We start from the raw sequence: 56719 nt of genomic DNA, 5'->3' as shown, positions 1-56719 counted from the left end.
CGACGGCCTGGTCCGTCGTACGCCGCTCGACCTCGTCCGCCACGGCATCGAGGCCGCGGGCGGCGTCGTCGAGCACCTCACCGTCGGACCCGGCGAGGACATGTTCGACCTGCCCGACCCGGCCGTGGGCCGGATCCGCGCCGCGTGGCCGGCGCCCGACACCCAGGAGTCCCGATGAGCACCACCGACCTGGCCCGCCGGGCCCGCCAGCGGATCCGGGAGCGCGCCGGCCTGCGCGAGCGGGTGCGCGCCCTCGAGGAGGAGGTGCAGGAGAACCGGCAGCTCAACCGCCGCATCGCCGAGCTCACCGACGTCGTCGCCGAGCTGCTGCTGCCCCTGCAGGCCCAGGACCGCCAGCGGGTCGACGACGTCCTCGACCGCTTCCGCGCGGGGCTCTGACGCCCGCCGATTGGTCACAGACCGCACGCCACCGGCCCGAAATGTCGCGGTTTGGTCCCAAACCGCATGTCTTGCTCAGCCGACGGTCACGAAGTCGATCAGCTCCTCGACCCGACCGAGCAGCGCCGGGTCGAGGTCCTGGAAGCCGCGGACGCCGCCGAGGATGTGCTTCCAGGCGCGGGCGATGTCGGCCTGGTCGCGGTGCGGCCAGCCCAGCTGCTGGCAGGTCCCCTTCTTCCAGTCGATGCCCTTGGGAACCTTCGGCCAGGCGGCGAAGCCGAGGCGCTCGGGCTTGACCGCCTGCCAGATGTCGATGAAGGGGTGCCCGACGATCAGCACGTCCTTGCCGACCGGCGACCTCATGATGGCCTGCGCGATCCGGCTCTCCTTCGAGCCCGGGACCAGGTGGTCGACGAGGACGCCGACCCGGCGGTTCGGCGCCGGCTTGAAGTCCCGCAGGTGGTCGGCGAGGTCGTCGACGCCACCGAGGTACTCCACCACGACGCCCTCGATCCGCAGGTCGTCGCCCCAGACCTTCTCGACGAGCTCGGCGTCGTGGCGACCCTCCACGAAGATCCGGCTGGCGCGCGCGACGCGCGCCTTCGCGTCATGGACCGCGATGGAGCCGCTGGCGGTGCGGGTCGGCCGGACCGGCCCGGCCTGGGTGATGGGCGCGGTGAGGATGACGGGCCGGCCCTCGAGCAGGAAGCCCGCGCCGAGGGGGAAGGTGCGTCGCTTGCCGTGACGGTCCTCGAGGGTGAGCGTGTGGAGGTCGCGGTCGACGGCGACGATCTCGCCGCACCAGTCGGTGGTGACCTCCTCGACGACCAGGCCGGGGTCGGCGGACGTCTCGACGGCACGTCCCCGCTTGGGGGCCTTCCAGTCTCCTGACAGTACGTCGGTCCCGTAGCGATCCACGGCGCAGAAGCCTAGGCCGGTCAGGCCAGGGGGAGCTGGCGGCGCGCCCGGGGGAGCTGGGCGTAGCCCCGCTCGACCGCCTGGCGCAGCACCTCGCGGGGGAAGGGCCAGTCCGACGAGTCGAGCGCGTCCTGGGGCGGGACGCCACGGCCGGCGAGCTCGCGGATCGTCTCGGCCACGGCTCGCAGGTCGTCGCACTGCCGTTCGACGAAGCCGCGGTCGACGACCGCGCCGTGGCCGGGCACCACGAGGGTGGCTGTCGTGGTGAGCCCGAGCAGGAGGTCGAGCGTCTGCGGCCACTCGAGGGGCCACGAGTCCTCGCCGAGCGCGGGCGGCGCCGACTCCTCGACCAGGTCACCGGCGAGCAGCACGTCGGCGTCGGGGACCCGGGCCACGAGGTCGCCCGCGGTGTGCCCCCGGCCGAGGTGGACCAGCTCCAGCTGACGGTTGCCGAGGTCGATGACCGCGGCGCTGGCGAAGGTCCGGTCGGCGGGCGGGGCCGCGGGGTCGGTCCGGGCCGCGGCCTCCTCCGTCGCGTACACCGGCAGCTGCCCGTAGCGCTCCCGGAAGGCGGCATTGCCCAGGACGTGGTCGAAGTGGTCGTGGGTGTTCACGAGCGCCACGACCGACCCTGCGCCGAGCCGCTCGACCGCGGCGATCGCCGCGCGCGCCTCGGCGTCGGTGGCGAGCGTGTCGACGACCACGAGGCCCCGCTCCCCGCCGACGACGGTCAGGTTGACGTCGTACGACGGCACACGACGGACCCACACCCGGTCCGCGACCTCGGAGAACGGCACCCGCTCACCGTAGCGGCGGGCGCGGCGCGGGATGGGGTGGGCTGGCTGTAACTGCCTGTTCTTGCTGCTACCTGACCCGTAGACCGGTACGCCAGTGACACGAACAGCTAGTTACAGCTCGGGGCGTGCACTGCCGGGGCGTCAGCAGAGCCCGGCATGCAGCTCCGCGCGGAGCAGGTCACCCAGCTGCTGGGCGGTGGTGGCGCGAGCGCCGAAGCGGAGCTTGGTGCGGTGCGCGCCGGTGGGGTCGACCCAGTCCAGGCTCACGCCGTCGGCGCGGAGGTCGGCCAGGTGGACGCCGAGGACGTCGCCGAGCCGGGTCTGCGTCATCGCCGCGACGGCGCGACGCAGCTCACCCTGGTGACACAGGTTGGCGTGCTCGGTCGAGCGCTGCAGGAAGCCTCGGTTGAGGTCGTGGGCGGGATCGGTGAAGGCGCCCAGCGGCACCCGGACGCGGGTCTCGGCGGGGGCGTCCGCCGGCGCGCTGCAGCGCTGGAGGAGTACGAAGTCGAGGTTCAGGCCGACCCGCATCCGCACCTCGTCGCAGCAGGTGCACTGCTCGAGCCCGAGCGCGTCGAGGCGTCCGGAGAGCGTCACGGTGGCGTCCCGGTCGGGGGAGTTCGTGGCACCCAGGCCGCTGCTGGCGGTGAGCAGGGCTCCGCGACCCTCGGCGGCGGCCTGGGCGAGGGGCGAGCCGGCGGGGCAGGTGAGGACCGGTCGGCCGCCGTGGTCCTGCATCTCGAGGAGGCCGTCGTCGATGTCGTCGATGCCGTCGACGACGAGCTGGACCTCATGCGGGCAGGCGAGGATGCTGCGCGCCGCGGCGGCGATGCGTCGTACGTCGAGACCGGGGTCGAGCGTCATGACCTCTCCTTCGTCCCGGCGAGGTGCCGGGCTCCTACGGAAGATTAGGTGAGCCTAACCTACCCGTCGCCGCCCGGGGAGGGAAGGGCGGCCCGCGGGTCCGGAGAATCGGTGGGGTCGGCGCTAGGATTGGCACTCCCCGCGGCGGAGTGCCAGGCCGGGGAGCCCGAAGGCGAGCGAGGAGGTGGGCATGCAGGAGGACCGCAGGCTTGCCGTGCTGCGTGCGATCGTCGAGGACTACGTCGCCACGGAGGAGCCGGTCGGCTCGAAGGCGCTGGTGGAGCGCCATCACCTCAACGTCTCGCCCGCGACGATCCGCAACGACATGGCCGCGCTCGAGGACGAGGGCTATCTCCACCAGCCCCACACCAGCGCCGGGCGGGTGCCCACCGACAAGGGCTACCGCCTCTTCGTCGACCGGCTGTCCACGGTCAAGCCGACCACATCGGCCGAGCGACGTGCCATCGCGAGCTTCCTCGAGGGTGCCGTCGACCTCGACGACGTCGTTCACCGCTCGGTGCGGCTGCTCGCCCAGCTGACCCGCCAGGTGGCCGTCGTGCAGTACCCCACGCTGTCGCGCTCGACCGTGCGCCACATCGAGGTCGTCGCGCTGACCCCGAGTCGGCTGCTGCTGGTGCTGATCCTCAGCTCCGGCCGTGTCGAGCAGCGCCTGGTCGAGCTCGACGCAGACATCGACGACGACGAGCTCGCCGGCCTGCGCTCGCGGATCAACCTCGCGGCCACCGGCGAGGTGATCGCCGACGCCGCCAGCGCGCTCCAGGCCCTGGTCCGGCAGGAGGACGGCACGCCGCCGAGCTCGTCCGCCTCCCCGGCCACCGTCGCCGTCGTCGACACACTGGTCGAGGCGATGAGCGACCACCGCTCCGACGAGCGCGTCGTCGTCGGCGGCACGGCCAACCTGGCCCGCTTCGGCGACAGCTTCGAGACCTCGGTGCGTCCGCTGCTCGAGGCGCTGGAGGAGCAGGTCGTCCTGCTCAAGCTGCTGGGCGAGGCCACCTCCGGTGGCGCGGTGACGGTCCGGATCGGCGCCGAGGGCCCGATCCAGGAGCTGGCCTCCACGAGCGTCGTCGCCACCGGCTACGGGCCCGACGACGCGCTGGCCGCACTGGGCATCGTGGGCCCGACCCGCATGGACTATCCCGGAACCATGGCTGCGGTGCGCGCCGTCGCGCGCTACGTCTCCCGCATCCTCGACGAGAGCTGAGAAGAAGAGAAGTGAGCCAGGACCCCTACGAGCTCCTCGGCGTCGACCGCGACGCCGACGCCGACGCCATCAAGAAGGCGTACCGCAAGCTCGCCCGCCAGCTGCATCCCGACGTCAACCCCGACCCGGAGAGCCAGGAGCGGTTCAAGCAGGTCACCGCCGCCTACGAGGTGCTGGCCGACCCGCAGAAGCGGGCGGCGTACGACCGCGGTGGCGACCCCTTCGGTGGCGGCTTCGGCGGACAGGGAGCGGGCTTCTCGTTCACCGACATCATGGACGCCTTCTTCGGCGGCAACCCGGGCGCCGCCGGCGGTCGGGGCCCGCGTCCGCGGACCCGCCGCGGCCAGGACGCGCTGATCCGGATCGAGGTCGAGCTCGCCGAGGCCGCGTTCGGCGTGTCCCGGGAGCTCAAGGTCGACACCGCGGTGCGGTGCACCACCTGCGGTGGCGAGGGTGCGGCGCCGGGCAGCCACCCGGTTCCGTGTGAGACCTGCCGCGGCGCGGGCGAGGTCGCCCACGTCCAGCGCTCGTTCCTGGGCGAGATCCGCACCCTGCGCCCCTGTGCCGCCTGCCGCGGCTTCGGCACGATCATCCCCGACCCCTGCCGGGAGTGCGCGGGCGACGGGCGGGTGCGCTCGCGCCGTACCCTGACCGTGAAGATCCCCGCGGGCGTCGACAACGGCACCCGGGTCCAGCTCAGCGAGCAGGGCGAGGTCGGACCGGGCGGCGGTCCCGCCGGAGACCTGTACGTCGAGATCCACGTCGCGCCGCACGAGGTGTTCGAGCGCCATGGCAGCGACCTGCACTGCACGGTCACGGTGCCGATGACCGCCGCCGCCCTCGGCACCACGATCACGCTGCCGACCCTCGAGGCCGACCTCGACCCGAGTGAGGACTCCGGCGTGGAGACGTCCTTCGAGCTCCAGGTCCCGCGGGGCACGCAGTCGGGACACCAGGTCGTGCTCCGCGGCCGAGGCGTCCCGGGCCTGCGCGGCGGACGGGGCGACCTCGCGGTCACCGTCGCCGTCGAGACCCCCACCCGCCTCGACCCGCGCCAGGAGGAGCTGCTGCGCGAGCTCGCCGCGATCCGCGGTGAGGAGCAGCCCTCCGGCGACGTCCGGCCGACGCACAAGTCGATGTTCGGTCGCCTGCGCGACGCGTTCACCGCACACTGAGCCTGCCCGGCCCATGACCCTGCCGCAGCACCTGGTGCCCGCGCTGGACGGCGTGCGGCCCGGGGACGCCGTCACCGTCGACGGGGACGAGGCGCACCACGCCGTCGTCGTACGACGGCTCCGGGTGGGCGAGCGGATCACGCTCGCCGACGGCCGGGGGCGCGTCGTCACCGGCGAGGTGAGTGCGACCGCCAAGCGCGCGTTCACGGTCGCGGTCGCCGCGGTCGAGGACCACCCCGAGCCGCGGCCGTCGGTGACCGTGGTCCAGGCCCTGCCGAAGGGGGAGCGCGGCGAGCTCGCGGTCGAGGTCCTCACCGAGATCGGCGTCGCCCGGATCGTGCCCTGGGCGGCGGCTCGCAGCGTCGCGGTCTGGAAGGGCGAGCGGGCCGTGAAGTCGCATGCGAGGTGGCAGGCCACCGCCCGCGAGGCCGCCAAGCAGGCGCGCCGGGCCTGGCATCCCGAGGTGCTCCCGCTCGCGACCACCGACGACGTCGCCGCGCTGGTGGGCGCCGCGGAGGTCGCCGTCGTGCTGCACGAGGACGCGAGCGAGCCCCTCGACGCGCTCGCGCTGCCCGCCGACGACGGCGACCTGCTCGTCGTCGTCGGGCCGGAGGGAGGGCTGACCGAGGAGGAGGTGGCGCGCCTCGTCGGCGCCGGCGCCGTGGCCGTCCGCCTGGGAGCCGAGGTGCTCCGCACCTCCACCGCCGGCGTCGCCGCCGTCGCCGCCCTGCTCTCCCGCACCCAGCGCTGGGGTGGCACGGCCTCCTAGGCGGCACTGGCGACCGGGCTGGCGATGGGGCCGGCGATGGGGCCGGCGACGGGCTGGCCGGGTTGATGGGGCTGGCCCGGGGGTGCTGGCTGGCGATTGGGCAGAGGCCGCACGTCGAGGCCCGGAATCTTCGCGGTTTGGGACCAAACCGTATACCGCTCAGTGCGCGAGCACAGCCTCCACCCGTCCGATCTCCTCTTCCAACCCGGCCCGCTCCGACCGGCTCAGCTCCCGCACCAGCTCGACGATCAGCACCCGACCCTCCTCGATCCGCCACAGCCCGGCGAACCAGCCGTCGACGTGGATCGACATGGCTTGCGCGCCGTTGAGTCCCATCCACAGCCGGCGGTGCTCGGGCGCCATCACCCGGTCGCGGGCGGCGTGGGAGAGCCACAGGTTGTCGTAGGTGCCGAAGAGGCGGACCGGTGCCGGCGCGTCCTCCTCGGCGACGGGCGCGTCCGTGACGTCGTACAGGACCTTGCCGTCCTCGTCCTCGTGGACCTCGAGGTCGTCCATCGCCTTGACCACGGGACCGAGGCGCGTGATCCCCGACCAGGCCGTCACGTCGGCCGCCGTGCCCGGCCCGAACGCGCGCAGGTAGCGCCGGACGAGCTCGGGGACGTCGGGCTCGGCGAGGGGGAGGCCGGTCCAGTGCTCGGCGAGGTCGTACACGACCGCCGTCGACCCCGTCGGCTTCCAGCAGCCGCGCGGCGGCAGCTGGGCGAGCACCTCGCTGACTCTCGCCACCTGGCCGAGCTGGGTCGCGGTGTACGACGGGAACCGCTCGGCCAGCGCCGCGCCGAGGCGGCGCTGGGGGAGCGGCCCGTCCGCCAGGAGCTCGTGCACGGCGGCAGAGAAGGCGTCACGGTCGACCTCGCGGGCGGTGCCGATGGTCTGGCTCGCCTTGAGCTCGCGCTCGCGGACCGGCGCTGCCCACACGGGCAGGGTCACCGCGTCCTCGGGCAGGTGCAGGTGCACGGTGTCGCGCAGGCTCAGCACCCGCACCAGGCGTCCGTCCTCGATCGCCGCGCTGACGTCGTACGGGTCGAGCTCGGTGAGCCGTGCGGCCAGGGACAGGTACGGCGGCAGCGCCTCCTGTGCCTGGAGGCCGACCAGGTGGCGCACCATGGCGTCGGGCGCCATCGCGACGCGCTCGAGCAGGTGCTGGCGCAGCAGGAGGGTCCGGTTCAGCCGGCGCCGCGAGTACCTCACCGCACCGTGATCCGCTTGGTGTCCTCGGTCGGGCCGCCGCCCTCGCCGCCGGACGGGTCGTCGGTGCGCGCCACGAAGGTGTAGGACCCGGGCGGCAGCCCGCTGACGTCCACCTCGGCCGTCCACGGGTAGAGCTTGTCGGCCCATCCCTCGGCGGTCGCGAAGCCCTCGACGACGACCTCGCCCGACGCGTCCAGGACCTCCCACGGGACGGTCGCCTCGAACGAGCTGGCGCGCCCGGTCGCGGTGAAGCCGTCGCCGACAGCGGTCCCCTCGGCGGGCTCGGTGACGTTGACGAGCGCCATGACGTCCAGCTCGGGCGCGGCGCGCAGCCCGTCGCCCACGGGGACCCCGAGCAGGGTCGCGGCCGGGGCGCCGTCGTAGGTCACCCGGATCGGGAGCCGCTCCCCGAGCGCCCCCTGGAGCGTGTAGACCAGCTGCTGGACGGCGAGCTCGGCTTGCTGCGCGTCCAGGGATCCGGCCTCCAGCCACCCGCCGTCGGCGAGCTGCACCTCGATCGCGCCGCCGGCCGTGGCCACCGACGCGAAGCGGCCGCGCGGCCACAGCGAGCGGTAGTCGGGGTCGACCGGGTCGCCGGTGGTGACGGCGGCAGCGGCCGCGACCAGCCGGTCGACCCCGGCCACCCGGGTGAACTCGCGGTACAGCCGGGGCCCCTGCGGCGTGTCGCCGACGTAGTACGCCGGGACGGCGGTTGCCCCGCCGTCGGTCGCACCCGTGGGCGGGTCCGTGGCCTGCGTCGCCGGCTCCTCCGACGCCGGGCCCGAGGAGGACGTCGGCTCGGGCGGCCCGGCCGAGGGCTCGTCGTCGCCGCAGCCGGCCAGCGCGCCCAGGGCGACGACTGCGCCGACGGCACCGGCGGCCGCGAAAATCCGGGGGGAGGTCATGCCCCGATCCTCCCCGATCGCGCGGACACCGGGCGGACGACGGCCCGTGCGCGTGTCGGCTCCCTGTCGCTCCCTGCCGGCTCCCGGTCGGCTCCTCTAGGGTTGCTGGCGTGACCGATCCCGACTGCCTGTTCTGCAAGATCGTGGCCGGCGACGTCCCGGCCGAGGTCGTCCACACCACCGAGCGCACGCTCGCCTTCCGCGACATCAACCCGCAGGCGCCGCTGCACGTCCTCGTCGTACCGCGCCACCACGAGCCGAACGCCGCGGCCTCCGCCGAGGCCGATGCGGCGGTGTTCGCCGAGATCGCGACCGCGGCGCGCTCGGTCGCCACCGGCGCGGGGTACGACGACTACCGCCTGGTCTTCAACACCGGCGCCGGCGTGGGACAGACGGTCTTCCACACGCACTGCCACGTGCTCGCCGGCCGGCCGATGGGCTGGCCCCCCGGCTGAGACTGTGGAGATCGGTCGAGCCTGGACGACGAAACTCACGCTTGGACGACGAAGTTTCATCGTCCCAGCGTGAGTTTCACCGGCCGGCCGGTGAAACTGTCTCCCCGCCCCAAACGAGTGGGCGCGACGCACCCCCGGCACGTACGATGGAGAGGCCTCATCGTCGTACCTGAAAGGCAGCCCGTCCGGGCATCCATGACCGACTCACCCAATCCCGTCACCGCCGCCGCGCAGCAGGCTCCGACCCGCCACACCGTGGTCGTGCCCAACAGCATCGACATGGTCACCCTGTTCGGTCCCGGCGACGAGCACCTCGGCATCATCGAGAAGCGGTTCGGCATCCAGGTCCACGTCCGGGGCAACCGGGTCACGCTCTCCGGCGACGTCCACGAGATCGAGGTGGCCGAGAAGCTGATCGACGAGCTCGTCGCCATCCTGCGCACCGGCCAGGGCATCACGCCCGAGGTCGTCGAGCGCGTGGAGGCGATGCTGCGCGTGCAGACCGCGACCTCCGAGCGCCCCGCCGACGTCCTGTCGCTGAACATCCTCAGCAACCGCGGGCGCTCCATCCGGCCCAAGACGCTCAACCAGAAGCGCTACGTCGAGACGATCGACAAGCACACGATCACCTTCGGCATCGGCCCCGCCGGCACCGGCAAGACCTACCTCGCCATGGCGAAGGCGGTCCAGGCCCTGCAGGCCAAGCAGGTCAACCGGATCATCCTCACCCGCCCGGCGGTCGAGGCGGGCGAGCGGCTCGGCTACCTGCCGGGCACGCTCAGCGAGAAGATCGACCCGTACCTGCGCCCGCTCTACGACGCCCTGCACGACATGCTCGACCCGGAGTCGATCCCCAAGCTGCTCGCGGCCGGGACGATCGAGGTGGCGCCGCTCGCGTACATGCGCGGGCGCAGCCTCAACGACTCCTTCATCATCCTCGACGAGGCGCAGAACACCACGCCCGAGCAGATGAAGATGTTCCTGACCAGGCTCGGCTTCGGCTCCAAGATCGTGGTGACCGGTGACGTGACGCAGGTCGACCTGCCCTCGGGAACAACCTCCGGACTGCGGATCGTCGAGGGCATCCTCGACGGCGTCGAGGACCTGGCGTTCGTGCGGCTCACCAGCCACGACGTCGTCCGGCACCAGCTGGTCGCGCGGATCGTGGCGGCGTACGACGACTTCGACGCCAAGAAGCAAGCCCAGAAGGCGGCGCAGAAGGATGCGCACAAGGACGCGCACAAGGATGCGCACAGGGCCAAGAAGGGCGAACGGTGAGCATCGAGATCCTCGACGAGTCCGGCAGCGGGCTCGACGTCAAGCACTTCTCGCGGCTCGCCCGCTTCGTGATGGACCAGATGCGGGTCCATCCGCTCGCCGAGCTGTGCATCAAGGCGGTCGACGAGGACACCATCGCCGAGCTCAACGAGAAGTGGATGGAGAAGGAGGGCCCGACCGACGTGCTCGCCTTCCCCATGGACGAGCTGCGTCCCGGCCTGGTGAACGAGGAGCCGGAGGAGGGCGTGCTCGGCGACCTGGTGCTGTGCCCCACCGTCGCGGAGCGCCAGGGCGAGGCGGCGGGCCACGGCACGCTGGCCGAGCTCGAGCTGCTCACCACCCACGGCATCCTGCACCTGTTGGGCTACGACCACGCCGAGCCCGAGGAGCACAAGGTCATGTTCGGGCTCCAAGACCAGCTGCTGGCCCAGTGGCGCGCCCACGTGGCCGCCTCCTGACGCCGGGCAGCCGGGGCAGCCGAGGATGATCGCCGACAGTCTGTGGCCGCTGGGTGCAGCGGCCGTCCTGGTGGTGCTCGCGGGCCTGTTCGCCGCGGCGGATGCGGCCCTGGCCGCGTTCTCGCGCGCCCGCGCGCAGGAGATGGTCGGGGAGGGCCGGGCCGGGGCCGGGCGCCTCGTCGCCGTCCTCGACGACGCGCCGCGTCACCTCAACACGGCACTGCTGCTGCAGCTGCTGTGCGAGATCGCGGCCATCGTCGTGGTGACCCTGTACGTCGACGACCGGCTCGACGCGTCCTGGTGGGGACGCGCGGCGGTGGCCATCGGGGTGATGCTGGTCGTGTCGTTCGTGGTGATCGGCGTGGCCCCGCGCACCATCGGCCGGCAGCACGCCGAGGCGGTGGCGCTGGGGAGCGCCTGGCCGCTGTCGGCCCTGACCGCGGTCCTCGGGCCGATCCCGCGGCTGCTGATCCTGGTCGGCAACGCGATCACTCCCGGGCGCGGCTTCCGAGAGGGGCCCTTCCAGACCGAGGCGGAGCTGCGCGAGCTGGTCGACATCGCGGAGGCGACCGAGCTGATCGAGGCCGACGAGCGCAAGATGATCCACTCGGTCTTCGAGTTCGGCGACACCACCGTGCGGGAGGTGATGGTGCCGCGCGGCGACGTGGTCTACATCGAGCACCACAAGAACCTGCGCCAGACCATGTCGCTGTTCCTGCGCTCGGGCTTCTCGCGGATGCCGGTGGTCGGGGAGAACCTCGACGACGTGCGCGGCATGGCCTATCTCAAGGACGTGGTCCGCCGCGACTTCGAGGCGCCCGACGTCGAGCTCACCCAGCGCGTCGAGGAGGTCATGCGCCCCGCCGTGTGGGTGCCGGAGTCGAAGCCGGTCGACGACCTGCTGCGCGAGATGCAGCTGCGCCGCCTCCACGTCGCGATCGTGGTCGACGAGTACGGCGGCACCGCGGGCCTGATCACCATCGAGGACCTGCTGGAGGAGATCGTCGGCGAGATCACCGACGAGTACGACGAGGCCGAGGTCGAGGTCGAGCGCGTCGGCGACGGCCGCGACGGCGAGGTCCGGGTGTCCTCGCGCTACCCGGTCGACGACCTCGACGAGATCTTCGGCTTCCCGATCGAGGAGGAGGACGTCGACTCGGTCGGCGGCCTGCTCGCCAAGCACCTGGGTCGGGTGCCGATCCCGGGCTCGGTCGTGGAGGCCCACGGCCTGCGCTTCGAGGCCGAACAGGCCGCCGGGCGGCGCAACAAGATCGGCACGGTGCTCATCTCCCGGGTGCCCGACGCCTCGCTGGACGAGGGCTGAGCGGGCTCGGCGGTTCGCCGGGGACGGATGCTGGTGGTGGCGGTGGCGGTGGTGGTGGCCGTGGTCGCGGATTCACCACGGGATGTAGGTCAAGCCCCACTTCTGTAGCGGAATTCCACCCGGGAAGCGCGGACTCGCCTACATCCCGTGGTGAATCCGCACCCGGCGCACCCGGCGCACCCGGCGCACCCGGCGCCCCCGGCGCCCCCGGGGGCGCACCCCGGGGTTCAGACCCCCGGGACGATCCGGATGTCCCGCTCGGCGCCGTCGCCGAGCGCGGCGAGGGCCTCCTGGTACGCCGGGGCGTCGTGGGCGGCGACGGCGGCGTCCACGCTGTCGAACTCGATGACCACGACCCGCTCCCGCAGCCCGGCCTCGTAGACCTGCTCCGGCAGCCCGCGGGCGAGGAAGCGGCCGCCGGCCTCGACGAGCGCCGGCCCGGCCAGCGCGGCGTAGGCCGCCATCTTCTCGTCGTCGCGCACGGCTCGGTAGTTGCTGATCCAGTAGGCAGGCATGGGGCTCATCCTGCCCGAGCCCCTTCCTGACAGGATGGAGCCATGTCCGAACTGTCCGCCGAGGACCGCAAGCTCGTCACCCTCGCCCGCGCCACCCGGGCGCGCATCCAGGCCGCGGAGGGCGCCGCCGTACGGGACGCCGACGGTCGCACGTACGCCGCCGCGACGGTCGACCTCCCGTCGCTGCGCCTCACCGCGGTGCAGGCCGTGGTCGCGATGGCCGTGGCCTCCGGGTCGACCGGCGTGGACGCGTGCGTGCTCCTGGGCGACGCGCAGGAGCTCACCGAGCCGGACGCCGCCGTGCTCGCCGACTTCGCCGGTGCGGCGGGCGTGGTCGTCCACCTCGGCGACGCCCGCGGCCACGTCGCTGCGACGCGGACCCAGGCGAGGTCCTGAGCCCCTCACCGGGAACAGGGCAGGGGGAAATCCGGTTGGCTCCCCAGGACCGCGACTGGTTGGCTGTCTGGTCGGGCGACCCGCTCGCCGATCTCCGCCCATCCCGTCGCGCGAGTGTCCCCGGACAGGAGTAATTTCGAACCATGGCAAAAGATGCCTGGGAGGAGCACGCGCGAGCCGTCCGACGGCTCGCCGACTCCTACGCGGCGATTCCCCCTGGTCAACCGGTGCGGCTCGCGAAGCGCACCACCAACCTGTTCCGCGCCCGGGCCGCGACGAGCGTGCCCGGCCTGGACGTCAGCGGGCTCGCCGGGGTGATCGAGGTGCTGACCGACAGCCCGGACGGCCCGGTCGCCGAGGTGCAGGGCATGTGCACCTACGAGGACCTGGTCGACGCGACCCTGCCGCACGGCCTGGTGCCCCATGTCGTGCCCCAGCTGCGCACGATCACCCTGGGCGGGGCGGTCACCGGACTGGGCATCGAGTCCACCAGCTTCCGGCTCGGCCTGCCGCACGAGTCGGTGCTCGAGATGGACGTCTTCACCGGGAGCGGGCAGGTCGTCACGACGCGCCCCGGCGACGACCTGTTCGACGCCTTCCCCAACTCCTACGGCTCGCTGGGCTACGCCACCCGGCTCCGGATCCGGCTCGCGCCCGTGCCGCCGTACGTCGCCCTGCGCCACCTGCGCTTCGACGACGCGGACCTGCTCGCCAAGACGGTCGCCGAGATCACCGCGACCCAGGAGCACGACGGCGAGCCGGTCCACGGCCTCGACGGCGTGTCCTTCGGGCCCGGCGAGCACGTGCTCACCCTCGCCCGGTGGACCGACGAGCCCGGGGCGACGTCGGACTACACCGGCCAGCAGATCTACTACCGCTCGCTGCAGTCCCGCGACCGCGACCGGCTGACCTTCCACGACTACCTGTGGCGCTGGGACACGGACTGGTTCTGGTGCTCGGGCGCCTTCGGCGCGCAGAACCCGCGGATCCGGCGGCTCTGGCCCCGCCGCTACCGGCGCTCCGACGTCTACATGCGCCTGCTCCACCTCGACCGCCGCTTCGGCATCGCCGACCGCCTGGACCGCCGGGCCGGACGCCCGCTGCGGGAGCGCGTCGTGCAGGACATCGAGGTCCCCGTCGAGCGGCTGGGGGAGTTCCTCGCCTGGTTCGACGAGGAGATCGGCATGCGGCCGGTGTGGCTGTGCCCCCTGGCCACCACGCGGCCCTGGCCCCTGTACCCCCTCGAGACCGGCAAGGTCTACGTCAACGTCGGCTTCTGGGGGACGGTCCACGTGGGCCCCGACGCCGTCGACGGCCCCCGCAACCGGGCGATCGAGGCCAAGGTCCACGAGCTCGGCGGCCACAAGTCGCTCTACTCCGACTCCTACTACGACAAGGCGAGCTTCGACGCGCTCTACAACACCGCCCGGCTCGAGGCGGTCAAGCGCGTCCACGACCCCGACGACCGACTGACAACCCTCTACGACAAGGCGGTGAGGAGCCGATGACGGCTCAGGCAGGACAGGGCATCGCGCCCACGCTCGCGTCCCTCTTCCCCGGGGGCCTGCCCCTGTGGCTCAAGGCCTACGACGGCTCCGTGGCCGGCGACCTCGACCTGCCCTACGGCATGGAGCTGGTCAGCGAGCGCGGGCTGTCCTACATCATGACCGCGCCGGGGGACCTCGGCCTGGCTCGCGCGTACGTCGCCGGCGACCTGGTCCTGCACGGCGCCCACCCGGGCGACCCGTACCCGGCGTTCTCCCTCCTCAAGGACCACACCGACTTCGGCCTCCCGGGCCCCCTGGAGCTGGTCGGGATGCTCCGCACGCTCGGCCTCAGCCACCTGGTGCCCCCGCCGCCCCCGCCCCAGGAGCACCTGCCCGCCTGGCGCCTGCGGCTCGAGGGCCTGCGCTCGCTCAGCTGGTGGGGACGGCACTCCCAGGAGCGCGACGCGGACGCGATCCACCACCACTACGACGTGTCGAACGCCTTCTACGAGCACGTCCTGGGGCCCTCCATGACCTACACCTGTGCGGTCTACCCCAACGACGAGGCCACCCTCGAGGAGGCACAGGAGCACAAGTACGACCTGATCTGCCGCAAGCTCGGCCTCGAGCCCGGGCAGCGCCTGCTCGACATCGGGTGCGGCTGGGGCGGCATGGTGCGCCACGCCGCGAAGCACTACGGCGTGCGGGTCATCGGCGTCACCCTCTCCCGCGAGCAGGCCACCTGGGCCCAGGAGGAGATCAAGAGGCAGGGTCTCGACGACCTGGCCGAGGTGCGTCACTGCGACTACCGCGACGTCGAGGAGGACGGCTTCGACGCGGTCAGCTCGATCGGCCTCACCGAGCACATCGGGATCGCCAACTACCCGGCGTACTTCTCCTTCATCGCCCGCAAGCTCAAGCCCCAGGGCCGGATGCTCAACCACTGCATCACGCGCCACGACAACGCCGAACGGCGCACGGGCGCGTTCATCGACCGCTACGTCTTCCCCGACGGCGAGCTCGCCGGCTCCGGGACGATCGTGCGCGCCGTCGAGGACGCCGGCCTGGAGGTCCAGCACCACGAGAACTTCCGGGTCCACTACGCGAAGACCCTCGCCGGCTGGTGCCGCAACCTCGCCGACAACTGGGACGCCTGCGTGGCGGAGACCGACGAGGGCACCGCCCGGGTGTGGGGCCTCTACATGGCTGGTTCGCGGATCGCCTTCGAGCGCAACGAGATCCAGCTCCACCACGTGCTGGCCACGCGGACCGACGACGGGGTGAGCGGCTACCCGCTGCGGCACGACTTCTGAGCGACGGCCAGCACGACGAGCCGGGACCTTGTCCCGGCTCGTCGCATTCCCGCCCGGTCTCGGTGCGCCCGGTGGGAGGGTGCTTCCCGGGGCGGTGCGCCCAACGCGCGCTGAGGGACACAGGGGCAGAGGGACATCATGGCGTTCGGTCGTGCGCTCACGCGCGCTGCAAGGACCGCGAGCGGGATCGCGGTGGTCGCCGTCGCCGTCGCGGGGGCACTGCCGGCCGTGACGGCCGCGCCGTCCGTCCCGGCGCGCAACGCCTGCACGATCAGTGGCACTCCCGGTCCCGACGTCCTGACCGGGACCCCGGCCCGCGACGTGATCTGCGGTCGGGGCGGTGACGACCGGATCTCGTCCGGGGCCGGCGACGACCTCGTCAGCGGAGGACCCGGAGACGACCTCGTCGACGGCGGGCCCGGCGACGACACCCTCTGGGGGAGTGCGGGCGACGACGTGCTGCGCGGTGACGGCGGCGCGGACCGGCTCTACGGCGGGCCCGGTGCAGACGTCCTGTCCGGCGGTGCCGGCGACGACGAGATCCGCGGTGGAGCGAGCGAGGACGACCTGCGCGGCGGTCGCGGTGACGACGCACTGTACGGCGGGCGCGGCGATGACCGTCTCGACGGTGGCCCCGGCGCCGACGGAGTCGGCTGCGGCCGCGGCATCGACACCGCCGTGCCCGGCTCGGGAGACCAGGTCAGGGCCAGCTGCGACGACCGGGACGGCCCGCCCCACCCTCCGCCCCCGGCACCCCCGGCGCCCGGAGGGCCGGTCGCCGTGGACGACACCGTGACCACCGACGAGGACACGCCGATCGACCTGCCCAGCACCGGCGCCGGCGGGCCGGCGGGCAATGACACCGACCCGGACGGCGACCCGCTCGCCGTCACGGCCGTCGCGGACCCGTTCGGCGGGACCGCCGAGCTGACCGGTGCCACGATCCGGTTCATCCCGACGGCCGACAGGTGCGGACCCGGTGCCGGACGCTTCGACTACACCGTCACGGACGGCACGGGGCGCACCGACGTCGGTCGCGTCACCGTCGACGTCACCTGCGTGGGCGACGACCCGGTCGCCGTGGACGACGCGGGCACCGTCCCGGAGGACGCGACGCCGACCGTGATCCCCGTCCTCGCCAACGATGTCGACGCCGATGACGAGCCGCTCGTCATCGCGAGCGTCACCCAGCCGGCCCACGGCGCGGTCGTCGTCACCGGCGGCGGCTCGGGCCTGACCTATGCACCCGCCGGCGACTACTGCACCACGCCGCCGGCATCGAGCGACACCTTCACCTACACGCTCACCCCCGGCGGCGCGACCGCCTCGGTGGCCATGAGTGTGACCTGCGTCGACGACGCGCCGATCGCGGTGGACGATGGCGCAGCTCTCGCGGAGGACGCTCCCGCCACGGCGATCGACGTCCTCGCCAACGACGTCGACGTGGACGGTGGCGGGCGGGAGGTCGCCTCCGTGACCCAGCCGGCCCACGGGACGGTCACCATCACCGGCGGCGGCACCGGCCTGACCTACGAGCCGGACGCCGACGCCTGTACCCCGCCCGGGACGCCCGACACCTTCGCCTACACCCTCGCGCCCGGCTCGGACACCGCCGTCGTGAGCGTGACCGTCACCTGTGCCGACGATGCCCCCGAGGCACGGGCGGACAGCACCGCCGTACCCGAGGACGCCGCCGCGACGCCGGTCGACGTCCTCGCCAACGACACCGACGCCGACGGCGACACCTTCACCATCGCCTCGACCAGCCAGCCCGGCCATGGGACGGTCACCATCACCGGGGGCGGCACCGGCCTGACGTACGCGCCGGCACCGGACTACTGCAACACACCTCCCGGCACGGCACCGGACACCTTCACCTACGCGCTCGCTCCCGGCGGCGACGAGGCGACCGTGAGCGTCACGGTGACCTGCGTCGCGGACGCCCCCGCTGCGGTCGACGACAGCGCGACAGTCTCGGAGGACAGCACGGCCGCGCCAGTGGCCGTACTGGCCAACGACGCCGACCCCGACGGCACCGGCCTGGAGATCACGAGCGTCACCCAGCCGTCGCACGGTGTCGTCGCGATCACCGGAGCAGGGACCGGGCTCACGTACGCCCCGGCCGCGAACTACTGCAACCTCCCCCCGGGGACGATGCTCGACACCTTCACCTACACCGTCACCGGCGGCTCGACGGCCACGGTCACGATGACGGTCACCTGCGTCGACGACCCGTCCACGGCCGTCGCCGACGTGATCACGATCGAGGAGGACAGCGGCGGCCCGCTCACCGTGCTAGCCAACGACCAGATCGGCGACAGCCCGCCGTCCGTCGTCTCGGTCACCCAGCCCACCCACGGCTCGGCCAGCACCAACGGCTCGACAGTCACCTACACGCCGGCGCCCGACTACTGCAACACGCCGCCGGCCCTCGAGCTCGACACCTTCGCCTACACCATCACGGGCGGCTCGACCGCGACCGTGACGGTGACGGTGACCTGCGTGAACGATGCGCCGAGCGCGGCGGACCTGACCCTTCCCGTCGGCTCGGCGGCCGTCGGCAACACCGTTCTCGTCGTCGACGACAGCACTGACGCGGCGCCGTCGGAGCCCGGCCCCCACAAGACCGTGAGCGGCGACCTCCTCGCCGGGGTGACGGATGTCGAGACGCCGGCCGCCGTCGCGGTCGTCGCCGGCACCTGGACCACCGGTCAGGGCGGCTCGGTCACCCTGCAGCCCGACGGCGACTTCGTCTACACGCCGCCGGTCGGCTGCGGCGGCGTCGACACCTTCACCTACACGGTGAGCGACCACGACCCGAGCGGCGCGCAGACCGGGACCGCCACCGTGACGGTGCCGGCGAGCGGCTGCGTCTGGTACGTCTCCAACGACGCCCCCGGCAACACCGGGACCTCGGCATCGCCCTTCGACACCCTCGCCCAGGCAGAGAGCGCCGCCGACGCCGGTGACACGATCTACCTGTACGCCGGCAACGACACCAGCACCGGCTACGACGCGGGCATCGTCCTCAAGTCCGGCCAGCGCCTCGTCGGCGAGGTCCGCGACCTCGTCGTGGACGGCGTCGTGCTGGCCGCGGGGGTCGCCGGCCGACGCCCGCTGCTCACCGCCTCCGGCGCGGACGTCGTCACCCTCGCCGCCGGCAACCTCGTGAGCGGACTCCGGCTCGAGCCGTCCGGCGCCGGCAGCGGCATCGCCGCCGGCACGGGCGACAGCGGCACGGTCGACGACATCCGGATCATCGACACCGGCGCCGCGGGCACCCAGCCCGCGTTCGAGGTCGACGGGCTCGCCACGGGCATCACGGTCGGCGACCTCATCGTCGACAGCTCCGCCGCCACCGGCCAGACCGCCGGGTCGGTCGGCGTTCGGCTCAACAGCGCCGGCCCGGTCACCTTCACCCCGGCCAGCACGGTCCGGATCACCACCACCGGGGCGCGCGGGCTCTCCGCGACCGGCACCGACCTCGGCACGAGCGCCTTCGACGCCATCACCGTGGCCGGATCGAGCAGCGGAGCGGTCGAGCTGGTCTCGACCACCGGCACGACCACGTTCGGCGATCTCGCCCTGACCACGACCGGCAGCACCGCTCCCGCGTTCCGTCTGCAGTCTGCGGGCACCGTCACCGTGCTGCCCGCCGCGACCGCCGACATCTCGGCGGTCGGTGGCCCGGCCGTCGACGTCAGCGCGACCGCCGGCCCCCAGCTCGCCTTCGACACCGTCACGTCCGCGTCCAGCAGCACCACCGGGGTGAGCCTGGACGGACTCGGGACCGGAACGTTCAGTGTCACCGGCGGCTCCATCGCGGGTGCACAGTCGACCGCGTTCGACGTCAACGGCGGCAGCGGCGCGATCACCTACCCCGGCGCGATCGGCGACGGCACGGGCGGGACCCTCGAGGTCACCGGCCGCTCGGGCGGCACCGTCACCCTCGGTGGGTCCCTCGCCGACTCCGCCGATGCCGGGGGTGGCATCACCCTGAGCGGCAACACCGGGGGAAGCACCGTCCTGACTGGCTCGACCAAGACCCTCCGCACGGGCACGAGCGCCGCCGTCTCGATGACCGCCAGCGACGGCCACGCCCTGAGCATCACCGGCGGCGGCCTCGGCGTCGTCACCACGAGCGGCGATGGCGTCCGGGCCACGTCCAGCGGCACGCTCTCCATCACCGGCGCCGGCAACACCATCGTCTCCGGCACGGGCCGCGCGCTGTGGCTCGCCGACACCGACATCTCCGGCGCTGGCGTGACGTTCGCGCGGATCGACTCGACCGGAGGCGCCGGCGGCATCCTCGTCGCCAACACCGGCAACGCCGGCTCACTCACCGTCACCGGCACGGGCGGCACCTGCACCGCCGCCGACACCAGTGGCTGCACCGGAGGCACGATCAGCGGCACCACCGGCCCCGACAGCGGAAGCACGACGCCCGACGGCGCGGGAGTCGTCCTCACGAACACCAAGGCCCCCTCCCTGACCCGGATGTGGATCCACGACCACAGCAACTACGGCGTCCGCGGCTCCGGAGTCGCGGGGCTGACCCTGTCCGGCACGGTCGTCAACGGCAGCAACGGCACGAACGACAGCTCGCCCTACGACGACTCGAGCATCCTGCTCGATGCGATGAGCGGCGCCGTGACGGTCACCGACAGCCATGTCAGCGGAGGCTACGAGGACAACCTGCGGGTCACCGGTGCCAGCGGCACTCTGGACGTCACGGTCGACCACGTCACCTTCGGCGTCTCCGGCAGCCGCCCGGGCAACGACGCCTTGGCGATCCAGAGCACGCTCACCGCCGGGACGCTGAAGGCGACCGTCACCGGCAGCACCTTCTCCAGCGCGGCCGGCGACCTGCTGTCGATCTACCACTCCGGCAACGGGACCGGTGAGCTCGACGTCACGGGGAACACCTTCGCCAACGCCCACCCCGCGGTCGCCACCGGCGGTGGAGGAGTGACCATCTACCAGGACGGACTGGCGGGCGGCACCACGATGAACCTCGCCGGCAACAGCCTGCGGGGCGCCGTGGGACCGGGCGTCCTGGTGGCCAAGGGGACGGGGCCGTCGCGGCAGAGGGGCACCTTCGCCAACAACACCATCGGTGCGGCCGGCGTCCCCAACTCGGGATCCGCCGAGAGTTCGGGGCTGAAGCTCCAACAGCTGGGGGGCGGGTCGACCGAGTGGTCGGTGACCGGCAACCAGGTCCGCGGCTACAACAACCACGGGATCGAGGTGCTCGCCGGGGGCGGAGCGTCTCCCCAGGGCGGCATCGTCAGCACCGTCGTCACCGGCAACACCATCGCCGAGCCGGGCACCACCGTCGGCACCCTCGTCGTGCCGAAGCAGGGGGTGCACTACAACGTCGGGACGTTCCCCGGTGACACCTTCGACGTCTGCGCCGACCTCCGGGCCAACATCCTGGCCGCCAGCGGTGCCGACGCCGTCCCGTCGGCCGCGTTCGACTACGACGTCCGGCTGCGTCAGCGCCAAGCCACGACGATCCGGATCCCGGGCTACTCCGGCGCCGCCAACGACGACACGGCCGTGCGGGCCTTCGTCGCGGCACAGAACGCCACCGGCTCGCCCGCGGTGACCACGTCCCAGACCGCTGGGACCGGGGGAGGCGGCTTCGTCGGCACGGCGTGCCCACCGCTGCCCGCACCCTGACGAGCACCCCGTCCAGCACCCCCACCAGCACCCGACCAGGAGTTCAGGAGCCACCGTGGCCGAGCCCTATCTCGCCGAGATCCGGCTGATGTCGTTCATCTACCCGCCCAAGGGCTGGGCACTGTGCAACGGCCAGCTGCTGCCGATCAACCAGAACCAGACACTGTTCGCTCTGCTCGGCACCGCCTACGGCGGCAACGGGCAGACGAACTTCGCCCTGCCCGACCTGCGCGGGCGGGTACCGGTCCACGAGGGCCCGGGCTACGGCCTCGGCCAGGCCGGCGGCGAGGAGTTCCACACGGTCACGATGGGCGAGCTGCCCGCCCACACCCACCAGGTCGGCGTGTCGACGCTCGCGACCGGCGGCACCGCCGGTCCGAGCGGTGCCTACCTGGGCGGCGCGAACAACGCCTACCGCCCCGGTGCGGCGTCGACCAGCCTGCATCCGGCGACGGTCAGCTCGGTGGGAGGCAGCCAGGCCCACGAGAACCGGCAGCCCTTCTTGACCCTGAGCTTCTGCATCGCGCTCCAGGGCATCTTCCCGACACAGAGCTAGGAGCGGACCGTGACACAGCCCTATCTCGGCGAGATCAGGATGTTCGGCGGGAGCTTCGCACCGAACGGCTGGCTCTTCTGCCAAGGACAGCAGCTGATGATCAGCGAGTACGACGCCCTCTACACCCTGATCGGCACCACCTACGGCGGCGACGGCCAGGAGACCTTCCACCTGCCCGACCTCCAGGGCCGCATCCCGATCCATCAGGTGACCGCGACGCCGGGAACGGCGTACCCGCTGGGTGAGGCGGCCGGCGTGGAGTCGGTGACCCTGACCAGCCAGCAGATCCCCGCGCACTCCCATCCGCTGACGGCGATCGGCGGCCAGCCCGGCACCCAGGTCAGTCCCGCCGGCAACCTTCCGGCGATGTCGCTCAGCGTGGTGCCCTATGTGAACGAGACGCCGACGGGGAACTTCCACGCCCAGGCGATCACGCCGGTCGGCGGCTCACAGCCCCACGAGAACATGCAGCCGTTCCTCTGCGTCAGCTTCATCATCTCCCTCTTCGGCATCTTCCCGAGCCAGACCTAGGACCTGCCCATGACCGACCAGTTCCTCGCGGAGATCCGCGTGTTCCCCTTCACCTTCGCGCCCACCGGGTGGGCGTTCTGCGACGGGCAGCTCCTGCCCATCTCGCAGAACACGGCGCTCTTCGCGCTGCTCGGCACGATGTACGGCGGCGACGGGAAGTCGACCTTCGCCCTCCCGAACCTGCAGGGCCGGGCGCCCCTGCAGCACGGCCACGGCGCGGGCCTCACACCGCGGGTCATCGGGGAGCAGTCCGGAAGCGCCCAGGTGACCCTGCTGCAGTCCGAGATCCCGGCGCACAGCCACGTCCTGCGCGCCGACGTCGTCGACGTCGCGGACACCAGTGTTCCCAACCCGAACGCCGCGTTCGGCCTCTCCTCCGGAGGCACGCTCTACCAGGCGTCCGCGAACGCCCAGCTCGACCCGACGGCCCTCGCGGTCGCGGGCGGCTCGCTGCCCCACAACAACATGCAGCCCTACCTGCCGCTGAACTTCTGCATCGCCCTGCAGGGCATCTTCCCGCAGCGGCCATGAGCGTGGAGACCGGCGTGCCCGTCCGGCTGCGGACCGCCACGCCACGACGTCACGGCACCACCCGAGGAGCACGCCGATGAGCGAACTGACCCGCCGCACCGTTCTCGGTGCCTCCGCCACCGGCGTCGTCGTGGCCGCCGTCGGCCTGCCGTCGCCTGCGGCCGCTCTTCCCGCGCCCGTCGCGGAGGCCGCTCCTCGGTCCACGGCCAAGCGCACGCTCTACCGACGGCGCCGCTTCACACCCCATCGGGGCGAGCGCTTCGTCGTCAGCGGGCCGGGAATGCGGATGCGGATGAAGCTGGTCCGGGTGAGCAACCTGCCGGCGGCCGCCAAGGGGTCGGAGCGCAGCTTCGCGCTCACCTTCCGGGCACCGCGACCGGGTGTCGACCAGGGCACCTTCCAGATCCGCCGGCGCCGGTTCAAGGCCACGTCGCTGTTCCTGGTGGCGACCGACGACACCCGGCGGACCTACCGCGCGGTCGTGAACAACCGCTGACTGGGTGTCCGGTCGTCGGCGCCACTAGCCTGGGCGCGTGAGCACCCGGGCCCAGCAGTACGACGCCACGGTCCTCGACCGTGAGCAGGTGACCCCGCACCTGGTGCGGCTGACGCTCGACGTCCCCGGATTCGCCTCGACCGGCATCGCCGACGAGTGGGTCGGTCTGGTCGTGCCCGGCCAGTTCCAGAGCCGCTACTACACCGTGCGCTCGTTCGAGGCCGGGCGGATGGTGCTCGACGTGGTCGTGCACGAGGTCGGCCTGGTCACGGAGTGGGCCTCGGGCACTGCCGGCGACGTCGTCGGCCAGCAGGTCGCGCTCACCGAGGCCAAGGGCTCGTTCCTGCCGCCCGACGACGCGCAGTGGCTGCTCCTCGTCGGCGACCTCACCGCCCTGCCGGCGATGGCGCGGATCGCGGCCGAGCACGGCGACCGGCTGCCGGTGCGCATCCACGCCGAGGTGCCCGCCGACTCCCGCATCGACGGCTACTTCCCGGCCTCCGCCGAGGTCAGCTGGCTGCCGCTCAGCGGCGAGAGCCGCCTCGCCGAGGTCGTGGAGGACCTGGACTGGCCGGCGGGCGCGGGCTACTTCTGGATGGCGGGAGAGTCCGCGCAGATGCGCGCGATCCGCAAGCACCTGATGCGCGAGCGCCGGCTCCCGAGCACCCACTACGACGTGATGGGCTACTGGCGATCGGTGGCCAAGCGACAGCCACGTGCTGTCGACCCGGGGCCGATCTGGCGCGCCGGCAAGGCCGCCGGGAAGTCCGACGAGGAGATCTGGGCCGACTACGACGCCGCGCAGGCGGACAGTGCCGGAGCCACCGAATGACGAGGGAAGTCGTGCAGTGAACGAGCAGCAGCAGCCGGACGAGGCCGAGGTCGAGGACCAGCTCGACGACGAGCTCGACGACGAGGACGAGCTCGACGACGAGGACGAGTTCGACGAGGACTTCGGCGCGCTGCCCCCGCCGGCGGCGCCGGTGTTCGGCCTGGGCGACGTGCCCGAGGGCTACCGCAGCGGCTTCGCCTGCTTCGTCGGGCGCCCCAACGTCGGGAAGTCGACGCTGACCAACGCGCTGGTCGGGCAGAAGATCGTGATCACCTCCGACAAGCCCCAGACGACCCGGACGGTCGTGCGGGGGATCGTGCACCGGCCGGACGGCCAGCTGGTCCTTGTCGACACGCCAGGCCTGCACCGGCCGCGCACCCTGCTGGGGGAGCGGCTCAACGACCTGGTGAGGACCACGTGGGCCGAGGTCGACGTGGTCGCGGTCTGCTTCCCGGCCGACGAGAGGATCGGCCCCGGAGACACCTTCCTCGTCAACGAGCTGGCCAAGGTCCGCCGTACCACCAAGATCGCGGTGGTCACCAAGACCGACCTCGCCACGCCGGACCGGATCGCCGAGCACCTGCTGGACATCGTCGAGCTGGGCCGCGCGACCGGCACGGAGTGGGCCGAGATCGTGCCCGTCTCCTCCGTCGGCGGCGACCAGATCCCGCTGCTGGGTGACCTGCTCGTCGGGCTGATGCCGGAGGGCCCGCCGCTCTACCCCGACGGCGACCTCACCGACGCGCCCGAGGAGGTCCTGGCGGCCGAGCTGATCCGCGAGGCCGCGCTCGACGGCGTGCGCGACGAGCTGCCGCACTCGATCGCCGTCGTGGTCGAGGAGATGGGTCTACGCGAGGGCCGGCCCGAGGACAAGCCGCTGCTCGACATCCACGCCAACCTGTACGTCGAGCGCGACTCCCAGAAGGGGATCGTGATCGGCAAGAAGGGCGCCCGTCTGCGCGAGGTCGGCACCGCGGCCCGGAAGCAGATCGAGGCGCTGCTGGGCACCCCGGTCTACCTCGACCTGCACGTCAAGATCGCCAAGGACTGGCAGCGCGACCCTCGGCAGCTGCGCAAGCTGGGGTTCTAGTCCGCGGTCCAGCAGCGGCCGAACTTCTGGCCCATGGCCCACTGCTCCTTGGTGGGCCACTCGTAGCCCCACTTGAACGTGAGCGGGTCCTCGGCGGCGTCGGCCGCGGCGTCCTCGCAGCGCGTGCGGCCGGCGGCCTGGACCTTCTTCGCGCCCGGGTAGTCGCGCTCCTCGAAGGCGACCACCTCGATCGCGCGCCAGGAGTGCTTGCTCGAGCAGCGCACCCGCTCGAACTTGGGGGAGTCGGGGGCCGCCGTGCCGCACATCGCGTACCGGTCCGGCAGCGCGTTGCCGGCGAGGACCCCCTTGAGGTCGCCGTCGAGGTCGGCCAGCTTCGCGGCGCCGTCGAGGAGCACGGCGTCGCAGCGGTACCACGCGGCGCCGGCGTCCGACTGCTCGACGGTGGGGGTGAACCAGATCGAGCGGATCATGCTCAGCCGCAGGCTCGTCAGCGAGCCGCCCACGTGGTCCAGCAGCTGAGCGGGGCACGCCGAGGACACCTGGGCCTGGACCCGCTCCGAGTCGACCGCCAGGAGGTGACCGTCGACCACGGCGTCGATGGTGCCGACTGCGAAGGTGACGCTGGTGTGCGGCTGCGCGCAGTCGACCGGCTCGACCTTCGAGGTCGGCGCGACGGCGGCGTCGTACGGCAGGGCGTAGCAGGCGCCGGCGGCGGGCCTCGGCTCGGGGGCCGCCGCGGTGGTCTGCGTCGACGGGACCTCCCGCGGCTCCTTCGCGCCGTCGTCGCCGCCGCTGCAGGCGGCGAGACCGGTCAGCGCGAGAAGGCCCGCCGCCGCGGCGAGCGCCCGGCGTGGTCCGGCGCTCAATCTGGTCGTCACGTCACCCACTCGTCACTCACTCGTCCTCGCCCAGCACACCGAGCGGCGGATCCCGGCGTCCCACTCGGGCTTGTGGAAGAAGGTGAACCCGTACTCGAACTCCGCCGGGTAGTTCAGCCAGGCCTTGACCGAGGTGGAGCAGAACGAGCGGGTCCGGCTCTCCATGACCCGGTCGCCGGGGTACTCGTCGTCGGGCTGTCCGATCTTCACCGTGGTGACCGCACGCCAGTCGTGCTTCTGCGAGCAGGGCACCTTCTCGCCCTCGGCGACGGAGGGTCCGCGGGCGCAGCTGAGCCAGACGTCCGGCGGGCGTCCGGACAGCATTCCCTTGGCGGTCTCCGGCAGGGGGCGGTACGACGTGCTGGCCGCGCTGCCGCCGAGGACGTCGCAGCGGTACCAGCGCGCGCCCTTCTTCCACGCCTTCTCCGAGGGGCGGAACCAGGCCCAGCTCAGGGTCGTGCGGAGCACGAGGCTCTCGTCGGCGCCGACGAACTCGGCGAACGCCGCGGAGCAGGTGGTGTAGGCGAACCGCCCCAGCGCAGGGTCGTCGTAGTCCGCGTCGTCGAACTCCTCGGGCAGCTCGCCGGTCGCGAAGGTCTCCGCGGTGTGCTCCTCGGCGCAGGGGACGGTGCGGGTGGCATTGGACGTCAGCGCCACGTCCTCGGGCGTGAGCACGCGACATGCGCCGTTCGCCGGGACCTCGAGGGAGTCGACCAGGTCGTCGTCGGTGTTGCTGCCCTGCTTCTCCGCGCCGCAGGCCGCCAGGACCGGGGCGAGCAGTGCCAGCGCGACCAGCACGGCGGCACGGTGCAGCACGCGATCCAGCCCCTCTCGTGTCGCCCTCCGGCGGGCCTCGGGTCAGTCGGTCAGAAGTGCGGCGATCGTAGCGCCCAGCGCATAGGCCGCCTCCAGCGACGCGTCGTCGAGGTCGCCGAGGACGCCCAGGACGTCGTACCCCTGGCGCCAGCCGAGCGCGCCCACGATCGACTGCACCGACCGCTCCGCCCCGGTCAGGTCGTAGCGTCCGTGCAGCCACAGGCCGTACGGACGGCCCGCGGTCTGTCCCGCGCCGTCGGACGGGGCGCCGGTCGGGTCCAGTGCGCCACCGACGGCGAGGAAGGTCGAGTCGAAGAAGTGCTTCAGTGCTCCGCTCATGTACCCGAAGTTGGCGGTGGTGCCCAGCACGTAGCCGTCGGCGGTCAGGACGTCGTCGGCGCTGGCCTCGAGCGCCGGGCGGACGACGACCTCGATCCCGTCCGGCCCGGCGCCCGCCTGGACATCGTCGTCGCCCGCGCCCGCGACGACCCGCTCGAGCAGGGCCTGCATCGAGCGGCTGGGTGAGTGGTGCACGACGAGGAGGCGGGCCACCCCACCAGGCTAGGCGGTGACCAGGAAGCGCTCCCAGGACCGGTGGGTGCCGGCCAGGGCGAGCACCTCGTCGAGCACGCCGATCCCGGCACTGCCCGTGACGACGCCGGGGGCGTCCTCGGGCACGCCGGCGACGGTCAGCGCGCGGACGCCCTCGCCCCATGCGCCGATGACCTTCGCGTGCCGGTAGGCCTCCTCGAGGAGCAGGACCACCCGCGGGTCGAGGGTCGCCGTCCGCGCCGCACCGGCCTTCGCGTCCCGGGTGGGCACTGCGTCGGGGGCCGCGACAGGGGATCCGGCGAGCAGGAGGGCGTCGAACTCGACCGACCGCGCGGTGGCGAAGGTGCGCTGGACAGCCAGCCCGCCGACCGTGCCGCCGTGCGGTGCGATGACCAGCGGCACCATCCCCGCCGCGAGCACGGCCGACCGGACCTCGGCGACGTCGTCGAGGTCGCCGTCGGGGTCGACGACGATGCCGACCATCCGGCCGTCGGGAGGCCAGGGGCCGCCGGCGAGCTGCGAGAGCGCCGGGCTCGGGGTCACCGCCGCGAGCTCGCCTGCCGGATCCGGAGCCGGCAGGCCGAGGGCGGTCGCGACCTCGGCGCACAGGCGGCTGTCGATGTTCGCCAGCGCCTGGAGCTGGCGCTCCTTGATCGCCTGCTCGTAGCACTTGCCCAGCTCGAAGCTGTAGGCGCGGATGATGTGCTCCTGCTCGACCGGGCTCATGCTCTGCCAGAACAGGCGCGGCTGGGTGAAGTGGTCGTCGAACGACGCCGGCTGCGCCCGGACCTTGGTCCCGGCGACGTTGCGGGCCGCGTCGACGAAGGCTCGGGACTGCTCGTCGGACAGGTCGGCACCTGCCATGAACGGGCAGCCCCCGTCGAGGGAGTTGGGATGGTACGGCGCCACGCCGGCGTGGACCGCGTGCTGGTGGAAGCCGTCGCGGAGCATGTCGTTGACCGGCGCGTGCGTCCGGTTGACCGGGATCTGGTTGAAGTTCGGCCCGCCGAGCCGGGTGAGCTGCGTGTCGACGTACGAGAAGAGCCGCGCCTGGATGAGCGGGTCGTCGGTGACGTCGATCCCGGGGACCAGGTGACCGACGTGGAAGGCGACCTGCTCGGTCTCGGCGAAGAAGTTCGTGGGATTGCGGTCCAGGACCATCCGGCCGATCGGCTGCACCGGAGCGAGCTCCTCGGGCACGATCTTGGTCGGGTCGAGCAGGTCGATGCCCTCGAACGTCTGCTCCTCGGTGTCCTCGAAGACCTGGATGCCCAGCTCCCACTCGGGATGGGCACCGGACTCGATCGCGTCGGCGAGGTCACGGCGGTGGAAGTCGGGGTCGAGCCCGCCGAGCAGCTGGGCCTCCTCCCAGGTGAGGGAGTGGATCCCGAGGCGGGGCTTCCAGTGGAACTTCACCAGTGACGTCTCCCCGGCGGCGTTGACGAGCCGGAAGGTGTGGACCCCGAAGCCCTCCATCATCCGGTACGAGCGGGGGATGCCGCGGTCGGACATGTTCCACAGGGTGTGGTGCTGGGCCTCGGTGTGGAGGGAGACGAAGTCCCAGAAGGTGTCGTGCGCGCTCTGCGCCTGGGGGATCTCCCGGTCGGGGTGCGGCTTGCCCGCGTGGACGATGTCCGGGAACTTGATGCCGTCCTGGATGAAGAAGACCGGGATGTTGTTGCCGACCAGGTCCCACACGCCTTCGTCGGTGTAGAACTTCGTGGCGAAGCCGCGGGTGTCGCGGACGGTGTCGGCCGACCCGCGCGACCCGAGGACCGTGGAGAAGCGCACGAAGACCGGTGTGCGCTTGCCCTTGGCGAACAGCCCGGCCAGGCAGACCGGCTCCGCCGTCCCGTAGCCCTCGAAGTATCCGTGGGCCCCGGCGCCGCGGGCGTGGACGACCCGCTCGGGGATGCGCTCGTGGTCGAAGTGGGTGATCTTCTCCCGAAGGTGGTGGTCCTGGAGCAGGGTCGGACCCCGCTCGCCGGCCTTGAGGGAGTGGTCGGTGTCGCGCAGCCGGGTCCCCGTCGACGTGGTCAGCCAGCGGCCCTGCTGGCCCGCCGCGCGGGGGTCGGCCCCGGTCGGGGCGCCGGTGGCGGTCCGGGTGTCGGGCGCGGACTGGTCGGGCTTCGGCGGGAGGGGGTCGACCGGCTCGGTCGGCTCGGCGAGGCTCGGCGGAGCGGCGGCGGGAGCGCCGGGGATCTCGGGGGCGGTCACGGCGGCTGCCTTGTCGGCGACGCTCTCCGCGGCGTCGGCCACCTTCTCGAGAGCGTCCTTGGCGACCTGCTTCGGGTCCATGGGGTTCCTTCCGGGGTGGGGGCGTCCCCGCGTGGTACCCGTGCGACCCACGCCGAGACCGGTCGCTGGTAGAGTGGCCGCGTCATGATGCGAGCCCTCCTTCTTAGCGGCCGCAGCGAGGTCTGACCTGCCGGACCCCCTCGCTGCGGAGTGAGTCGCGCGCCCGGCGCCCTTCGACCACATCGAACCCGAGGAAGTCATGACCACCAACGCACGGCCGAGCGTCACCGTCCCCCGCCAGCAGGCCAGCCGGATGCCGTTCCACCGCTACACCGCCTTCGAGCCGGTCACCGTGCCGGACCGCACCTGGCCGGACCAGAAGATCACCCGCGCCCCTCGGTGGCTGTCCACCGACCTGCGCGACGGCAACCAGGCGCTCATCGACCCGATGAGCCCCTCGCGCAAGATGAAGATGTTCGAGCTCCTGGTGAGGATGGGCTACAAGGAGATCGAGATCGGGTTCCCGGCCGCGAGCCAGACCGACTTCGACTTCGTGCGCCAGCTCGTCGTCGAGGACCGGATCCCCGACGACGTACGCGTCTCGGTGCTGACCCAGGCGCGCGAGGACCTGATCTCCCGCACCGTCGAGTCGCTCGTCGGCGCCGACAAGGCGACCGTCCACCTCTACAACGCCACGGCGCCGCTCTTCCAGCGCGTCGTCTTCGGCGTCACCGAGGCCGAGTGCATCGCGATCGCGACCCGCGGCACGGAGTGGGTCATGAAGTACGCCGAGCAGCTCCTGCCGGGCACCGACTTCGGCTACCAGTACAGCCCGGAGATCTTCACCCAGACCCCCACCGACTTCGCCCTCGAGGTCTGTGAGCGGGTCTCGGACGTCTGGCAGCCCGAGGAGGGCCGCGAGATCATCCTCAACCTGCCGGCGACCGTCGAGATGTCGACGCCGAACACCTACGCCGACCAGATCGAGTACTTCTCCCGCGCGCTGACGCGTCGCGCTCACTCCGTGATCAGCCTGCACCCGCACAACGACCGGGGCACGGCGGTCGCCGCCACGGAGCTCGCGCTGATGGCGGGCGCCGACCGGGTCGAGGGCTGCCTGTTCGGCCACGGTGAGCGCACCGGCAACGTCGACCTGGTCACCCTCGGCATGAACCTGTTCAGCCAGGGCATCGACCCGCAGGTCGACTTCTCCGAGATCGACGAGATCCGCCGCACCGTCGAGTACTGCACGCAGCTGCCCGTCCACCCGCGCCACCCGTGGGCGGGCGACCTGGTCTACACCGCCTTCTCCGGCTCGCACCAGGACGCGATCAAGAAGGGCCTGGAGGACCTCGACCGGATCGCCGCCGAGCAGGGCAAGCCGGTCGGCGAGATCCCGTGGGAGGCGCCCTACCTGCCGATCGACCCCAAGGACGTCGGCCGCACCTACGAGGCGGTCATCCGGGTGAACAGCCAGTCCGGCAAGGGCGGCGTCGCCTACGTCCTCAAGGCCGAGCACAGCCTCGACCTGCCGCGCCGCGCCCAGATCGAGTTCAGCCGGGTCATCCAGCAGCGCACCGACGCGCAGGGCGGAGAGGTCACCCCCGAGGACATCTGGACGATCTTCCGCGCGGAGTACCTCGACCGCGAGGAGCCCTACAGCCTCGTGTCCTTCTCGTCGGTCACCAGCGAGGACGGCGACGACCGCCAGGAGGTGCGCCTGGTGGTCCGCGGCGAGGAGCAGACGTTCACCGGCATGGGCAACGGCCCGGTCGCCGCGTTCGTGGACGGGATGCGTCAGGCCGGCGCGGACATCCGCGTCCTCGACTACGCCGAGCACGCCCTCTCCTCGGGTGGCGACGCGCTCGCCGCGGCGTACGTCGAGTGCGAGATCGCGGGCGAGATCGTGTGGGGCATCGGCATCCACCACAACATCGTCACGGCCTCGCTCCGCGCGGTCGTCTGCGCCGCCAACCGTGCGCGGGCGACCACCATCCCCGCCGCTCCGGTCGAGCCGATCGGCTGACGGGGAGCTCGGTGGTCGAGGTGCGAGCGCAGCGAGCCGCAGGACTCGGTGGTTGAGGTGCGAGCGCAGCGAGCCTCGAAACCCGCCCTCGCCTCCGAGCAGGTCGGCCGGTTCTTCGTCGAGGGCCGGCGTGGTCGCGACCGACTCGAGTTCACCGAGTACGGCGCCGGCGACGCCTGGGTCGTGCTCCTGCCGCCGCTGCTCGTGCCGCGGCGGGTGCACGACCGCACGGCGCGGATGCTCGCCTCGAACGGCCTGCACGTGCTGGCGCTCGACCCGCTCGGCCACGGCGGGTCGGACCGGCCGGCCGACCCGCTGTCGTACTCCGTCAGGGCGTTCGCCGAGCAGGTCGTCGCGCTGCTGGACCACGTGGGTGCCGGGCGCGCTGTCGTCGGCGGCAGTGCGCTCGGCGCCAATGTCGCCCTCGAGGTGGCCGTACTCGCTCCGGAGCGGGTGGCCGGCCTGGTCCTCGACGGACCCGTCCTGGAGAACGCGCTCGGCGCCCAGCTCTCGCTGCTGAGCCCGGTGCTGGCGACCGCGCGCTACGCGCCCTTCGCGGTGACGGCGCTGCGGCTGGCCACGCGGCCGGTCCCGCGCCGGGCGGTCCCGGAGTGGGTGCGCCTGGCGCTGGAGACCGTCGACGCCCGGCCCGGGCCGGTGGCGGCGGTCGTTCACGGCGTCCTCTTCGGCCGGTTCGCCCCGTCCTCGGCGGAACGTGCGTCGGTGACGGCGCCGGCGCTCGTCCTGGCCCGGACCCTGGACCCGTTCCATCCCGCGGGGGACGCCGAGACGGTCGCCGAGGAGATCCCCGGCGCCGTCCTCGAGCGCACCGAGGCGCCGCTGGAGTGGCGGCGCCGACCCGAGCGGCTCGACCTCGTGGTCACCCGCTTCGCGCGGGAGTGCACGCGGCCGGCCCGACGGGCGCGGCGTACCCGTTCGTCCTGAATCGCCCACGGGCGCGGCGGCCCGGACGTAGGGTCCGCCCATGAGACGCCTGCGACACCTGCTCCCGACCGCCGGCCTGACCCTCGGCCTGACCGCGACCCTTCTCGTCGGCTCCGGGGGCGTCGCCGCGGCGCAGACCTGGACCCACACGGACGCCACCGGTGACGTCCTCGACCTCACGCTGTCGGACCACGACGTCGTGGGGGCCGCCCCCGCTCCGGACCGCGCCGAGGGCGACGTCCACACCGTCGTGGTGAAGCACACCCGAGGCAAGGTGAAGGTCCGGACGGCGATGCGTGCCCTGCCTGCGGCTCGCGGCTGGGTCACCGTCGGTCACATCGTGACGCCGCACGGCAGGTACGAGGCCCGGGCGATCTTCCTGGTCGAGGGTGGGCGCTCGCTCTTCCTCGTCCGCAAGCCGGGCCGGAAGGAGTCGCTGGCACGCTGCAGCGGGCTGCGCGGCGTCTTCGACCGCACCGGCGGGACGGTGAGCCTCCGGGTGCCGCGGTCGTGCCTCGGCAACCCGCGCTGGGTGCGGGTCAACGTGTCCGTCTACGACTGGAACGGCGACTTCAGCACCTATGCCGATGACGCCATGGACCCCGCCGGCTGGGAGCAGCAGGTGCTCTCGCCGAAGCTGCGCCGCGGCTGAGCGGGACATCCCCGGGCTCCACCGGGGTGGCGGTGGGCGTCGCCGTCCCCGAGGCCGCACAATGGAGGGGTGCCGCTCTACCGTGACGAGGCGATCGTCCTGCGCACCCGCAAGCTGGGTGAGGCGGATCGCATCGTCACGCTCCTGACCCGCGAGCACGGCGTGGTCCGTGCCGTGGCCAAGGGCGTGCGCCGGACGACCTCGCGCTGGGGCTCGCGGCTCGAGCCGTTCACCCATGTCGACCTCCAGCTCGCCGAGGGGCGCAACCTCGACACGATCACGCAGGCCGAGACCCGCAATGCGTACGCCGCGCCGCTGGGCGCCGACTACGACCGGTACACCGCCGGCACCGCGATGCTCGAGACGGCCGAGCGCCTGGTCGTGGAGGAGCGGGAGCCCGCGCGCCAGCAGTTCGCCCTGCTCCTCGGCGGGCTCAACGCGATGGCCGCCGGCGACCGGCGGCCCGGCCACGTGCTCGACTCCTACCTGCTGCGAGCCCTGGCCATCGCCGGCTACGCGCCCACCTTCGTCGAGTGCGCGCACTGCGGGCGCCCGCCGGTCACGCCGACCGGCGAGCTCGGTCATCATCGGTGGTTCAACCCGTCGATGGGAGGGGTGCTGTGCTCCACCTGCCGGATCCCCGGCTCCGCCACCCCCGCGGCCGAGACCCTCGTCCTGCTCGGCGGGCTGCTCGCCGGCGACTGGCCCGTGGTCGAGGCAGCCGACCCGCGCCACGCCCGCGAGGCGAGCGGCCTGGTGGCAGCGTTCGTGCAGTGGCAGCTGGAGCGCGGCCTGCGCTCGCTGGCGTACGTGGAGCGGTGACCGGCCGCTGAGAGCAGGGCGCGGCCGGCCACCGGGCGGCGGCCAGTGCGCTGCCTGACAGACTGCCCCCGTGACCCGCTCCACCCGTCGTACCCGCGCCGCGGCGGCGTCCGCGGCCGCAGCGGCCGCTGCCCGCGGCCCCGTCCGCCCGCCGACCCCGCACCCCTCGGGCGCCCGGCCGCCCGCCGTGCCGCCCGAGCTCGTCCCGCGCCACGTGGCGATCGTGATGGACGGCAACGGTCGCTGGGCCAAGGAGCGCGGACTGCCGCGGACGAAGGGGCACGAGGAAGGGGAGTCGAGCCTGTTCGACGTGGTCGAGGGCGCCATCGAGATGGGCGTCAAGGCGATCTCGGCCTACGCCTTCTCCACCGAGAACTGGTCCCGCAGCCCGGACGAGGTCAAGTTCCTCATGGGCTTCAACCGCGACGTCATCCGCCGCCGCCGCGACGAGATGCACGAGCTCGGCGTCCGGGTCCGGTGGGCCGGCCGCGCGCCGCGGCTGTGGAAGTCGGTCATCACCGAGCTCCAGGTCGCCGAGGAGATGACCCGGCGCAACGACGTGCTGACGCTCACCATGTGCGTCAACTACGGCGGGCGCTCCGAGCTCGGCGACGCCGCGCGGGCGCTGGCCCGCGACGTCGCCGCCGGTCGGCTGAACCCCGACCGCGTCGACGAGCGCACCCTCGGCCGCTACCTCTACGTCCCCGAGCTCGCCGACGCCGACCTGATCTGGCGCACCTCGGGGGAGCAGCGGCTGTCGAACTTCATGCTCTACCAGGCCGCGTACGCCGAGTTCGTCTTCTCCGACGTGCTCTGGCCCGACGTCGACCGCCGTCATCTGTGGCAGGCGATCGAGGAGTACGCCCGCCGGGACCGCCGCTACGGCGGGGCGCAGCCGAACCCGGTCGGCTGAGCCGGCCGGGTCGCCTGCCGGCGAGCGTGCTCAGTGCTCGTCGTAGTGCGCGCCGTGTACGGCGTGCCGGTGGCCGTCGTGCACGTAGTCCACGTGGTCGTCGTGGGGGACCGCGAGGTGCCCGCAGCCGGGGCCGTGGGCGTGGGGGTGCTCCCCGCAGGCCTCGTGGACGGGTGCGGCCTGCCCGGACGCGAAGGGCGCGCGGAGGCGCGCGCGGCGGCGCAGCCAGATGCCGACCGGCCAGGTGAGGGCGTAGAGGCTGAGCGCGAGGATCACGATCGCCGGCCCCGGCTGGACGGTGACGTCGCTGGGTGCGAGCGCGGCGAGGACCAGTCCGCCCGAGGCGGCGAGCGTGCCGAGCAGGACGGCGGCGGCCATCGTCGTCCGGAACGATCGGGACACCTGCTGGGCGGTCGCGACCGGGATCACCAGCAGTGCCGAGACGAGCAGGAGCCCGACGGTGCGCATGGCGACGGTGACGCTGACGGCGGCCAGGGCCGCCACGAGCAGGTTGTAGGCGCGCACCCGCAGGCCGGCGACCCGCGCGTAGTCGGCGTCCTGGGCGATGGCGTAGAGCTGGGGGGACAGGCCGACACACAGGACGACCACCACGGCGGCGAGCGCCACCGTGGTCAGCACGTCGGACACCGTGATGGCGGTGAGCGAGCCGAACAGGTAGCGGCCGATGGTCTGGGTTCCCTGGCCGTCGAGACCGGTGATGAGCAGGCCCCCGGCGAGCCCGCCGTAGAACATCAGGGCGAGGGCGACATCACCGTTGGTGCGGCCCTTCTCGCGGATCAGCTCCATCAGGAAGGTCGCCAGGACGGTCACGACGACCGCCGTCCAGATCGGCGAGGCGCCGGTGACCAGGCCGATCGCGACTCCGGTGACGGCGACGTGGCCGATGCCGTCGCCCATCAGGGCCATGCGGCGCTGGACGAGATAGGTCCCGATCATGGGGGCGGCGATGCCGGTCACCAGGGCGGCGATCAGCGCCCGCTGCATGAACGGCAGGGAGAACAGCTCGGCCGGGCTCACGGGAGGTCCGTTCTGGTCGTGTCGACGGGCGCGGAGACCTGCGGCGCCCGGTCCCCGTTCCGTGCTTCGGGCGCGTGGTGGTGGTGCGTGTGCGGCTCGGCGAACCACGACGAGTGCACCTCGTGGTCGGCCAGCGGTCCGCCGTCGTAGGCGATGCGCCCGTCGCGCATCACGACGCACCGGTCGACCAGGGGCGCCAGCGGGCCGAGCTCGTGCGCCACCAGGACGATGGTGGCACCGACCTGCTTGAGGTGGCCGAGGGTGTCGGCCAGGATCTGCTGGTTCGGCAGGTCCACGCCGGCCGTGGGCTCGTCGAGGAAGAAGAGGTCGGGCTCGCCGGCGAGGGCGCGCGCGATCAGGACGCGCTGCTGCTGCCCGCCGGACAGGTCGCCGACCGACTCGCGGCGCCGGTCGCGCAGGCCCACCACGTCCAGCGCCCGGTCGACCGCAAGCCGGTCGGCGCGGCTCAGCGGACGCAGGAGGCGGCGCCGCGACAGGCGTCCGGAGGCGACGACCTCCCCGACCGACGACGGTACGCCGGACGCGGCCGAGGCTCGCTGGGGGACGTAGCCGACCCGGCGCCAGTCGGCCTGCCGGTCGAGCGGCGTGCCGAACAGGCGCACCTCTCCGGCGGTGAGCGGGTGCAGGCCGACCAGGGTGCGGACCAGGGTCGACTTGCCGGAGCCGTTGGCGCCCATCAGGGCCACGAACTCGCCGTCGTGCACGGCGAGGTCGATCCCGCGCAGGATGGGCCGGCCGCCGAGCGCGACGCCGCCGTCGCGGAGGGCGACGGCAGGTGCGACGGCGGGGTCGGGAGCAGGGGTCATGAGCAGCCGTTGGCGGTGCGCAGGGCCGTCAGGTTGGAGCGCATCAGCGAGAGGTAGTCCTGGTCGGCGGTCTCGTCGGTCAACCCCTCGATCGGGTCGAGCACGGCGCTGTCGATGCCGAGGTCGTCGGCGAGGGTCTCGGCCAGCTTCGGGCTGACCAGCGTCTCGCTGAACACCGTGGTGATCCCCTCGCGCTGGATCAACTCCTGCAGCTCCGCGATCGCGGCCGGGGTCGGCTCGGCGTCGGGGGAGAGGCCGGCGATGGGTGCCATGTGCAGACCGTACTTCTCCAGGTAGCCGAACGCGTCATGGGACACCACGATCGTCTCCCGCTCGCAGGACGCGAGGCCCGCCTCGAACTCCTCGTCGAGGGTCTCCAGGTCGGTGCGCAGGGCGGCGGCGTTGGCCTCGTACTCGTCGGCGTGGTCGGGGTCCAGCTTCGCCAGGGAGGCGGCCACCGCGTCGCCGAGGGACGCCATCCGCACCGGGTCGTGCCAGAAGTGCGGGTCGAACTCCCCGTGCTCGTGGCCCTCGTCGGCGTGCTCGCCCTCGTCGGCGTGCTCGCCCTCGTCGGCGTGCTCGCCCTCGTCGGCGTGCTCGCCCTCCTCGGCGTGCTCGTCGGCGTGCTCGTCCTCGGCGTGCTCCTCGTGCTCCTCGAAGGGCGCCAGGTCGACGACGTCGGTGGCATCGAGGGTCGCGCCGCCGGCGTTCTCCGCGACGGTCTCGTCGACGGCGGGCTGGAACTCGCTCTCGTAGACCACGAGATCGGCCTGGGCGATCAGCGCGGTGTCCTTGACGTTGATCTCGAGGTCGTGCGGCTCGACCCCGGCCTTGGTCAGGGAGGTGACCGTCGCGTGGTCGCCGGCGACCCGAGCGGCGACGTACTCCAGGGGGTAGAACGCCGCCACCACCTCGGGCGAGCCGCCCTCGGCGTCGCCGCCGCCGTCCTCGGAGAGGGCGGAGCAGCCGCTGGCGGCGAGGGCGAGGGTGCTGACGGCGACGAGGGTCCTCCAAGGGCGCATGAGAATCATTCTCATCAGGGGGCCGCTCGGGGTCAAATCCACGTCGCCCCCGCTGCGTAGAGTGCGGCCCGTGCTCGTCGTCAACCGCTTCCGCGCCGGCCCGGACCCCGCCGCCCTGCGCGCCGACCTGGAACGGGTCCGCGACCTGCTGGCCGCCCAGGCCGGGTACGTCGAGGGGTGGGTCGGCCGCAATGTCGACGACCCCGACCTGTGGACCCTCACGACCCGGTGGGTCCACGTCGGTGCCTATCGGCGCGCCCTGTCGGCGTACGACCTGAAGCTGCACGGCGTGCCCGTGCTCAGCCGCGCCCTCGACGAGCCCGGTGCCTACGAGCTGGTGGAGCCCGGCGGAGTGCTCAACGTGGCGGAGTCTCGCGTAACCTAGGGCTCTTCGCCGGAGCCCGGCTCCGCGAGCCATGCACATCCGCGCACACCCGCCCGGCAGCCAGCCGGGCTCGTCCCCAGAAGGAATCCCCTGTGGCCAAGCCGCCCCCGTCCACCGTCGACCAGGTCGTCTCCCTCGCGAAGCGTCGCGGCTTCGTCTACCCCTGCGGAGAGATCTACGGCGGGACCCGCTCGGCCTGGGACTACGGCCCGCTGGGCGTGGAGCTGAAGGAGAACATCAAGCGGCAGTGGTGGCGCTCGATGGTGCAGAGCCGTGACGACGTCGTCGGCCTCGACTCCAGCGTGATCCTCCCGCGCCAGACCTGGGAGGCCTCCGGGCACGTCGCGACCTTCACCGACCCGCTCACCGAGTGCCAGTCGTGCCACAAGCGCTTCCGAGCCGACCACCTGCAGGAGGCCGTCGCGGAGAAGAAGGGCATCGAGAACCCCGACGACGTCGACCTCGCCGAGGTCGCCTGCCCCAACTGCGGCACCCGCGGCGCGTGGACCGAGCCGCGTCAGTTCTCCGGCCTGCTCAAGACCTATCTGGGGGTGATCGAGGACGAGTCCGGCCTGCACTACCTGCGCCCGGAGACCGCTCAGGGCATCTTCCTCAACTTCGCCAACGTGGTGACCTCGCAGCGGATGAAGCCCCCGTTCGGCATCGCCCAGATCGGCAAGAGCTTCCGCAACGAGATCACGCCCGGCAACTTCATCTTCCGCACCCGCGAGTTCGAGCAGATGGAGATGGAGTTCTTCGTCAAGCCGGGCGAGGACGAGGAGTGGCACCAGTACTGGATCGACACCCGCACGAAGTGGTACACCGACCTCGGCATCGACCCCGACAACCTGCGCCACTACGAGCATGCCAAGGAGAAGCTCTCCCACTACTCCAAGCGCACCGTCGACATCGAGTACCGCTTCAACTTCGCGGGATCGGAGTGGGGTGAGCTCGAGGGCATCGCGAACCGCACCGACTTCGACCTGTCGACCCACGCGGAGGCCTCGGGCAAGGACCTGTCGTACTTCGACCAGGCCGCCAACACCCGGTACGTCCCCTACGTGATCGAGCCGGCTGCCGGCCTCTCGCGCAGCCTGATGACCTTCCTCGTCGACGCCTACGCCGAGGACGAGGCGCCCAACACGAAGGGCGGCGTCGACAAGCGCACCGTGCTGCGCCTCGACCCGCGGCTCGCGCCGGTGAAGGTCGCCGTCCTCCCGCTGAGCCGCAACGAGGACCTCACGCCGAAGGCGAAGGCCGTCGCGACGGAGCTTCGCGGGCTGTGGAACGTCGACTTCGACGACGCCGGCGCCATCGGCAAGCGCTACCGCCGCCAGGACGAGATCGGCACGCCGTACTGCGTCACGGTGGACTTCGACACCCTGGACGACCAGGCCGTGACCGTGCGCGACCGGGACTCGATGTCCCAGGAGCGGGTGGCCCTCGACAAGCTCACGACCTACTTCGCCGAGCGGCTCGTCGGATGCTGAGCGTCGTCCGCTCCGTGGCCGTGCCGGCGCTCGCCCTCGCGGTGGCCGCCGGGCTCGCGGCCTGCGGATCGGACGACGACCGGCCCGAGGGGAAGGCCGAGCCGAGCGCCTCGGCGAGCGCGACCGGGCCGACGACCTATCTGGAGGTCCCCGACGACGTGACCCTCACCGAGCCGGGCACCGCCCTCGGGCTCGGTGAGGAGGGCGTCGTGGCCTTCCAGCGCCGCCAGGACGAGATCGGCGTGCTCGCCGTCACCGTCCAGCGGATCGAGCGCACTACCTTCCAGGAGTCCTTCCCGGGGTGGAACGTCGACGGCGCGACGGCCGCCCGCACGCCCTACTTCGTGCGGGTCAAGGTCACCAACGTCGGTGACGTCGACCTCGGCGGGATGCGCCTCGACAACGTGCTGTGGGCCGACGACGGCACCACGCTCGAGGCGCCCACGTACTACACCGCCGAGCAGCTGCGGGTGTGCTCGGGCGACCCGCTGCCCGCGCCCTTCGCGGCCGGAGCGAGCGCCGAGCTGTGCCAGGTGTACTTCATCGCGCCCACCCGCAACCTGGAGCGGGTCTCCTTCCCGCCCTTCGGGGGCCTGGACGCCGTCACCTGGAGCGGGGAGCTGAGCCCGGTCCAGAAGCCCGGCAAGCGAGGCAAGAGGGACAAGAAGGCGGGGCAGGAGGAGTCCTCGGGCTCTCCCTCGGAGCCGGCCTCGGAGTCGCCCTCGGAGTCGCCCTCGGAGTCGGGCTCGGCCACGCCGTCCGGCGACGCCTCGTGACCGGCCTGCGCCTGGGTGCTCTCGAGGTGCCCACACCGGTCGTGCTCGCGCCGATGGCGGGCATCACCAACGCCGCCTACCGGCGCCTGTGCGCGGAGCACGGCGCCGGCCTCTACGTCTGCGAGATGATCACGAGCCGCGGTCTGGTCGAGGGCGACGAGACGACGAAGCGGATGCTGGTCTTCGACGAGCTGGAGTCCGTCCGCTCGGTGCAGCTCTACGGCACCGACCCGACCTACGTGGGCCAGGCCACGAAGATCCTGTGCGAGGAGTACGGCGTCGCCCACGTCGACCTCAACTTCGGCTGCCCCGTCCCCAAGGTCACCCGCAAGGGCGGTGGCGGCGCGCTGCCGTGGAAGCGCAACCTGCTGGGGGCGATCCTCGAGGAGGCGGTGGCCGCCGCGGCGCCGTACGACGTGCCGGTCACCATGAAGACCCGCAAGGGCCTGGACGACGACCACCTGACCTACCTCGACGCGGGCCGGATCGCGCAGGAGAGCGGCGTCGCCGCGATCGCGCTGCACGGGCGCACCGTCGCGCAGGCCTACTCCGGCCAGGCCGACTGGGACGCCATCGCCGAGCTCGTCGCGCACGTCGACATCCCGGTGCTCGGCAACGGCGACATCTGGGAGGCCGCCGACGCGCTGCGGATGGTCGAGCAGACCGGCGCCGCGGGCGTCGTCGTCGGCCGCGGCTGCCTGGGCCGGCCGTGGCTGTTCCGCGACCTGGCGGCCGCCTTCGCCGCGGGCGACCCGGGCGACGCGGACACGACCACCCTCCCGACGCTCGGCGAGGTGGCCGCGATGATGCGGCGGCACGCGGAGCTCCTGTGCGAGCACATGGGGGAGGAGCGTGGCTGCAAGGAGTTCCGCAAGCACGTCACCTGGTATCTCAAGGGCTTCCGGGCCGGCGGCGAGCTGCGCCGCTCGCTGGGCCTGGTCGACTCGCTCGCGGCGCTGGACGGGCTGCTCGCCGAGCTCGACCCGACCGAGCCGTTCCCCACCTCAGAGCTGGGGGCGCCCCGCGGCCGCCAAGGTGCCCCGCGCCACCGGGTCGTGCTCCCCGACGGCTGGCTCGACGACACCGACGGGCTCGGCGAGAGCGGCGCGGGGGTCCTGGAGGACGTCGACGAGACGACCGGCGGGTGAGCCGCGGGTGACCCGACTCACCCCGGCGTGGGGTCTCACCAATTGGTTGAAGGCTTGATCTCTGTGCTCTACTCGCACGATGCTCTGGCCTTGGTCAGGGCCCTCGGGATCCATCTGTAAGCGACAGCAAAGGAATCAGCGCGTGGCCACCAGCCACAAGCGGGAAACCGCGCGACGTACGCCGCGAGCCGCCCTCCTGGCCGGCTCCCTCGCCGCCCTGGCGACCACCGCCGTCGTCACCGGAGGCGTCCTCAACTCCACGGCCCCCGAGGCCGACCTGGTCGCCGTCGACCGCTCCAAGGCCGCCGCCGGCTCCGTCGGCGACAGCGGCGAGCGCGTCCCGCTGCTCTCGCGGAGCACGGACCGCTCGGCCGACGCGATCGGCACCAAGCTCGACGCCCTGCTCTCCGACGACGCGACCGCGAAGGCGCTCGCCGAGGCGAAGCAGCGTCAGTGGACCTCCGCTCCGCTCAACCTGTGGACGCGCCCGGACGAGCGCGCCAAGCAGGTCGGTGAGATCGAGGAGGGCGAGAAGGTCCTCGTGACCGGCCGCACCTTCGGCGAGCGCGCCGAGATCGTGGTCGAGGGCAAGTCCCGCTGGGTGACCGCGGGCCACTTCACCGACGAGAAGCCCCCGACCCTCGGCGGCGCCTGCACCAACGGCACCTCCGTGCCCGGCAGCGTCAGCGAGAGCATCAAGAAGGTCCACGCGGCGGTCTGCGCCAACTTCCCGGAGGTCAGTGTCTACGGCACCCTCCGCGGCGGCGGGGGCGACCACCCGCGCGGCAAGGCGGTGGACATCATGATCTCCGGTGCCGTCGGCTGGCGGATCGCGGAGTTCGTCCGGGCCAACTACCAGGCCCTCGGCGTCTCCTACGTCATCTACGCCCAGAAGATCTGGTCCGTGGAGCGCGGTGGCGAGGGCTGGCGGGGCATGCCGAACCGCGGCTCGGCCACCGCCAACCACTACGACCACGTGCACGTCTCGGTCTTCTGAGCCACCTCGCGCCCCGGAGGTGCTCGCCGCGCTGCGCCGGCCGATAGGGTCCGGCTCGTGGACGAGGTCGAGGAGCGGTACGACGCGCACGCGCGCGAGCGGATCGTGCCCGAGCCGCCCAAGCGGGTGGAGGCGCCCGAGCGGCTCGCGTTCGAGCGCGACCGTGCCCGCGTGGTGCACGCGGCGTCCTTCCGCAGGCTCGCCGCCAAGACCCAGGTGGTGGGGCCGCAGAGCGACGACTTCGTCCGCAACCGGCTGACCCACAGCCTCGAGGTCGCCCAGATCGCGAGGGACCTGTCCCGGGCGCTGGGCACCCACCCCGACATCACCGAGACGGCCGCGCTGGCCCACGACCTCGGCCATCCGCCGTTCGGGCACAACGGCGAGCGGGCGCTGGCCGAGCTGGCCGCCGGCTGCGGCGGCTTCGAGGGCAACGCCCAGACCCTGCGCCTGCTGACCCGGCTGGAGGCCAAGACGCCCGGTGCCGGTCTCAACCTGACCCGCGCGACCCTCGACGCCTGCACGAAGTACCCGTGGACGCGCACCGATGCGCCCGCGCGCGACGGCAAGTTCGGCGTGTACGACGACGACCGGACGGCCTTCGCGTGGCTCCGCGCCGGCGCGCCCGAGGGCCGCCGCTGCCTCGAGGCACAGGTGATGGACCTCGCCGACGACGTGGCCTACTCCGTGCACGACGTCGAGGACGGCACCGTCGCGGGGAAGGTCGACCTGACCCGGATCGACACGGCGGCGGTGTGGGACACCGTGCGGGTCTGGTACCGCCCCGACGCCACCGACGCCGAGCTCGACGACGTGCTGGACCGGCTCCGGGCGGTCGGGAGCTGGCCGCGCTCGCCGTACGACGGCGGCCGGGCGGGGCTGGCTGCCTTGAAGAACCTCACCAGCGACCTGATCGGACGCTTCTGTGGTGCGGTCCAGCAGGCCACCTTCGCCGCGAGCGAGGGCCCGTTCGTGCGCTACGCCGCGGACCTGGTGATCCCGCCGGAGACCTGGGCGGAGATCACCGTGCTGAAGGGGATCGCGGCGCACTACGTGATGGAGGCGGCCGACCGGGTCGCGCTCCAGGTACGCCAGCGCGAGCTTCTCGCCGAGCTGGTGGACGTGCTCCTCGACCGCGGCGCGGATGCCCTCGACGAGATGTACGCCGCCGACTGGCACGCCGCACCTGACGACACCGCCCGGACCCGGGTCGTCATCGACCAGGTCGCCTCCCTCACCGACGCCAGCGCCGTCACCTGGCACCGCCGGCTCGTGGGCTGAGGCCGTCTCCGGAAGGCCGATCGGCCCGCCGCCTCGGGAGGCAGCGGGCCGATCGACGGTGTCAGGCGGCCGGGTCAGCCGGTGACCGGCACGTGGTCCTTGACCGGCTTGGGCGAGGGCGCGTCACCGGGGGCCGGCGCGCGGTCGCTGGTGACGTTGCCGCAGGTGGCCGACGCGACGGTCAGCTTGATCTGGTCGAGGATGTTGACGTACAGCGCGTCGACGGTGAAGGTGCCGTCGGCGTTCGCCGTCTGCCGGTTCACGACCAGCTCGACCACGGGCGGGACGCCGGGGACGTCGAAGACCTTCACGGCCTGGTTGGCCTTCTTCGTGTCCACGTTGACCGGCAGGCCGAGGGCGCGCAGGTTGGCGATCGTGGTGGTTCCGGTGTTGCCGGTGCACTTCGCCTCGACCGCGGCGGCGCCGACCACGCGCAGGTTGCCCGCGAGGACGTCGCACAGGGCCTTGAGCTGGTCGGGGTCGGTGAGCTTGGTGATGTCGAGGGCGCCGAGGGCGCTCAGGTTGAGCGGAGTGCCCTTGGTGTTGTCGGCGATGCCGTCCAGGGCGCCCTGCAGCTGCGGCAGGACCTGGTCGAGGGCGTCGCCGATCGGGCCGGTGAGGCCCTCGAGGGCGGTCGTGAGCTGGGTGCAGCCCGCGGTCAGCTGGGTGGTGACCTCGGCGGGCAGCTTGAGCGTCTTGATCAGACCCTCGCCGACCGCGAGGTCCGCCACGCTGGCGCTGGCCGCGCCGTTCTGCGCCGAAGCGTTCACGATGCCGCCGCTGGCGACGGGGTTCGTGGGCAGGCCGATGAGGGAGTCGGTCTTCAGCGAGCCGTCGGTCGAGCTGACCGCGGGGGTCCGCGGGATGACGCCGTTGCCACCGATGGAGAGCTCGAGGCCGAAGGCCGAGGACGGAGTGCCCGCCGCGGTCGCCGAGCCGCCCGCCAGGAGGGACACCGAGGTCGCCGCTCCTGCCACCAGGAGCAGGGCGCCGGCCAGCGGAGCCAGGTGCCGCTTGTTCTTCATGGGTGTTCCCTTCATCTTCATCACTTGTCCCCGAGATGATCCAGTTCCTGGAGGTCAGGCCTCGTCGACCATGACCACGGTGCCGATCGGCACGGTGCGGAGCAGGTCGAGCGCGTCATCCGGCACCCGCACGCAGCCGTGGCTGACCGCCTTGCCGAAGACCGACGGGTCGGTCCAGCCGTGCAGGGCCACCGTGCCGGGGCCGCCGCCGTAGGAGTCGAGGGTCTCGCTGTGGCTGCCGAGGGGCAGGATCACCGGGGAGAAGGGCTGCAACTCGTCGATGATCTGGCCGAGCACGAAGGTGCGCCCCAGCGGGGTCGGCGTGTCGCCGGCGCCGATCGCGACGGTCCAGCTGCCGACCAGCGCGTCGTCCTCGAAGAGCTCGAGGGAGCGCTCGCCCAGGTGCACCTTGACCAGGAACCGGCTGTGCGCCTCGGCCAGCTCCGAGCCCCGGATCCACCCGGTCGACCCGTTCGGCTTCGACGGCAGCAGCACCTGTACCCATTCGCGGTTGCGGGTGATCACCGGCAGCCAGGTGTCGCCGAACTGGGTCGGCCTGATCTTGCCGAAGGGCTCGCCGTCGGGCTCGTCGTACAGCGCGGTGACGCGCTTGGGATGCACCACGGTGCCCTGGGGCACCTTCGTCGGGCGCGGGTCCCGCGGCGCCGCCTCGAGGGTGGTCCTCGTGGAGCTGACCGGCAGGTCCTTCAGGTCGAGCTCGATCGAGGAGAGTCGCGCCGACGGGGCCGACGGGGCCGTCGGCCCCGTCTCGCCGTCCTTGAGCACCATCACCAGGGCCGAGAGCGCGAAGAGCAGGACGACGAGACCCACCGGCCAGCTGGCGCGGCCGCGCGCCGAGGCCTGCTCCATGCGCGGTCCCTCCCGTCATGCTCATCGCCCGTGACCCCTTCGTGCGGTCCTCCCGTGCGTCCAACGAGGCAGATGGGACGAGGGTCACGCGGGGCCGGACGAAATCTGGCGACTCTCCACAGTCCTCGTCCCCAGCCCGCGCCGGTGCGCCGCCGGGCGCTCGGAGGTCGTCAGTAGGATCGCCACATGGCTGGCCGGATCCGTGACGAGGACATCGCCGCGGTCCGTGAGCGGGCCAAGATCGACGAGGTCGTGTCGAGCTATGTGACGCTGCGCAACGCCGGCGGCGGCTCGATGAAGGGCCTGTGCCCCTTCCACGACGAGAAGTCGCCGTCCTTCCACGTGACGCCGAGCCGCGGGTTCTTCCATTGCTTCGGCTGTCAGGAGGGTGGCGACGTCTTCACCTTCCTGATGAAGATCGACGGGCTCACCTTCGGCGAGGCCGTCGAGCGGATGGCGGACAAGTACGGCGTCCAGCTGCGTCGCGACGAGACCGGTCACGACGACCGTCCGAAGGGCCCGCAGCGTCGCCGCCTGGTCGAGGCCCACGCCGTGGCGCAGGAGTTCTACGCCGAGCAGCTCGGCACGCCGGAGGCGCTGGCGGCGCGGCAGTTCCTCGCCGAGCGCGGCTTCGACCAGCAGGCGGCCCTGACCTTCGGCATCGGGTTCGCGCCGCGCGACGGCGAGGCGCTGTGGCGCCACCTGAGCGGACGCAAGTTCAGCTCGGAGGAGGTCATCGCGGCGGGCCTGGTCGCGATGGGCCGGTCACTCTACGACCGGTTCCGTGGCCGGCTGCTGTGGCCGATCCGGGAGGCCAACGGCGACACGATCGGCTTCGGCGCCCGGCGGATCTTCGAGGACGACCGGATCGAGGCGAAGTACCTCAACACCCCGGAGACGCCGATCTACAAGAAGAGCCAGGTGCTCTACGGCATCGACCTGGCCCGCAAGCCGATCGCGCTCAGCTCACAGGCGGTCGTCGTGGAGGGCTATACCGACGTGATGGCCTGCCATCTCGCCGGTGTCGGCACCGCGGTCGCGACCTGCGGCACGGCCTTCGGTGACGACCACGCGCGCGTGCTGCGCCGCTTCCTCGACGACCACGCCGAGCTGCGCAGCGAGGTCGTCTTCACCTTCGACGGCGACGAGGCGGGCCAGAAGGCGGCGCTGCGCACCTTCGATGGCGATCAGCGCTTCGTCTCCCAGACCTATGTCGCGGTCGCGCCCGAGGGCATGGACCCGTGCGAGCTGCGGATCAAGGAGGGCGACGCGGCGGTGCGCGAGCTCGTCGCGAGCCGGCGCCCGCTCTACCGCTTCGTCCTCGAGAACGTCGTCGGCCGCTACGACCTCGACCGCGCCGACAGCCGCATCGACGCCCTGCGTGCGGGAGCCAAGCTGGTCGCGAGCGTGCGCGACCGCTCGAAGGTCGACGCCTTCGTCCGCGAGCTGTCCGGCATGGTCGGGGTCGACATCGACCAGGCGCGCGCCGAGGTCCGGCGGGCGTCGGCGCGCGGGCCCGCTGCCGAGGTGCGCGGCCGAGGCGCGCGGCCGGGGGAGCGGCCGGAGGAGCCGGCGCCGCGCTCCGCCGTACCCGACCTGCGCGAGCCGCGCTTCGGCATCGAGCGGGAGACGCTCAAGCTGGTCCTGCAGGCGCCGATCGCGATCGGGCGCACCACCGCCGACATCGGCAGCAACGACTTCACGCACCCGACCTACCGCGCCGTGTGGGACCTCGTCGCCGCCGCGGGCGGCACCGTCGCCGGCCAGAACGACCCCGGCTGGGTCGCCCGGCTGCGCGAGGCGGCCACCGACCCGGCCGTCTCGTCGCTGATCAGTGCGCTCGCGGTCGAGCCGATCCCGGCCCATCGTGAGATCGACGCCGGCTACGTCGCCCACCACGTCTACCGGCTGCAGGAGCTCACCGTGCTGCGCCGCATCGACGAGGTGCGCTCGCGCCTGCAGCGCACGAACCCGCTCGACAACCCCGCCGACTACAACAAGATGTTCGGTGAGCTCGCGGCCCTCGAGCAGCACCGGCGGGCGCTGCGCGAGAAGATCGTCGGCGCCCCGTGAGGCGCGTCCGATGAGGTTCCCGCCGCTGCCGCCACGTGCCCCGGCCGTCCCGGTCGCGCCAGGGGAGCGCCTGCTCGCCTGGGCATCGGTCCGCGCGCCCGACGCGGGTCCGGTGGGCGGCACCCGCGACGCCCTCTACCTGCCGCACCGCATCCCCTGGGAGCAGGTCGCCAGCGCCGACTGGGACCAGGGGGAGTCGACGCTGCGCGTGGTCGAGGTCGCGAGCTTCGGCGAGCCGAGCCCGGTGCACGTCCTGCGACTCGAGCGGGCCGACCGGCTGCTGCAGCTGGTCCGCGAGCGGGTCACCGCGAGCATCGCCGTCCAGCGGCATGTCGTCGTCGGCGGCCGGCGGTCCGTCCGGATCCTCGCCCGCCGCCCTCCCGGCACCCGCGGCGAGCTCGCCTGGTTCGTCGAGTACGACGACGGCCTCGACCCCGCGGACCCAGCAGTGGACGCGGTGGTGCGACAGGCGCTGGCGGCCGCCCGCGGCGACGTCGAGACCTGAGCACACACGGAGACGAGGGCTCGGCCCCTCGATTTCGGGCGACGGTGCCACCCTTGCTAGGGTTTCCCCGCTCCACTGCACAGGCGGAGCGCCGCATTCCCCCGTAGCTCAACTGGCAGAGCATGCGACTGTTAATCGCAGGGTTATTGGTTCGAGTCCAATCGGGGGAGCCAGCGCGAGAGCCCCGCCGGATCGCTCCGGCGGGGCTTCGTCGTTCCGCCCCCTCACGCGCCGGGGGCCTGACCCTCCTCGGCTGCCGCAGGATCCGCACAAGCGGTCCACAGGATCCGCACAGGTTGCTGGCGCAGGCTGATGTCATGGACAGCACGCTGGTACGGCGATGAGCGAGACCGCGACCCGCCCCGACGGCACCCCGCTGCGTGCGGTCGTGGTCGACGACGAGGCCAACATCGCCGAGCTCGTCGCCATGGCGTTGCGCTACGAGGGCTGGCTCGTCGCCACCGCGCACACCGGTGGGGAGGCGGTCGGTGCCGTCCGCAGCCACGGCCCGGACGTCGTCGTGCTCGACATGATGCTGCCCGACCTCGACGGCATGGAGGTGCTGCGCAGGATCCGCGCCGACGCCCCGTCCGTGCCGGTCCTCTTCCTCACCGCGCGCGACGCCGTCGAGGACCGGGTCGCCGGGCTCACGGCCGGTGGCGACGACTACGTGACGAAGCCGTTCTCCCTCGAGGAGCTGGTCGCCCGCCTGCGCGCGCTCGTCCGGCGTGCGGGCACCGCGGTGGAGCAGAGCCGCTCGACCCTCGTCGTCGGCGACCTGCTCCTCGACGAGGACAGTCGCGAGGTCACCCGCGGCGGCGAGGAGATCGCGCTGACCGCGACGGAGTTCGAGCTGCTGCGCTATCTCATGCGCAACCCGCGGCGCGTGCTCAGCAAGGCGCAGATCCTCGACCGGGTCTGGAACTACGACTTCGGCGGCCAGGCCAACGTGGTCGAGCTCTACATCTCCTACCTGCGCAAGAAGGTCGATGCCGGCCGCGCCCCGATGATCCACACCATGCGCGGTGCGGGCTACGTCCTCAAGCCGGCGGGCTGATGCGGCGGCTCCTCCCACGCTCGCTCACGTCGCGGCTCGTCGTCACAGCGGTGGCGCTGGTCGCCGTGGTGTCCCTCCTCGTCGGGACCGTGACCGCGCTGGGCATGCGTGCCTGGCTGATGGACCGCCTCGACGGCGACGTGCGGACGGCGCTGGCCCGGGAGCGCGGAGCAGGGCTGGCTCCTGCGGGACCCGCGGGGGAGCGGACCTTCATCGGTCAGCCGGGGCTGCTGACCGCGACCCTGGGGCCGGCCGGCGACGAGGGCTTCCTCTTCCCCGAGACCGCCCGGGGGGAGGCGGTGCTCCTCGACGACTCGGCGCTGGCCGAGCTCCGAGGGCTGGAGGCTGGGGCCGAGACCGTGGCCATCCCGGGTCACGGCAGCTATCGGGTGCTCGCCCGCAGCATCGGAGGCACGACCTTCGTGAAGGGACTTCCCACCGACGACGTGGATGCTGCCACGCTGTCGCTGGTGCGGTGGGAGCTTGCCCTCACCCTGCTGGGAATCGTGGTCGCCGCGATAGCCGGCACGGCCGTCGTACGCCGTCAGCTGCGGCCGCTCACCGAGGTGGCCGCCACCGCCCACGCGGTGGCGGGGCTCCCGCTGGCGGAGGGCGAGATCGGCGTCACGGAGCGGGTCCCGGACCACCTCACCGACCCGCGCACCGAGGCCGGCCAGGTCGGCCTGGCCCTCAACCGGCTGCTCGCCCACGTCGAGTCGTCGCTGTCCGCGCGCCACCGCAGCGAGCAGCAGGTCCGCCAGTTCGTGGCCGACGCGTCGCACGAGCTGCGCACGCCGCTGACCACGATCGCCGGGTACACCGAGCTCGCCCGCCGGCGCGGCGACCCCCGCACCACGGCCGTCGCCCTCGCGAAGGTCGAGGAGGAGGCGGGACGCATGACGGCCCTGGTGGAGGACCTCCTGCTCCTGGCCAGGCTCGACCAGGGCCGGTCGCTGCTGGCCGATCCGGTCGACCTCACCCGCCTGCTGTTGGAGGCCGTCGACGACTCTCGCGTCGTGGCGCCCGACCATCGCTGGCAGGTCGTGCTCCCCGCGGACGGCGAGCCGGTCGTGGTCACCGGCGACGAGCACCGGCTGCACCAGGTGGCGACGAACCTGCTCGCGAACGCCCGCAGGCACACCCCCGCCGGCACGACCGTCACCGTGACCGTGCACTCCGACGGCTTCGACGTCCACGACGACGGCCCCGGGTTCCCACCAGGGCTCGTCGACACCGCCTTCGAGCGGTTCACCCGCGGCGACCCGTCCCGGCACCGCTCGGACGGCGTCGGGCTGGGCCTCGCGCTCGTGCAGGCCATCGTCGCCGCCCACGGCGGCGCGGTCTCCCTGCACAGCCTCCCCGGGGACACCCGGCTCAGGGTCCGGCTGCCCGGTTGAGTCGTCGGTTCTGACCCGTCGAGTCGTCGGTTCCGACCGGTTGAGTCGTCACTTGCGTCCCATCGGTACGCCGGCCGAGGAAACCGGTAGCGCCGGAGGGCGCCGCGGAGGACCCTGCAGGGGTGAGCACGAGCACGTGGACCAGTGCGGTCTGGACGACGGAGGAGTTCCGGGCCGAGCTGTGCGCCTTCGTCTCCGCGGCGCTCGGAGTCCCGGAGCGGGTTGAGGTGGTCGGAGTCCGGCCGTGGTCGGCGGTCTGGCGCGTCACGGCGCGCGGCCGCTCGTCGTACGCGAAGCAGAACTGTCCGGGCCAGGCCCACGAGGCCCGTCTGATGGCCCGGCTCGCCCACCTGGTCCCCGAGCACATCGTCCCCGTCCTGGCAGCCGATGCCGAGCGCGACCTGCTGCTGACCGCCGACCTGGGGCCGACCGTCCACGAGCTCGGTGAGGCGACCGATCCCGGGACCTGGGTGCGGATCGCCGTCGACGCAGCGGTCATGCAGCGCAAGCTGGTCGGCCCGGCCTCCGGTCTCGGCCTCACCGTACTCCCGCCGGGCGACGCGGTGACGTACGTCGCCGACGCGGTCGGCCGCCTCGCCGCCCTCCCCGCGGACGACCCGCGTCGCCTGGCCCCCGAGGTCGCCGTGCTGCTCGAGGCGCGGCTCCCCGTCGTCGCGGCGTGGGGCGAGCTCGTCGAGGACCTCGAGCTCCCGCTCACCCTTCTCCACAACGACCTGCACGCCGAGAACGTCGTCCGCGCCGGCGACGGCAGCCTGCGCTGCTTCGACCTCGGTGACGCCGTCGTCGGCGACCCGCTCGCCGGTCTCTACGTCCCCCTCGCCATGGCACAGCACGTCCTCGGCCTGCCGCCCGCCGCCCCGGCCCTGCGGCGCATCGCCGACGCCGCCCTCGAGGTCTGGTCGGACCTGGCCGACCCCGTCGACCTCCGGGCGGCGCTGCCCGCGGCCCTCCAGCTCGGCCGCCTCGCGCGGGTGGAGTCCTGGCGGCGCTGCGTCGCGACCATGACCAGCGAGGAGCGGGCGGAGTTCGGCTCCGCGCCCGCCGTACGGCTGGCCTCGCTGCTCGACCCGACGCCCCTGGGCGACGCGGCCGCACTAGGGTGATCCGCGCGGGCCGGTAGCTCAGTCGGTCAGAGCAGAGGACTCATAATCCTTGGGTCGTGGGTTCGAGCCCCACCCGGCCTACTCCGCGTCACTCGCCCCAGCCCATGGGGAACACCTCGAACGGCGCCGCGAACGGGACGCCGAGCCGCGACCCGGCGGAGCGGGCCATGCCCTCGAGGAACTCGCGCGGGTCCCAGTTCTCCCAGCCGAGCCCGTCGATGTACGCCGCGTGGGCCTCGAGCGACTCCACGCCGACGTCGAAGGTGTCGGTGGTGTCGACGGCGTGGGTGGCCTCGGGGGAGCCGAAGGCCCACACCTCCCGTACGCCGCCCCACGGCGCGAGACCGTCCGGCCCGTTCCCGAGCTGGTCGGCGAAGACCCACCGGTTCCCCGCGTCGCGTACGGCGTCCACGACCGCGCGTCCGACGGCGATGTGGTCGGCCTGGTTGAGGTTCCGCCCGCCCCAGGTGTCGCGGAAGTTGCCGGTCACGACGATGTCGGGGCGGTGGCGCCGCACCTGGGCGGCGACCAGCCGGCGCAGCGCGACGCCGTACTCGAGCACGCCGTCGGGCTGGTGCAGGAAGTCGACCACGTCGACGCCGACGATCTGAGCCGAGCGGATCTGCTCGGCCTCGCGCACCTCCCGGCACGTGTCGGGATCCAGGCCGTCGATGCCGGCCTCTCCGCTGGTCACCATGCAGTAGGCGACCGTCTTGCCCTGGCCGGTCCATCGTGCGACCGCGGCCGCGGCGCCGAACTCCATGTCATCGGGGTGGGCGACGACGCAGAGCGCGCGCTCCCAGTCCTCGTCCAGCGGCTGCAGCGGTGCGGGGGTCTCGGCCATGGGCCGAGCATGTCAGTCCGCGACGCCGAGGGCCACGAGCAGCGCGCCGATGGTCAGCATCAGGAAGGTCAGCCCGTGGAGCACGACCGCCGTGCGGGGGATCTGCTTCTCCGCCACCCGCACCTCGGCCGGGTCGCCCGGCTCCAGGATGCCCTGTCGGGGCGAGGGCCGGTCGACGACGGCCGGACCGGTCAGGGTCTTGAGGGCCATCACGGCGCCGCCGCTCGCCGTGAGCAGGAGGAGGCCGAAGGTGACCCAGGCGAACCCGCGCTCGCCGGTGGCGAGGTGGGCCAGCCACGAGGCGAAGGTGACGACGGCGAGCACGGGGTGGGCGAAGGCCACGAGGTCGGGGATCCGGGTCGCGCGGGCGTTGCTGTCGCGCTGGCCGGCGCCCAGCACGAACCCGTACATGTAGCCGCCGACGAGGAGCTGCACGACGAACAGGCCGGTGACGAGGATGGACATGTCCGCGCTGTACCCGGCCCGGGCGGCGCCACTCAGGGCGAGGCGCCGGGGCGCTCAGTCCGCGCCCGCGACGGTGAGCCCCAGACGCCTGCTGAGGCCCATCGCGTCGTGCGGCGCCCTACCGCGGGCGTCGTTGTCGAAGTACACGTAGACGTCGGCCGTCTCGGCCCAGCGCCGGCACTTCTCGGCCCACTGGTCGAGCGACCGGGCGGAGTACCCGCTCGCGTAGAGCTCGGTGTGCCCGTGCAGGCGCACATGCACGACGTCGCTGGTCACCACCTCGGCCATGGGCCAGCGCCGCGGGGAGTCGGAGACCACGCAGCCGATGCCGTGCTCACGCATCTGCTCGAAGGCCCGGTCCGCGCAGAAGCTGCGGTGGCGGAACTCCAGGACGTGGCGTGCCGCCCCCGGCAGGAGGGCGTAGAAGTCGGCCATCAGGCCGGGGTCGTAGGGGAGCGAGGCGGGCAGCTGCCACAGCACCGGTCCGAGCTTGGGGCCGAGCTCGTAGACCCCGGAGTCGAAGAAGCGCTGGATCCCCTGCTCGACGTCGCGCAGGCGCTTGAGGTGCGTGATGAAGCGGCCGCCCTTGACCGCGAACACGAAGTCGTCGGGGGTCTCGTCGCGCCACCTGCGGTACGACGAGGGCCGCTGCAGCGAGTAGAAGGAGCCGTTGATCTCCACGGAGGAGAGGTGCTCGGCGAGATAGGCGAGCTCACGCCGTTGCACCAGCCCCTTCGGGTAGAAGTCGCCGCGCCACGACGGATACGACCAGCCTGAGGTTCCGACCCGGATCCTTCCCATGCGGTCGCGGTACCCCCGCCCGCGGCGCCTAGGCTCCCGAGCGTGCGCCTCGAGGGGCTAGTCGGACGTCGCGTCCGCGATGAGCAGGCGCCCGCCGTCCTGGACCAGGAAGAGGGTGATGTCCTCGGTGCGGGTGCCGCCGCCGGCGAGCTCGTAGCGGTAGGTGTAGCGGACCGTCATCGCCGCGGGATCGGCCGCCACGGAGAGGATCCGCGGCGCGCGGATGGACGCCCACACCTCGCGGTAGCGCGGGCTCCGCTGCCGGTAGTCCGCGGTGAGCCACCGGATTCCCCTCTCCGGGTCCCCGCTGGCGGTCGCCACGTAGTCCCTCGCGAAGCGCTCGAGCTGGGCGGCCGTCGGCCGCTCCGGCGCTGCGGAGGGCGTCGCGGCCGTCGTACCCGGGGCAGGAGGTGGCGGGGGAGTGGAGCCCGTCGCGTCGGGGCGTCTCGGCGTGCCCTCGTCGCCGCCGGCGAACAGCAGTGTCGCGCCGAGGACCGCGAGGACGGCGATCACCGCCGCCCCGGCGAGAGCGGCGACCGGCACCCGCGGCCGCCGCCGCGGAGGGGCGGGCTCCACGCGGGCTCGCAGGTAGTCGGCGACCTCCGCCGCCGAGGGGCGCTCACGCGGGTCCGCTCGCAGGCCGAGCTCGATGATCGGTGCCAGCCACCCGGTGGACCGCGGTACGGCGAGCGGGATGCCGTGGTTCGCCGGCGGGTGGCCCGTCGTCACCTGCAGCAGCACGGCCGCCAGTGACCACACGTCGTCGGCCTGCAGCGGGCGTCGGCCGGCGGTCAGGTCGGGCGGCGCGTAGGAGGGGTCGGGCTCGACCTCGGTGCGTGCGAGCAGCACGGCCCGCCCGGCGTCGTCGACCTGGATCGCCGAGGGTGAGACCGCGCTGTGGAGGCCGGACGCCGCGTGCACCGAGGCGAGCGAGTCGGCGACGGGCAGCAGCAGGCGGGCCGCGTCGTCCGGCGCGAGCACGCCCCGCGCGCGGAACCGGTCCGCCAGCCGTACGTCGTACCCGTCCACGGCGGGCAGGCTACCCAGAGGTGGCGCGGTCGATCAGCAGTTTGCCGCCCTGGTCCACCAGGTGCAGGGTGACGGTCTCGGTGCGGTTCCCCGCCCCGGGAAGCTCGTAGCGGTAGGTGTAGGTCACCGTCATGGCCGCGGGGTCGGCGCTGATGTCGAGGATCCGTGGGTCGTGCATCGGGCCCCAGAAGCCGGCGTAGTCGTCGCTGGCCGCCTGGTAGGCCGGCGTCAGCATCGCGAACCCCGCGCCGGGGTCGCGATCGGCGGTGGCCACGTAGTCGCGGGCGAAGCTCGTGAGCTGCTCGGCGGTGGGGCCCGTGGGGGACGGGCTGGGAGTGTCGCTCGACGTCGCAGAGTCCTCGGCCCGCGGCGTCCCCTCGTCGTCGTCGGGCCGGAGCGCCAGTGCCGCCACGAGCAGCACCAGGACCACGGTGGCGACGGCCGCCGCAGCCACCCGAGTGGTGCGGCGGGACCGAGGCACGGCGGGGAGGGCCATCGTGCTCTCCGCCGCGACGGCGGTGCGGGTCAGGTGGTCGCGGACCTCCGCCATCGTCGGCCGCGCGTGCGGGTCCTTGGCCATCGTGCGGGCGAGCAGCGGCGCGAGCCAGCCCGCGCCGGGCACCGTCGGCGGGTCCTCGTGGGCGATCCGGTACACGACGGCCAGCGGGCCGTTCTCGGCGTCCGTGCGGTGGTACGGCGGGCGCCCGGTGAGCAGGTGCACCAGCGTCGCGCCCAGCGACCAGACGTCGCTGGCCGGCGTCGCCTGCCCGCCGATCGCCACCTCCGGGGCGAGATAGGCGGGGGAGCCGGTGACCAGTCCCGTCCGGGTCAGGGTGGCGTCCTCCGAACCCCGGGCGATCCCGAAGTCCGTGAGCTTGGCGCCCTCCGGCCCCGAGAGGATGTTGGACGGCTTCACGTCGCGGTGCACGATCCCCAGCTCGTGGGCCTGGGCGAGTGCGTCGGCGACGGGAGCCAGCAGCCGTGCCGCCTCGTCGGGCGAGAGCGGCGTCTCGCGGACGACGGTCGACAGCGCGGGGCCGTCGACGTACTCCATGACCAGCCAGGCGCCAGTCGCCTCCGTCACGAGGTCGAAGACGGCGACGACGCTCGGATGAGCCAGCTGTGCGGCCAGACGGGCTTCCCGCTCGGCGCGGACCGCGTCGTCGCCGACCCCGGAGGTGGAGACCAGCCGCTTGAGCGCGACGTCGCGCCCGAGGACGTCGTCGTGAGCGAGCCACACCGCGCCGTTCGCGCCGTGCCCGATCTCGCGCTGGAGGGTGTAGCGCCCCGCAATCCGTTGGCTGGTCATCTCCCCCGCAACGTACCCGCGCCGGCCGAGACGAGCCCAGTTCGGCGCCGCCGCGCGGATGGGGCACCCTTGGGGCGGGAGGAGATCCCGCTCATCACACCGAGGAAAGGGACCGACGTGTCCGTCGACACCACGCTTCTGGACGATCTCGAGTGGCGCGGCCTGCTGGCCGAGTCCACCGACCGCGACGCGCTGCGCACAGCGCTGAGCGAGGGAAGCGTCCGGTTCTATGTGGGCTTCGACCC

56 protein-coding genes and 2 tRNA genes (2 of these 58 only partly in view) are annotated in these 56719 nt (G+C 72.8%); 38 read left to right on the top strand and 20 right to left on the bottom strand.

What is annotated here, in order from left to right:
* Positions 1-178 carry the final stretch of a class I SAM-dependent methyltransferase gene (locus tag ACJ5H2_RS14025; RefSeq protein ID WP_408896024.1) on the top strand. Its footprint begins 1382 nt before the window's first position, so only the last 178 of its 1560 coding nucleotides appear in the window; its start codon lies off the left edge, out of view; its stop codon occupies positions 176-178.
* Positions 175-399 (top strand): DUF6752 domain-containing protein, encoded by a 225-nt coding sequence (locus ACJ5H2_RS14020; RefSeq protein WP_408896023.1) that lies wholly within the window; start codon positions 175-177, stop codon positions 397-399. The genes ACJ5H2_RS14025 and ACJ5H2_RS14020 overlap by 4 nt, the downstream gene beginning before the upstream one ends.
* A 75-nt stretch (positions 400-474) precedes the next feature.
* Here the strand turns inward: ACJ5H2_RS14020 and ACJ5H2_RS14015 are convergent, their stop codons facing one another.
* The 3 genes from ACJ5H2_RS14015 to ACJ5H2_RS14005 all read right to left on the bottom strand — a co-directional run bounded on the left by ACJ5H2_RS14015 (position 475) and on the right by ACJ5H2_RS14005 (position 2978).
* On the bottom strand, positions 475-1317 hold the full coding sequence (locus tag ACJ5H2_RS14015) for a DUF3097 domain-containing protein (RefSeq protein WP_408896022.1): 843 nt from the start codon (positions 1315-1317) through the stop codon (positions 475-477).
* 20 nt (positions 1318-1337) lie between these two features.
* Positions 1338-2114: an MBL fold metallo-hydrolase gene (locus tag ACJ5H2_RS14010; RefSeq protein WP_408896021.1), complete on the bottom strand. Its 777-nt coding sequence runs from the start codon at positions 2112-2114 to the stop codon at positions 1338-1340.
* A 141-nt stretch (positions 2115-2255) separates the two neighbouring features.
* Complete coding sequence (locus ACJ5H2_RS14005; RefSeq protein ID WP_408896020.1) at positions 2256-2978, bottom strand: hypothetical protein; 723 nt, start codon at positions 2976-2978, stop codon at positions 2256-2258.
* Between the two features lie 190 nt (positions 2979-3168).
* Here ACJ5H2_RS14005 and hrcA point away from each other — a divergent pair, with 190 nt between their 5' ends.
* Genes hrcA through ACJ5H2_RS13990 form a run of 3 tightly spaced genes read left to right on the top strand, consistent with a single transcriptional unit; the run spans position 3169 to position 6147 of the window.
* Positions 3169-4203, top strand: a complete 1035-nt coding sequence (gene hrcA / locus ACJ5H2_RS14000) for a heat-inducible transcriptional repressor HrcA (protein ID WP_408896019.1) — start codon at positions 3169-3171, stop codon at positions 4201-4203.
* Positions 4204-4214: 11 nt separating this feature from the next.
* Positions 4215-5378 (top strand): molecular chaperone DnaJ, encoded by a 1164-nt coding sequence (gene dnaJ, locus ACJ5H2_RS13995; RefSeq protein WP_408896018.1) that lies wholly within the window; start codon positions 4215-4217, stop codon positions 5376-5378.
* 13 nt (positions 5379-5391) lie between these two features.
* Entirely contained in the window at positions 5392-6147 is a 756-nt protein-coding gene (locus ACJ5H2_RS13990) for a 16S rRNA (uracil(1498)-N(3))-methyltransferase (protein ID WP_408896017.1), read from the top strand.
* A 159-nt stretch (positions 6148-6306) separates the two neighbouring features.
* Here the strand turns inward: ACJ5H2_RS13990 and ACJ5H2_RS13985 are convergent, their stop codons facing one another.
* Positions 6307-7359, bottom strand: coding sequence for a winged helix DNA-binding domain-containing protein (locus tag ACJ5H2_RS13985; RefSeq protein WP_408896016.1), 1053 nt, complete (start codon positions 7357-7359; stop codon positions 6307-6309).
* Positions 7356-8264, bottom strand: a complete 909-nt coding sequence (locus tag ACJ5H2_RS13980) for a Gmad2 immunoglobulin-like domain-containing protein (RefSeq protein WP_408896015.1) — start codon at positions 8262-8264, stop codon at positions 7356-7358. Before ACJ5H2_RS13980 ends, ACJ5H2_RS13985 begins: the two co-directional genes overlap by 4 nt.
* Before the next feature lie 110 nt (positions 8265-8374).
* Between ACJ5H2_RS13980 and ACJ5H2_RS13975 the strand changes: the two genes are divergently transcribed.
* The 4 genes from ACJ5H2_RS13975 (at position 8375) to ACJ5H2_RS13960 (ending at position 11779) form a co-directional block, all read left to right on the top strand.
* Positions 8375-8719, top strand: coding sequence for an HIT domain-containing protein (locus ACJ5H2_RS13975; protein ID WP_408896014.1), 345 nt, complete (start codon positions 8375-8377; stop codon positions 8717-8719).
* 195 nt (positions 8720-8914) lie between these two features.
* Complete coding sequence (locus ACJ5H2_RS13970) at positions 8915-9997, top strand: PhoH family protein (protein ID WP_408896013.1); 1083 nt, start codon at positions 8915-8917, stop codon at positions 9995-9997.
* Entirely contained in the window at positions 9994-10455 is a 462-nt protein-coding gene (gene ybeY, locus ACJ5H2_RS13965) for an rRNA maturation RNase YbeY (protein ID WP_408896012.1), read from the top strand. Before ACJ5H2_RS13970 ends, ybeY begins: the two co-directional genes overlap by 4 nt.
* A 25-nt stretch (positions 10456-10480) precedes the next feature.
* Positions 10481-11779, top strand: a complete 1299-nt coding sequence (locus ACJ5H2_RS13960) for a hemolysin family protein (protein ID WP_408896011.1) — start codon at positions 10481-10483, stop codon at positions 11777-11779.
* Between the two features lie 227 nt (positions 11780-12006).
* Here ACJ5H2_RS13960 and ACJ5H2_RS13955 read toward each other — a convergent pair whose 3' ends face one another.
* On the bottom strand, positions 12007-12294 hold the full coding sequence (locus tag ACJ5H2_RS13955; protein ID WP_408896010.1) for a DUF1330 domain-containing protein: 288 nt from the start codon (positions 12292-12294) through the stop codon (positions 12007-12009).
* 42 nt (positions 12295-12336) lie between these two features.
* On the opposite strand from ACJ5H2_RS13955, the gene ACJ5H2_RS13950 reads away from it, so the two are divergent.
* The 10 genes from ACJ5H2_RS13950 (at position 12337) to era (ending at position 25208) form a co-directional block, all read left to right on the top strand.
* Positions 12337-12690 (top strand): cytidine deaminase, encoded by a 354-nt coding sequence (locus ACJ5H2_RS13950; protein WP_408896009.1) that lies wholly within the window; start codon positions 12337-12339, stop codon positions 12688-12690.
* 143 nt (positions 12691-12833) lie between these two features.
* Entirely contained in the window at positions 12834-14198 is a 1365-nt protein-coding gene (locus tag ACJ5H2_RS13945; RefSeq protein WP_408896008.1) for an FAD-binding oxidoreductase, read from the top strand.
* Complete coding sequence (locus ACJ5H2_RS13940) at positions 14195-15490, top strand: class I SAM-dependent methyltransferase (RefSeq protein ID WP_408896007.1); 1296 nt, start codon at positions 14195-14197, stop codon at positions 15488-15490. The genes ACJ5H2_RS13945 and ACJ5H2_RS13940 overlap by 4 nt, the downstream gene beginning before the upstream one ends.
* A 138-nt stretch (positions 15491-15628) precedes the next feature.
* Positions 15629-21172: an Ig-like domain-containing protein gene (locus tag ACJ5H2_RS13935; RefSeq protein WP_408896006.1), complete on the top strand. Its 5544-nt coding sequence runs from the start codon at positions 15629-15631 to the stop codon at positions 21170-21172.
* A 55-nt stretch (positions 21173-21227) separates the two neighbouring features.
* Positions 21228-21728 (top strand): phage tail protein, encoded by a 501-nt coding sequence (locus ACJ5H2_RS13930; protein ID WP_408896005.1) that lies wholly within the window; start codon positions 21228-21230, stop codon positions 21726-21728.
* Positions 21729-21737: 9 nt separating this feature from the next.
* Positions 21738-22259, top strand: coding sequence for a phage tail protein (locus ACJ5H2_RS13925; protein ID WP_408896004.1), 522 nt, complete (start codon positions 21738-21740; stop codon positions 22257-22259).
* A gap of 9 nt (positions 22260-22268) precedes the next feature.
* The gene (locus ACJ5H2_RS13920; RefSeq protein ID WP_408896003.1) at positions 22269-22790 is read left to right on the top strand and encodes a phage tail protein; all 522 of its coding nucleotides are present in this window, start codon (positions 22269-22271) and stop codon (positions 22788-22790) included.
* 76 nt (positions 22791-22866) lie between these two features.
* Complete coding sequence (locus tag ACJ5H2_RS13915) at positions 22867-23286, top strand: DUF6916 family protein (RefSeq protein ID WP_408896002.1); 420 nt, start codon at positions 22867-22869, stop codon at positions 23284-23286.
* 37 nt (positions 23287-23323) lie between these two features.
* Positions 23324-24118, top strand: coding sequence for a siderophore-interacting protein (locus tag ACJ5H2_RS13910; RefSeq protein ID WP_408896001.1), 795 nt, complete (start codon positions 23324-23326; stop codon positions 24116-24118).
* 16 nt (positions 24119-24134) lie between these two features.
* Positions 24135-25208: a GTPase Era gene (gene era, locus ACJ5H2_RS13905; RefSeq protein WP_408896000.1), complete on the top strand. Its 1074-nt coding sequence runs from the start codon at positions 24135-24137 to the stop codon at positions 25206-25208.
* On the opposite strand, the gene ACJ5H2_RS13900 is transcribed toward era, so the two are convergent.
* From ACJ5H2_RS13900 to ACJ5H2_RS13885, 4 genes are read right to left on the bottom strand one after another with little or no spacing between them, the layout of a single operon-like run.
* A complete protein-coding gene (locus tag ACJ5H2_RS13900; RefSeq protein WP_408895999.1) occupies positions 25205-26047 on the bottom strand; it encodes a septum formation family protein in 843 nt (280 codons plus the stop codon). The two genes, era and ACJ5H2_RS13900, sit on opposite strands and share 4 nt — an antisense overlap.
* 12 nt (positions 26048-26059) lie before the next feature.
* The gene (locus ACJ5H2_RS13895) at positions 26060-26863 is read right to left on the bottom strand and encodes a septum formation family protein (RefSeq protein WP_408895998.1); all 804 of its coding nucleotides are present in this window, start codon (positions 26861-26863) and stop codon (positions 26060-26062) included.
* 42 nt (positions 26864-26905) lie between these two features.
* Positions 26906-27415, bottom strand: coding sequence for a flavodoxin family protein (locus tag ACJ5H2_RS13890; protein ID WP_408895997.1), 510 nt, complete (start codon positions 27413-27415; stop codon positions 26906-26908).
* Positions 27416-27424: 9 nt separating this feature from the next.
* Entirely contained in the window at positions 27425-29713 is a 2289-nt protein-coding gene (locus ACJ5H2_RS13885; protein WP_408895996.1) for a catalase, read from the bottom strand.
* Between the two features lie 199 nt (positions 29714-29912).
* Here ACJ5H2_RS13885 and leuA point away from each other — a divergent pair, with 199 nt between their 5' ends.
* The 5 genes from leuA to ACJ5H2_RS13860 all read left to right on the top strand — a co-directional run bounded on the left by leuA (position 29913) and on the right by ACJ5H2_RS13860 (position 35011).
* Complete coding sequence (gene leuA, locus ACJ5H2_RS13880) at positions 29913-31679, top strand: 2-isopropylmalate synthase (protein WP_408895995.1); 1767 nt, start codon at positions 29913-29915, stop codon at positions 31677-31679.
* A gap of 57 nt (positions 31680-31736) precedes the next feature.
* A complete protein-coding gene (locus tag ACJ5H2_RS13875) occupies positions 31737-32624 on the top strand; it encodes an alpha/beta fold hydrolase (protein ID WP_408895994.1) in 888 nt (295 codons plus the stop codon).
* 40 nt (positions 32625-32664) lie between these two features.
* Positions 32665-33276: a hypothetical protein gene (locus ACJ5H2_RS13870; protein ID WP_408895993.1), complete on the top strand. Its 612-nt coding sequence runs from the start codon at positions 32665-32667 to the stop codon at positions 33274-33276.
* A 69-nt stretch (positions 33277-33345) separates the two neighbouring features.
* Positions 33346-34098: a DNA repair protein RecO gene (gene recO / locus ACJ5H2_RS13865; protein WP_408895992.1), complete on the top strand. Its 753-nt coding sequence runs from the start codon at positions 33346-33348 to the stop codon at positions 34096-34098.
* 70 nt (positions 34099-34168) lie between these two features.
* A complete protein-coding gene (locus ACJ5H2_RS13860; RefSeq protein ID WP_408895991.1) occupies positions 34169-35011 on the top strand; it encodes an isoprenyl transferase in 843 nt (280 codons plus the stop codon).
* A gap of 30 nt (positions 35012-35041) precedes the next feature.
* On the opposite strand, the gene ACJ5H2_RS13855 is transcribed toward ACJ5H2_RS13860, so the two are convergent.
* From ACJ5H2_RS13855 to ACJ5H2_RS13845, 3 genes are read right to left on the bottom strand one after another with little or no spacing between them, the layout of a single operon-like run.
* Entirely contained in the window at positions 35042-36049 is a 1008-nt protein-coding gene (locus ACJ5H2_RS13855) for a metal ABC transporter permease (RefSeq protein WP_408895990.1), read from the bottom strand.
* On the bottom strand, positions 36046-36876 hold the full coding sequence (locus tag ACJ5H2_RS13850; protein ID WP_408895989.1) for a metal ABC transporter ATP-binding protein: 831 nt from the start codon (positions 36874-36876) through the stop codon (positions 36046-36048). The genes ACJ5H2_RS13855 and ACJ5H2_RS13850 overlap by 4 nt, the downstream gene beginning before the upstream one ends.
* On the bottom strand, positions 36873-37898 hold the full coding sequence (locus tag ACJ5H2_RS13845) for a metal ABC transporter substrate-binding protein (RefSeq protein WP_408895988.1): 1026 nt from the start codon (positions 37896-37898) through the stop codon (positions 36873-36875). The genes ACJ5H2_RS13850 and ACJ5H2_RS13845 overlap by 4 nt, the downstream gene beginning before the upstream one ends.
* A 70-nt stretch (positions 37899-37968) precedes the next feature.
* Between ACJ5H2_RS13845 and ACJ5H2_RS13840 the strand changes: the two genes are divergently transcribed.
* The 6 genes from ACJ5H2_RS13840 to ACJ5H2_RS13815 all read left to right on the top strand — a co-directional run bounded on the left by ACJ5H2_RS13840 (position 37969) and on the right by ACJ5H2_RS13815 (position 43975).
* Positions 37969-38283, top strand: a complete 315-nt coding sequence (locus tag ACJ5H2_RS13840; RefSeq protein ID WP_408895987.1) for an antibiotic biosynthesis monooxygenase family protein — start codon at positions 37969-37971, stop codon at positions 38281-38283.
* A 92-nt stretch (positions 38284-38375) separates the two neighbouring features.
* On the top strand, positions 38376-39773 hold the full coding sequence (locus ACJ5H2_RS13835; protein WP_408895986.1) for a glycine--tRNA ligase: 1398 nt from the start codon (positions 38376-38378) through the stop codon (positions 39771-39773).
* Positions 39767-40549 (top strand): hypothetical protein, encoded by a 783-nt coding sequence (locus ACJ5H2_RS13830; RefSeq protein WP_408895985.1) that lies wholly within the window; start codon positions 39767-39769, stop codon positions 40547-40549. Before ACJ5H2_RS13835 ends, ACJ5H2_RS13830 begins: the two co-directional genes overlap by 7 nt.
* Complete coding sequence (gene dusB, locus ACJ5H2_RS13825) at positions 40546-41697, top strand: tRNA dihydrouridine synthase DusB (RefSeq protein ID WP_408895984.1); 1152 nt, start codon at positions 40546-40548, stop codon at positions 41695-41697. Before ACJ5H2_RS13830 ends, dusB begins: the two co-directional genes overlap by 4 nt.
* A gap of 142 nt (positions 41698-41839) precedes the next feature.
* Positions 41840-42694, top strand: coding sequence for a hypothetical protein (locus tag ACJ5H2_RS13820; protein ID WP_408895983.1), 855 nt, complete (start codon positions 41840-41842; stop codon positions 42692-42694).
* A 57-nt stretch (positions 42695-42751) separates the two neighbouring features.
* Entirely contained in the window at positions 42752-43975 is a 1224-nt protein-coding gene (locus tag ACJ5H2_RS13815; RefSeq protein ID WP_408895982.1) for a deoxyguanosinetriphosphate triphosphohydrolase, read from the top strand.
* A gap of 74 nt (positions 43976-44049) precedes the next feature.
* Here the strand turns inward: ACJ5H2_RS13815 and ACJ5H2_RS13810 are convergent, their stop codons facing one another.
* The gene (locus ACJ5H2_RS13810; protein ID WP_408895981.1) at positions 44050-45000 is read right to left on the bottom strand and encodes a hypothetical protein; all 951 of its coding nucleotides are present in this window, start codon (positions 44998-45000) and stop codon (positions 44050-44052) included.
* Between the two features lie 54 nt (positions 45001-45054).
* Positions 45055-45870: a L,D-transpeptidase gene (locus ACJ5H2_RS13805; RefSeq protein WP_408895980.1), complete on the bottom strand. Its 816-nt coding sequence runs from the start codon at positions 45868-45870 to the stop codon at positions 45055-45057.
* 186 nt (positions 45871-46056) lie between these two features.
* On the opposite strand from ACJ5H2_RS13805, the gene dnaG reads away from it, so the two are divergent.
* The 7 genes from dnaG to ACJ5H2_RS13770 all read left to right on the top strand — a co-directional run bounded on the left by dnaG (position 46057) and on the right by ACJ5H2_RS13770 (position 52107).
* The gene (gene dnaG / locus ACJ5H2_RS13800) at positions 46057-47943 is read left to right on the top strand and encodes a DNA primase (protein ID WP_408895979.1); all 1887 of its coding nucleotides are present in this window, start codon (positions 46057-46059) and stop codon (positions 47941-47943) included.
* Between the two features lie 10 nt (positions 47944-47953).
* Positions 47954-48448 (top strand): hypothetical protein, encoded by a 495-nt coding sequence (locus ACJ5H2_RS13795; protein WP_408895978.1) that lies wholly within the window; start codon positions 47954-47956, stop codon positions 48446-48448.
* A gap of 97 nt (positions 48449-48545) precedes the next feature.
* Positions 48546-48621: transfer RNA gene (locus tag ACJ5H2_RS13790), tRNA-Asn, on the top strand.
* A 167-nt stretch (positions 48622-48788) separates the two neighbouring features.
* On the top strand, positions 48789-49505 hold the full coding sequence (locus ACJ5H2_RS13785) for a response regulator transcription factor (RefSeq protein ID WP_408895977.1): 717 nt from the start codon (positions 48789-48791) through the stop codon (positions 49503-49505).
* On the top strand, positions 49505-50902 hold the full coding sequence (locus ACJ5H2_RS13780) for a sensor histidine kinase (RefSeq protein WP_408895976.1): 1398 nt from the start codon (positions 49505-49507) through the stop codon (positions 50900-50902). The genes ACJ5H2_RS13785 and ACJ5H2_RS13780 overlap by 1 nt, the downstream gene beginning before the upstream one ends.
* Before the next feature lie 122 nt (positions 50903-51024).
* Positions 51025-52026, top strand: coding sequence for a phosphotransferase family protein (locus ACJ5H2_RS13775; RefSeq protein ID WP_408895975.1), 1002 nt, complete (start codon positions 51025-51027; stop codon positions 52024-52026).
* Positions 52027-52033: 7 nt separating this feature from the next.
* Positions 52034-52107, top strand: a tRNA-Ile gene (locus ACJ5H2_RS13770).
* A 7-nt stretch (positions 52108-52114) separates the two neighbouring features.
* On the opposite strand, the gene ACJ5H2_RS13765 is transcribed toward ACJ5H2_RS13770, so the two are convergent.
* The 5 genes from ACJ5H2_RS13765 to ACJ5H2_RS13745 are packed head-to-tail and all read right to left on the bottom strand — an operon-like array spanning position 52115 to position 56474.
* Positions 52115-52870 carry a PIG-L deacetylase family protein gene (locus ACJ5H2_RS13765; RefSeq protein WP_408895974.1) on the bottom strand — a complete coding sequence of 252 codons (756 nt, stop codon included), beginning with the start codon at positions 52868-52870 and terminating at the stop codon, positions 52115-52117.
* Between the two features lie 12 nt (positions 52871-52882).
* The gene (locus tag ACJ5H2_RS13760) at positions 52883-53335 is read right to left on the bottom strand and encodes a hypothetical protein (protein WP_408895973.1); all 453 of its coding nucleotides are present in this window, start codon (positions 53333-53335) and stop codon (positions 52883-52885) included.
* Positions 53336-53389: 54 nt separating this feature from the next.
* Positions 53390-54136, bottom strand: coding sequence for a DUF72 domain-containing protein (locus tag ACJ5H2_RS13755; RefSeq protein WP_408895972.1), 747 nt, complete (start codon positions 54134-54136; stop codon positions 53390-53392).
* A 57-nt stretch (positions 54137-54193) separates the two neighbouring features.
* Positions 54194-55165 (bottom strand): hypothetical protein, encoded by a 972-nt coding sequence (locus ACJ5H2_RS13750; RefSeq protein WP_408895971.1) that lies wholly within the window; start codon positions 55163-55165, stop codon positions 54194-54196.
* Between the two features lie 10 nt (positions 55166-55175).
* A complete protein-coding gene (locus tag ACJ5H2_RS13745) occupies positions 55176-56474 on the bottom strand; it encodes a serine/threonine-protein kinase (RefSeq protein ID WP_408895970.1) in 1299 nt (432 codons plus the stop codon).
* A 117-nt stretch (positions 56475-56591) separates the two neighbouring features.
* Here ACJ5H2_RS13745 and tyrS point away from each other — a divergent pair, with 117 nt between their 5' ends.
* On the top strand, positions 56592-56719 hold the start of the coding sequence (gene tyrS, locus ACJ5H2_RS13740) for a tyrosine--tRNA ligase (protein ID WP_408895969.1). It continues 1144 nt past the right edge of the window; the window shows 128 of its 1272 coding nt (coding positions 1-128); the start codon lies at positions 56592-56594; the stop codon falls past the right edge of the window.

Source organism: Nocardioides pymetrozini (assembly GCF_046058985.1).
GTDB lineage: Bacteria > Actinomycetota > Actinomycetes > Propionibacteriales > Nocardioidaceae > Nocardioides.
Note: the sequence above shows the minus strand (reverse complement) of the source record. Positions and strands in the feature narration are given on the sequence as shown.

Excerpts from the sequence above, each read along its gene's own strand:
- ACJ5H2_RS14020 (WP_408896023.1), top strand. The coding sequence starts at position 175 with ATGAGCACCACCGACCTGGCCCGCCGGGCCCGCCAGCGGATCCGGGAG.
- ACJ5H2_RS14005 (WP_408896020.1), bottom strand. The coding sequence starts at position 2,978 with ATGACGCTCGACCCCGGTCTCGACGTACGACGCATCGCCGCCGCGGCG.
- hrcA (WP_408896019.1), top strand. The coding sequence starts at position 3,169 with ATGCAGGAGGACCGCAGGCTTGCCGTGCTGCGTGCGATCGTCGAGGAC.
- ACJ5H2_RS13990 (WP_408896017.1), top strand. The coding sequence starts at position 5,392 with ATGACCCTGCCGCAGCACCTGGTGCCCGCGCTGGACGGCGTGCGGCCC.
- ACJ5H2_RS13980 (WP_408896015.1), bottom strand. The coding sequence starts at position 8,264 with ATGACCTCCCCCCGGATTTTCGCGGCCGCCGGTGCCGTCGGCGCAGTC.
- ACJ5H2_RS13970 (WP_408896013.1), top strand. The coding sequence starts at position 8,915 with ATGACCGACTCACCCAATCCCGTCACCGCCGCCGCGCAGCAGGCTCCG.
- ACJ5H2_RS13960 (WP_408896011.1), top strand. The coding sequence starts at position 10,481 with ATGATCGCCGACAGTCTGTGGCCGCTGGGTGCAGCGGCCGTCCTGGTG.
- ACJ5H2_RS13955 (WP_408896010.1), bottom strand. The coding sequence starts at position 12,294 with ATGCCTGCCTACTGGATCAGCAACTACCGAGCCGTGCGCGACGACGAG.
- ACJ5H2_RS13950 (WP_408896009.1), top strand. The coding sequence starts at position 12,337 with ATGTCCGAACTGTCCGCCGAGGACCGCAAGCTCGTCACCCTCGCCCGC.
- ACJ5H2_RS13945 (WP_408896008.1), top strand. The coding sequence starts at position 12,834 with ATGGCAAAAGATGCCTGGGAGGAGCACGCGCGAGCCGTCCGACGGCTC.
- ACJ5H2_RS13940 (WP_408896007.1), top strand. The coding sequence starts at position 14,195 with ATGACGGCTCAGGCAGGACAGGGCATCGCGCCCACGCTCGCGTCCCTC.
- ACJ5H2_RS13935 (WP_408896006.1), top strand. The coding sequence starts at position 15,629 with ATGGCGTTCGGTCGTGCGCTCACGCGCGCTGCAAGGACCGCGAGCGGG.
- ACJ5H2_RS13920 (WP_408896003.1), top strand. The coding sequence starts at position 22,269 with ATGACCGACCAGTTCCTCGCGGAGATCCGCGTGTTCCCCTTCACCTTC.
- ACJ5H2_RS13915 (WP_408896002.1), top strand. The coding sequence starts at position 22,867 with ATGAGCGAACTGACCCGCCGCACCGTTCTCGGTGCCTCCGCCACCGGC.
- ACJ5H2_RS13885 (WP_408895996.1), bottom strand. The coding sequence starts at position 29,713 with ATGGACCCGAAGCAGGTCGCCAAGGACGCTCTCGAGAAGGTGGCCGAC.
- leuA (WP_408895995.1), top strand. The coding sequence starts at position 29,913 with ATGACCACCAACGCACGGCCGAGCGTCACCGTCCCCCGCCAGCAGGCC.
- ACJ5H2_RS13870 (WP_408895993.1), top strand. The coding sequence starts at position 32,665 with ATGAGACGCCTGCGACACCTGCTCCCGACCGCCGGCCTGACCCTCGGC.
- ACJ5H2_RS13850 (WP_408895989.1), bottom strand. The coding sequence starts at position 36,876 with ATGACCCCTGCTCCCGACCCCGCCGTCGCACCTGCCGTCGCCCTCCGC.
- ACJ5H2_RS13845 (WP_408895988.1), bottom strand. The coding sequence starts at position 37,898 with ATGCGCCCTTGGAGGACCCTCGTCGCCGTCAGCACCCTCGCCCTCGCC.
- ACJ5H2_RS13830 (WP_408895985.1), top strand. The coding sequence starts at position 39,767 with ATGCTGAGCGTCGTCCGCTCCGTGGCCGTGCCGGCGCTCGCCCTCGCG.
- ACJ5H2_RS13810 (WP_408895981.1), bottom strand. The coding sequence starts at position 45,000 with ATGAAGAACAAGCGGCACCTGGCTCCGCTGGCCGGCGCCCTGCTCCTG.
- ACJ5H2_RS13805 (WP_408895980.1), bottom strand. The coding sequence starts at position 45,870 with ATGGAGCAGGCCTCGGCGCGCGGCCGCGCCAGCTGGCCGGTGGGTCTC.
- dnaG (WP_408895979.1), top strand. The coding sequence starts at position 46,057 with ATGGCTGGCCGGATCCGTGACGAGGACATCGCCGCGGTCCGTGAGCGG.
- ACJ5H2_RS13795 (WP_408895978.1), top strand. The coding sequence starts at position 47,954 with ATGAGGTTCCCGCCGCTGCCGCCACGTGCCCCGGCCGTCCCGGTCGCG.
- ACJ5H2_RS13785 (WP_408895977.1), top strand. The coding sequence starts at position 48,789 with ATGAGCGAGACCGCGACCCGCCCCGACGGCACCCCGCTGCGTGCGGTC.
- ACJ5H2_RS13780 (WP_408895976.1), top strand. The coding sequence starts at position 49,505 with ATGCGGCGGCTCCTCCCACGCTCGCTCACGTCGCGGCTCGTCGTCACA.
- ACJ5H2_RS13765 (WP_408895974.1), bottom strand. The coding sequence starts at position 52,870 with ATGGCCGAGACCCCCGCACCGCTGCAGCCGCTGGACGAGGACTGGGAG.
- ACJ5H2_RS13760 (WP_408895973.1), bottom strand. The coding sequence starts at position 53,335 with ATGTCCATCCTCGTCACCGGCCTGTTCGTCGTGCAGCTCCTCGTCGGC.
- ACJ5H2_RS13755 (WP_408895972.1), bottom strand. The coding sequence starts at position 54,136 with ATGGGAAGGATCCGGGTCGGAACCTCAGGCTGGTCGTATCCGTCGTGG.
- ACJ5H2_RS13745 (WP_408895970.1), bottom strand. The coding sequence starts at position 56,474 with ATGACCAGCCAACGGATTGCGGGGCGCTACACCCTCCAGCGCGAGATC.